This is a genomic window from Curtobacterium sp. NPDC089991 (genome assembly GCF_044748425.1).
Taxonomy (GTDB): domain Bacteria; phylum Actinomycetota; class Actinomycetes; order Actinomycetales; family Microbacteriaceae; genus Curtobacterium.
In genome coordinates this window covers 57,104-113,045 of sequence record NZ_JBIVGB010000004.1, presented here as the reverse complement: position 1 = coordinate 113,045, position 55,942 = coordinate 57,104, and the positions used below count along the sequence as shown (strand labels likewise).

The following is a 55,942-nucleotide window of genomic DNA, read 5'->3' as shown; positions in this document are numbered from 1 at the left end:
CTGCACGAACGTGACCGGCACGTCGTGCGACCGGAGCGTCGCCGCGAACTCCTGCGACTCCCACAGCGGGATGAACTCGTCCGTCGAGTGCCCGATGAAGAACGGCGCCGTGTCCGAGGTGACGTGGTACTCCGGCGACGCCCGGGTCGCCGCCGGACACTTCGCGTAGGTCCGGCAGCCGAGGTACAGCAGCTGCTTCCGCTGGAAGGACGCGGACACCCCGTCGGCCCGGGTCGAGCGTGACGTCAGGTTCGTGGGGCCGCTCAGGTCGACGACCGCATGGATCCGGTCGCCCTCGGCGTAGGCGGCGGACTCGTGGTCGGTCACCGCGAGCATCGCCGCCAGGTTGCCGCCCGCGCTCCCGCCGAACACCCCGACCCGCTGGGAGTCGACGTCGTACGTGGAGAGCGTCGTGGGGCGGAACACGTAGTCGAGCGCCCGTCGGACGTCGTCGAGACCGGCCGGGAACGGGTCGGTGGGAGCGAGCCGGTAGTCGACGTTGAACGTGACGAAGCCCTCGGACGCCAGGTACTTGCACACCGACCGGTAGGCGGCGGTGGCCTTGTCGCCGTGCGACCAGCTGCCGCCGTGGATCATCAGCACCGCGGGCCGACCGGTGCTGGCTGCGGCCTCGGCGGGGTCGGCCGTCGGGGTGGCGGACGGCGTCGCCGTGGGGGTCGCGGTCGTCTCCGGGGCGCTGTCGGCCGGCAGGCAGACGTCGAGTCGCTGCAGCGGAGCCGTGCCGTACGGCACATCCGCGACCACGTCGATGCCGTGGTACTGCAGGGACAGCGGGTAGATGACGCTGTCCGCGGTGACCGTCGCGTTCTCGTCGCCGACGGGGTCCGTACTGCAGGACGCGACCGCGCCGAGCGCCACGACCGCGGCGACGAGCGCGAGCACTGTGCGGCGGCCGGACTTCATCGGTTCCACGGTAGCCGCACCCGAGGCCGGCCACGTCACCCCAGCGGAGGAACCCCGACCGCGCACCCGACCGCGCACCCGACCGCGCACCCGGACGGCGCCGCCCGACGGCGGAACCGACACAGTGCCAGGATGAGAGCAGGGGGCACCCGCCGCCAGGACCGCAGGAGGACCCGTGAGCCGTCGCAAGGCCTGGAACGCCGATCCCGAACCACTGCTCCGCGTCGACCAGGGCTTCCGCCTCGACCAGGTCGACCCGGATGCGACGCCGGGCTTCCCCGGCCGCAAGATCGACGGGCTCGAAGCGCTCGCCGCGGGGGCGTCCCGCCTCGCCGCCCTGCAGGAGCGGCTGTACGCGGCGTCGACCGCCGGCGACCAGCGCCGGGTGCTGCTCGTCCTGCAGGCGATGGACACCGCCGGCAAGGGCGGCATCGTCTCGCACGTCGTCGGTGCGGTCGACCCCAACGGCGTGCGGTACGCGGGCTTCAAGGCCCCGACGGCCGAGGAGCGCGAGCACGACTTCCTCTGGCGCATCGAGCGTCAGCTCCCGAGTGCCGGGCAGCTCGGCGTCTTCGACCGCTCGCACTACGAGGACGTCCTCATCCAGCGCATCCGGGCGTTCGCGGCGCCGGACGAGATCGAACGACGCTACGGCGCGATCACCGAGTTCGAGGACCGCCTCACCGCCGAGGGCACCACGATCGTCAAGGTGATGCTGCACATCTCGAAGGACGAGCAGCGCGAACGCCTCGGCGAGCGACTCGACCGCCCCGACAAGCACTGGAAGTTCAACCCGGCCGACATCGACGAGCGCCTGCTGTGGGACCGGTACCAGGACGCGTACCAGATCGTGTTCGACCAGACCTCGACCCCGCAGGCGCCCTGGTACGTCGTGCCGGCGAACCGCAAGTGGTACGCCCGCCTGGCGGTGCAGCAGCTCCTGCTCCGCGCCCTCGAGGACATGCAGCTCTCGTGGCCGAAGGCGGACTTCGACGTGGCCGAGCAACGACAGCGGCTCGCCGAGTCCTGACCGACGGGCCGGCCGGGAGGCACGGGCCGGGTCCGGCTCGCGGCCGTCCGTCGACGACGGGGCTGGCATCAGAGCGCGGGGTCGCGTAGACTCGCTCGGTCGGCCTTCGACGCCGTGACATCGTGATCACGGGCTTTTTGTTGGGTGTGTGTTGCTCGAGGGCTGGAATCACGTCGAATCGCGACGGGATGAACCCCCTCTCCGCAAGCAGCCCCCGCCGATGTCGCTGTCGGGCGCTGCGGTTCGTTGCGCACCCGAGAAAGCAGTCATGGCTCCGTACAACAAGGGCGCGGACAACCGCGCCTCCGATCGTCCCCGCCACCCGAACGGCACCCCCGCCGCACGCAGCAGCAAGCACCGCGGGTTCCGCGCCGCCGAGCCGACCGCGCCGCGCCAGAAGCAGCGCTGGGACGCCGAGGAGCGGCGCGGCCGCTCGGCGCAGGGCGAGCGCCCCGCGCGCCCGAACTGGGAGCCCCGTGACAGCGGCGGCCAGCGCCGCCCGGAGCGTGACGACCGCGGTGGTCGCGGCTTCAACCGTGACGACCGTGCTCCCCGTCGCTTCGATCGCGACGACCGCGCCCCGCGTCGTGACAACGACGACCGTCCGCGTCGCTTCGATCGTGACGACCGTGCACCGCGCAGCTTCAACCGCGACGACCGCGCTCCCCGTCGTGACAACGACGACCGCCCGCGTCGCAGCTTCGACCGCGACGACCGCGCCCCGCGTCGTGACAACGACGACCGTCCCCGTCGTTCGTTCGACCGCGATGACCGCGCTCCGCGTCGTGACAACGACGACCGTCCCCGTCGCAGCTTCGACCGCGACGACCGTGCTCCCCGTCGCTTCGATCGCGATGATCGTGCGCCGCGTCGTGACAACGACGACCGTCCGCGTCGCTTCGATCGTGACGACCGTGCACCGCGCAGCTTCAACCGCGATGATCGTGCTCCCCGTCGTGACAACGACGACCGTCCCCGTCGCAGCTTCGACCGCGACGACCGTGCTCCCCGCAGCTTCAACCGCGATGACCGTGCGCCCCGTCGTGACAACGACGACCGCCCGCGTCGCAGCTTCGACCGCGACGACCGCAGCGCTCCCCGCCGCTCCTTCGACGAGCCGGAGCGCGGCAAGTTCGTCCCCGCCGACGACGTCAAGCTCGCGAAGCTCCAGGCCGAGTCCACCGTGGCGTCGGACGTCGAGGGCGTGACCTTCGGCGACCTCGGCATCGGCGGCAACATCTCCCGCGCCCTGCAGGAACTCGGCGCGAGCAGCCCGTTCCCGATCCAGGCCGCGACGATCCCCGACGTGATCGCCGGCAAGGACGTCCTCGGCCGTGGCCGCACGGGCTCCGGCAAGACCATCGCGTTCGGCGCCCCGCTCGTCGAGAAGCTCATGGAGCACGGCGGCGGCACGAAGCGCAAGATGGGCCGCGCCCCGCGTGCGCTCATCCTCGCGCCGACCCGCGAGCTGGCCCTGCAGATCGACCGCACGGTGCAGCCGATCGCCCGCTCGGTGGGCCTCTTCACGACGCAGATCTACGGCGGCGTGCCGTACGGCCGTCAGGAGGGTGCGCTCGAGCGTGGCGTCGACATCATCGTCGGCACCCCTGGTCGTGTGCAGGACCTCATGAACAAGGGGAAGCTCGACCTCAGCGAGGTCGTCATCTCCGTGCTCGACGAGGCCGACCACATGTGCGACCTCGGGTTCCTCGAGCCGGTGCAGGAGATCCTCTCCGCCACCGCCGAGGTCACCCCGCAGGGCAACCGTGCACAGAAGCTGCTGTTCAGCGCGACGCTCGACACCCAGGTCGCGGCGCTCGTCGAGCAGTTCCTGCACGAGCCGAGCGTGCACGAGGTCGCGGGTGAGGACCAGGCGTCCTCGACCATCGACCACCGTGTCCTCGTGGTCGAGCAGCGCGAGAAGGACCGTGTCCTCGAGGAGCTCGTCGCCGGCGACGGCAAGACGATCGTCTTCGCCCGGACCCGTGCCTACGCCGAGCGCCTCGCCGACCAGTTCGAGGACGCCGGGATCCGTGCCACGTCGCTCCACGGCGACCTGAACCAGTCGCGCCGGACCCGGAACCTGCAGCTCCTGACGAGCGGCCGGGTGAACGTGCTCGTCGCCACCGACGTCGCCGCCCGCGGCATCCACGTCGACGACGTGTCGCTCGTCGTGCAGGCGGATGCCCCGGACGACTACAAGGCGTACATGCACCGCTCCGGCCGGACGGGTCGTGCCGGCAAGGAGGGCACCGTCGTGACCCTCGTCCCGCGTGGTCGCATCCGCAAGATCGAGGGCATCCTCGAGCGTGCCGAGATCGCGGCGGACCTCGTGCAGGCCGCCCCTGGTGACGGCATCGTGTCGGAGCTCGCCGCGCGCTAGTCGCGACCACACGCACGACGGGAGGCCCGTGGCGAGCTCGCCACGGGCCTCCCGTCCGTCACATGGTGAGCAGAAATGGTCGGGTCCCGAAATCGGACCCGACCATTTCTGCTCACGAAGCGAGCACGCCCTCGCGACCGCGCGACCGCGTCAGCGGTTGAAGAACAGCAACCCGCGCACGAAGCCGGCCTGGCCGGCGTGCTGCGTGCAGTCGTCGAGGATGCTCACGAGCCGGGCACCGGCGGTGACGGGCGGGTCCCACGCGTCGTCGACCACGGGGTCGAGGTCGTCGGGGCCGAGCGTGCCGAGGTACGCGACGGTGCGGTCGTGGACGGCACGCAGGTACCCGGTGAGCAGCGCGGCCGAGGCACGCACGCGACCGACGTCGTCACGGGACATGCCGTAGCCGAGGGCCTCGGCCGGGAACGGCAGGCCGAACCGGTCGTACCAGCCGTCGGCGGTCCACACCTGCGCGGTGCCGGCGAGGTCGGCGATCTGGACGTCCTGCCCACGGGCGGTGTGCCACGCGAGCCATGCCAGGGTGTTCGCCCCGGCGGCCGGACGCGCTGCGAGTTGGTCCTCGGACAGGCCGTCGACGGCACGCTCGACGGTCTCGGGGACGCGGGAGAACGCTTCGATCAGGACTTCGGACGGTGTCATGCGCACCACGCTACGCGCGCGCCCCGACACACGAGGTCACGCGGAGCGGGCTGCGGTCTCCGCGCGCGAGTGGCGGTCGAGGGCGTCGCCGAGCCCGGCGAACGCGGCGGCGAGCCGGACTCGGTCGGCGGGGGCGACGACCTCGCGGAAGGCGTCCGAGTACACGGCGCCGATCTGCCGGGCCACCTCGGCGCCCGAGGCGGTGAGGTGCAGCAGCACGCTGCGACGGTCCTGCGGGTTCGGGCGGCGCTCGAGGTGTCCGCGCTGCTCGAGCCGGTCGACGAGCGAGGTCATGGCGCCTGTGGTGAGCTCGAGGTACTCGCCGGCCTGCTTCGGCGTGATCCCCTCGCCGTCGGCCGCGGCCAGGAAGAACACGAAGCGGGTGTCGGTGGCGTTCAGCCCGCGCACGACGCTCTCGTGGTGCAGGACGCGGGCGTGCTGCGTCTGGAGCAGGCGGAAGGCGGTGAGGAGCTTCGCGAGGTCGGTGTCCGAGTCCACGCGCTCCGGCACGGAGACGGTCGGCGACACGGGCGCGGGCGGCAGGGTGTCGGGCAGGACGGGCTGGGTGGTGTCCGTCATCGGCGGCTCTTCTCGGCAGGGGGTGGGAAGACTCAGTCAACAAGTATCTCACTCGTCAAGATACCCCCAGCACGGGGGTGGTTCCTTCCCTTGTGAGTTGCTCGGCGGAAAAGTAACTTGATCGTCGTAGCAAACACCACGGCACCGACGCGACCAACCACCGCGACCACGGCGCCACCGTTTCCGGATCAGGAGCTCCCGCAATGTCTCGTGTCACCCCTCGCGCCGCCCGTCTCGCGGCCTGGATCGCCATCCCCGCCGCCCTCGTCGCCTCGGGTGTCGTCGTCTCAACCGCGTCCTACTCGGCGTTCTCGGCCACCACCGTCAACCCGACCAGCAACTGGACCGCCGGCAGCGTCGCCCTCACCGACGACGACAACAACACCGCGCTCTTCACCGCGACGGGCCTGAAGCCCGGCTCGACCGGCGCCAACTGCATCACGGTCACGTCGACCGGCTCGCTGGCCTCGACCGTGAAGCTGTACGGCACGAACCCGGCCACCACGAACAACCTCTCGGGCAACATCAACCTGCAGGTCGAGCAGGGCACCGGCGGTGGCTTCGGCTCCTGCACCGGATTCACCCCGGCCGCGACCAGCGGAACGCTCTACAACGGCACCCTCGCCGCGTTCGGCACCGGCTCGACGAACTTCGCCACCGGCCTCGGCACCTGGGCCCCGACCGGGTCCGCGTCCGAGTCGCGCGTCTACCGCTTCACCTACACGGTCTCGAGCACCGCGCCGAACACGGTGCAGGGCGGCACCGCGTCCCTCGGCCTCACCTGGGAGGCCCAGAACAGCTGAGCCGGGAGCCCTCCCCACCCGGTGACCGGGGCTGAGCCCGAGCCAGCCCCGGTCACCACCCCCGAGAACGCGCCCCCGGTCGAAGGCAGTCATGAGCAGCATCGCAGTGCACGGTGGTCCCACACCGCACGCCGTGCTCCGTGACGTCGTCGACTGGGGGCGCGTCGTCGTCGGCACCGTTGCACGCGGTGTGGTCGCGACCCTCCTCGGCCTCGCCCTGTGGGCGGCAGCTCCCGCGCTGATCGGCTGGCAACCGACGACGGTGATGACCGGGTCGATGGAGCCGCGCCTCACGCCCGGGGACGTCGTCGTCTCGCGCCCGGTCGCGTCCGGTGAGGTCCGGACGGGCAAGATCCTGCTCGCGGACGACCCGGACCAGCCGGGTCACCTCCGCATGCACCGCTACGTCGAGGACGGCCCGGGCGGCACCCTGGTCACCAAGGGCGACGCGAACCCGCAGCAGGACTCCACACCGCTCGAACGCTCGGCCGTGCACGGGGTCGCCTTCCTGCGCATCCCGTTCGTCGGGGCGCCGATCTTGTGGCTCCGGCAGGGGGAGTGGGTCAAGGTCGTCGTGCTCGCACTCGGCCTGACGGCGCTGCTCGCGCTCTGCACGGTCGACGGGTCGCTCCGCCGCCTCGCGGCGATCGACGACGACGACGCCGACGGCTCGGACGGGGGCGACACCGCCCACGGGTCGGGTGACGGGCCGTCGGACGGTACCGACACCGGCCGGGAGGCACGGGACGACGCCGCCACGCGCCTCCCGTCCGGCGGGACCACCGTCGTCACCCGTCGCTCGCTCCGGGTGCACGAGCGTCGCGTGCAGCGGCTGCGCCGCTTCGGCGGTGCGGCGGCGGTCCTCGTCATCGCGGGGAGCATCGGGGTGCTCGTGCCGGCGCAGGCGGTGGCCGTGCCGTGGTCGCGGACGACCGTGAACCCGGTGTCGAACTTCACGGCGGGCACGGCCACCGGTGTCCCCACGCTGACCTGCACGGCCGCGTCGTCGAGCACCGTGACGATCACCTGGACCTACACGGACCCCACCGTGCCGAACTCGTTCGACCTCATGAACGGGACGACCCAGCTCGCGACCGCCACGACCCCCGGACAGCGTTCGCTCGTCTACGGCGGTGCGGGCCTGCTCGACCTCGGCACGACCTACACGCTGAACCTCCGCACGAACCTCGGCAACAACTGGACCGCGACCAGCACGCCGACCGTCAAGGTGCGGGTCGTCTCGGTCCTCGGCCTGGCGTCGGCGAGCTGCGTGCCCTGAGTTCTCCACAGGCGGCGCGCGGCCGTCCGGCGATGTCCCCGGCCGGCGTTACCGTGTCCGCATGCGCATCCTGCACACCGGCGACTGGCACCTCGGCCGCACGCTGCTCGGTGCCGACCTCCTCGAGCACCAGGCGGCGTTCACCGACTGGCTCGTCGACCTCGTGCGGGACCGCTCCGTCGACCTCGTCGTGATCGCCGGTGACGTGTACGACCGGGCGATCCCGCCGATCGACGCGGTCCGCATGCTGTCCCGGGTGCTCGAACGCCTGGCCGAGACGGCGACCGTGGTGCTCACACCCGGCAACCACGACTCCGCCGCACGCCTGGGCTTCGGCGCCGGCGTGATGGACCGCCGCGTCCGCATCCTCGCCGAACCTGCCCGGATCGCCGACCCGGTGCTCGTCGCCGACGCCGACGGCCCGGTGGCGGTCTACGGCATCCCGTACCTGCACCCCGACCTCACCCGCTACGCACTCGCCGACGTGCCGGACGAGCCCCTCGCGCGGTCGCACCACGCCGTCGTGCACGCCGCCACCGAGCGGATCCGGTCCGACCTCGGGCTGCGCGGCGGTACCCGCAGCGTCGTCGTCGCGCACGCCTTCGTCGGCGGGGCGGACCCGAGCGACAGCGAGCAGGACATCCGTGTCGGCGGTGTCGACCGGGTGGCCGAATCGGTCTTCGACGGCTTCGACTACGTCGCCCTCGGGCACCTGCACGGCCCGCAGCGGGTCGGCGACGGCGGACGGATCCGGTACGCCGGCTCACCGCTGGCGTTCTCGTTCGGCGAGCGGCACCAGCAGAAGTCGGTGACCCTGGTCGACCTCGACGCGGCCGGTGCCGTCTCGGTCGAACTCGTGCCCGCTCCCGTGCCGCGCCGCCTGGTCGACGTCCGCGGGGGCATCGACGACATCGAGTCCGGGGTCTTCCGGCTCGACGCCGACGCGTGGGTGCGAGTGGCCGTGACCGACACGGTGCACCCGGAGCGCATGTACGCCCGGGTGAAGGACCACTTCCCGCATGCGCTGGCGATCACGCACGAACCCGCCGACCGCGGTCCGGCCTCGGTGGCCCGAGCGGTCACGGCGACGTCCGACCCGGTCGAGGTCGCAGCCGACTTCGTGGCCTTCGCCACCGGTGCCGCCCCGGACGACGACGAACACGCCGTCCTGACCGAGGCGTACGAGGCCGCTGTGCTGGCGCTGCAGCGCGAGGGGGACCGCTGATGTACCTGCACCGACTCGAACTCCGCGCCATCGGGCCCTACCCCGACCTGGTGTCCATCGACTTCGCAGCGCTCGCGGCCTCCGGGGTGTTCCTGCTCGAGGGGCCGACGGGCTCCGGCAAGTCGACCATCATCGACGCCGTCGTGTTCGCCCTGTACGGCGGGCTCGCCGGGTCCGACGCCAGCTCCGACCGCCTGCACAGCCAGCACGCCGACCCCGCGGTGGAGCCGTTCGTCGAACTCGTCTTCGAGACCAGCGCAGGGACCTACCGGGTCCGCCGCACCCCGCAGTACGACCGCCCGAAGCAGCGGGGGACCGGCACCGTCAAGCAGCAGGCGTCCGTGCAGCTGTTCCGTCTGGCGAACCCGTCCGACGTCGCCGGCGAACCGATGTCGTCACGCATCCCCGAGGTCGGCGTCGAGATCGGCCGCATCGTCGGGCTCGACCGCGCGCAGTTCCTGCAGACCGTCGTGCTGCCGCAGGGCGAGTTCGCACGGTTCCTGCGGTCCCCGGGCGAAGAGCGCCGCAAGCTCCTGCAGTCCCTGTTCGGCACGCAGGTCTACGACCGCACGGCCGACGAGCTCGCCGCGCGGCGCCGTGCCGTGCAGGCCGAGGTCGACGGTGCCGACGACCGCGTACGTGATGCCCTGAACCGCTTCGCCCAGGCCGCCGGTCTCGACGACGCCGACGAGACCGTCGTGCCGTCGACGGTGGCGTCGGTCCGTGCGGCCGCCGATGCCGCTGCCGCCGTGCGTGCTGCAGCAGCCGCGGCGGCGACCACCGCTGCCGAGCACGAACAGGCGGTCACGGCGCGTGCGACCGCCCTCGAGCGACGCGCGGGGCTGCTCGTGCGACGGGCCGCGCTCGACGACGACGCCCCCGCCGTCGACGCCGCCCGGTCGGCCGTCGCCCTCGGCGAACGCGCTGCCCGGGTGACCGCCGTGGCCGACGGACTCGACGCCGAAGTCACGCGCGCCGACGAGACCACTGCGGCCGCCCGGTCGCTGCGTGACCGCCACGGGATCACCGCCGACGCCGACGCCGTCGTGCTGCGACGCGACGCCCTGGCCGACGACCTGTCGGCCGTCCGGCACCTCGTCGCGGTCGAGGACGGCGCCGCTGCCCGTCGGTCCGCCATCGCCGGGGCCACCGCGGACGCCGAGCAGATCGCCGAGCAGCTGCTCGAACGCGACGCCGCACTCGACGCCCGTCCCACCGAGCGGGCCCGCATCGTCGAGGCTGCACGCACCGCGGCCCGCACGGCAGCCGACTCGGACGCCGCCGCGCACGAGGTCACCCGGATCCGGTCCCTCCGAGCCGACCTCGTGGCGCGCGACCACGCAGCGCAACGGGTCGCCACGGCCGAGCAGTCCGTCGCTGCCGCGCGCCGGTCGGCGACCGAGGCCCTCGCGGCCGAGCGGGCACTCCGCGAACGCCGGATCGCCGGGCTCGCCGGAGAACTCGGCGCGGCGCTCACGACCGGCGACCCGTGCCCGGTCTGCGGGTCGACGGCGCACCCCTCGGTGGCGACCCCGCAGGACGACCACCCCACGACCGCGGCCGTCGACGCCGCCGGCGACGCCACTCGCCGAGCGGACCAGCACCTCGCCGACGCCGCGTCGGACCTGGCGGTCGAACGTGCCGAACACCAGCGGCTCGTCGACGTCGTCGGCGCGGTCGACACCGCCGCGCTCGACGCCCTGACCGCGGCCGCCGACGAACGGGTCCGGGCCGCGCACGACGCTGCCGCGCTCGTCCTGCAGCACGAGCGGCAGCGGGCGGAGCACGACACGACGACCGGACGGCTCCAGCGCGAGCGGAACGACCTCGACGCACGGCGGACCGTCCTGGTCTCGACCGCGCTGGCCGACGCCGAGCGGCTCGACACCGACCTCGGCACCGTGGCCGCGGCGCTCGGACGGCTCGGAGCACTCCTCGACGACCGCCCCGCGACGCTCCGGACGGCCGTCGAACTCCTCGACGAGCGACTCGAGGCGTACCGCGCGGTCGTGCAGGCCGACGAACGGGTGGCCGCCGCGACCCGTGCCCGCGACGACCGCCGTACCGAGGTCGACCGGGTCCTCGACGGCCAGGACTTCGCCGACGTCGCCGCAGCGCGGGCCGGACGGCTCGAACCCGACAGCACCGACCGGCTGCGGGCGCTGATCAGTGCGGCCGAGGCCGAGCGGGCCGTCGTCGTGGCCGGTCTGGCCGAACCCGCCGTGGTCGCCGCGGCGGACGACTCCGCGGAACGCCTCGACCTCGACGGCGCCCGGGCCGGACGCCAGCGCGCTGCCGCCGCACTCGACGAGGCCGCCGCGGTCACCGTCTCCGCGGCCGACCGTGCCGACGCGGTCGACCGGTGCGCGACCGAGGTCACCCGGGCGACCCGTGCCCGTGACGAGACGTCGGCACGCAGCCGCGCCGTGGTCCGGCTCGCCGACATCGCGAACGGGGTCACCGCGGCGAACCCGACGGGGATCACCCTGGGCACCTACGTGCTCATGCGCCGGTTCGAGGACGTCGTCGCCGCGGCCAACGACCGACTCCGGGCGATGCTCGCGGGGCGGTTCACGCTCGAGACCTCGGACGAGCGGGAGTCCGGGTCACGGGCACGCCGGACCGGCCTGGCACTCGCCGTGCACGACCACACCACCGACACCGTGCGGGACCCCCGCAGCCTGTCCGGCGGCGAGACGTTCACCGTGTCGCTGTGCCTGGCGCTCGGGCTGGCCGACGTCGTGCAAGCCGAGGCCGGTGGCGTCTCGCTCGGCACGCTCTTCGTCGACGAGGGGTTCGGCACGCTCGACCCGGAGACCCTCGACGACGTCATCGGGCAGTTGTCGCGACTGACCGCCGGTGGACGGCAGGTCGGCATCGTCAGCCACGTCGAGGAACTCAAGCAGCGGATCCCGGAGCGGATCGCCGTGCGTCGCACCGCGGCCGGCGGCTCGCAGGTGACGACAACGGTCTGACGCCGCCTGCCGTCCGGCGCCGGTCCTGGTTCCGGGTGTAACCCGTCACGGGGTAGGCGTGGACTCCACGGTGCCGTCCGGCGGCGGCAGGATGTCCGCCGCGATCCACGGGAACACCCACTGGAACAGCACGAACACGATCGCTGCGAGCAGCACGAGCAGCTCGAGCACCTTCAGGAACGTGGGGCCGGGCAGCAGCCGCCAGACCAGGGGGAAGATCACTTGGCCGTCTCCGAGAGTTCCTTCGGGGTGCCCTCGGAAGCGGGCATCCAGTAGTCGAGCTTCGCGTGCGTGACGAACCGTTCGGCTGCCGACCACATCGGGTGGCACGCGGTCAGGGTCAGCCAGCGGTCCGACGGCGAGGGGTCGACTCCGGGCTTGTTCGGCACCGGCGCGATCGTCTCGATGTGGTCCGGCGTGACGATCTGGCTGTCGGTGACCTTGTAGACGTACCAGACGTCGAACTTCGCCTTCGCGTCGGTGACCCGCACGACGACGGAGTCGTCCTTCTTGAGCTCCGCGATCTGGTTGAGCGGCTTGCCGTAGGTCACGCGGTGCCCGGCGACGGCGAAGTTGCCGGGAGCACCGGGCATCGCGGTGTCCTGGTAGTGCCCGAGCCCGATGGTGTTGAGGACCTTCTCACGGTCCGTGCCCTCGCCGATCGGCCGGTTGTAGTCCTTGCCGAAGCGGGGGATCTGCATCGTGCCGAACACGTCGGAGAGATCCGGTGGCTCGGCGAGCACAGGTGCGGTGCCGCGGTGCTCGGTTCCGGCCCCGTCCGGGGTCTTCAGCTGGTCGAGTCCCTCGACGAGCTTCGACTGCTCGTTGACCGCCACGACGTCCGTCCACCAGGCGGTCCACACCACGTACAGCCCGGTGCCGGCACCCGCGATGATGAGCAGTTCGGCGATGAGCGAGACGATCGCGCCACCGACCGTCTGCCGTCGCCGGGGGGAACGGCGCCCGGACCGTCTGCCGCCGTCGTCGTCCCGCGTGCTGCGGCGCGACGGGATGGTGTCGTGTGCGGTCACGGGGCTCCTGATCGGCTGGTCGGTCGGACAGGTCTATCAGATCACGACGACGGCCCGGTGACGACGTTCTCCACACCCCCGTAACGTGGGGGGATGGAGTACCGGATCCGCCCGTTCCGCGCCGACGACACCGACGCGGTCGTCGCCCTCTGGGAATCGTGCGGTCTCGTCCGCCCGTGGAACGACCCCCGCCGCGACATCGCGCGCAAGGCCACGGTCCAACCCGAGCTCTTCCTGGTGGCGGAGTCGGAGCGCAGCGGGGTCGTCGCCGCGGGGATGGCCGGTTTCGACGGGCACCGCGGCTGGGTCAACTACCTCGCCGTGCAGCCGGACCTGCAGGGCTCCGGTCTCGGTCGGACGCTGATGGCCGAGTTCGAGCGGCTGCTCACCGACCTCGGCTGCCCGAAGCTCAACCTGCAGATCCGTGCCGGCAACGAGCGGGTGCTCGGGTTCTACGAGTCCCTCGGGTACTCCGACGACCGCACCGTGTCGCTCGGCAAGCGACTCATCCCCGACGTCTGAGTCGTCCGGTCACGCCAGGGCCAGGCCCACCGACGCGATGAACGCCAGCGCGATGCCGATCCACTGCGGCGCGGTCAACCGCTCCCGCAGCACCACCCCGGCCAGCACGACCGTGCCGATCGGGTAGAGCGCGTTGAGCACGCTCACGACGGGCAGGGTGCCCGGGTCGTCGCTCGCGTGCAGCGCCGCCTGGATGCACACGTTCGCCAGGGCGTCGAGCACGCCGCACGCCGCGACCGTCAGCAGCAGACGCGGCGGCCACCAGCGCCCTGGAGGCACGGCAGACCCCGCGACGCCGACCGACGCTGCGGGGTCTGCCGCGCCTCCAGACCGCGCCCCGCGCCCGGCATGCACCGTCACCACGAGCGCCGCCGCACCCAGCAGCACCGTCTGCAGCACCCGCGCGACCACGAGCGGGTGGATGCCCGCGCCCGGCGGGGTCGCGTCGTACGCCAGCACGATGCCGCCGAACCCGCACCCGGCCACCGCGGCCGCGACGACCCCACGCAGGGTGAGTCGTGCACCCGAGGTGTCCCGCACGGCCGCCACCAGCACCACCGCGACGACGGCCACGACCACCGCGGCGACGGCCAGCGGTGACAGGACGGTCCCGCGGGCCACGGCCACCAGGACCGGGACGACGGCGGCGAACACCGCGGTCAGGGGGGACAGCACGCTCATCGGGCCGATCGCCAACGCGGCGTAGAGCAGCAGGACCCCGACCGCGCCGGACAGTCCGGCGACGGCGCCCCAGAGGGTGCCCGCCCACGACGGCGTCCCCCCGAGCACGGCCAGACCGATCAGCAGCGGCACGATCCCGATCGCCGCGGCGACGGCGGTGACCGCCACCGGACGGATGCGCCGCGACGCGAGCCCGCCGAGGAAGTCGGCGAAACCGTAGACGACGGCTCCGGTCAGGCCGAACAGCACGGTGAGCACGGGTCCCATCCTGCCCGGCCCGGTAGCCTGCGGGGCGTGAGTGTTCCCTACCACCGCCTGCCCCGTGTCGACGCACGATGGAGGTGGTGGCGCCCGCTGGTCGCCCTCGCGTTCCTGGCGGGCTGGTACCTCGCCTCGCAGGTGCTCATCACCGTCGCGTACTTCGTCCCGGTCGCGGCGGTCGGGGGCGAGTCCGGCCTGTACGACCTGCTCGACGACCTGCAGCGCGGAGCCCTCGACCCGACCGATCCGCTGATCCTGTCGCTGACCCTGGTGTCGCTGGTCATCCTGCTGCCCGGCATCCTGCTGGCGGTCAAGGTCGCACGGCTCGGGCCCGGCGCGATCCTGACGTCGACGCGCTTCCGGGTGCGGTGGGCCTGGACGGCATGGTGTCTGCTGCCGACCCTGGTCATCGCGGTGATCATGTTCGTGGTGCAGACCGGCCTGTTCTGGGACGGCGGGATGATCACGACCGACGGCGGCTTCGCGTGGAACCACGCCGCGATCGGGCAGTCGACGGTGTCCCTGGGCACCCTCACGCTCACGATCGTCCTGGTCGTCCTGCTCGTGCCGTTCCAGGGCGCAGCCGAGGAGTTCATCTTCCGCGGTTTCCTCATGCAGACGATCGCCTCGTGGATCCCGCGACGCACCGGCACGATCATCGCCGTCGCGGTGTCGACCGTCGTCTTCGCGGTGCTGCACATCCCGAACGGCTACAACGTCTGGGGCATCCTCGACGTCGGTTCGTTCGGCCTGATCGCGGCGATCATCGTGCTCCGCACCGGCGGTCTCGAGGCCACCGTGCTGCAGCACGCCTTCAACAACATCATGATCTTCGTGCTGCAGGCGCCGGGCTGGTCGGGGATCGACCTGGCGTCTTCGGACGCCAACGGCACGCTCGGTGGCTGGCTCGTCACCCTCGGCACCTCGCTCGCGTTCTGGGGCATGGTCGAGGTCCTGGCGTGGTGGCGGAAGCTCGACCGGACGTTCGCCGGGCACCAGGCGCCGCGGTTCCGCGGGACGCCGCCGGTGTGGGCGGGTGGCAAGCGCTGGCTCGGCCCGGCGGGCACGGGCTGGGCCGTCGCGCCGGCTAACGCCAACGATGTCGACGCAGCTGCTGTGGACAGTGCCGCTGTGGACAGTGCCGTGGGTGTCGCCGGTCGCCCGTAGGCTCGTGGCATGAGCACCACGCCCGCGCCCGCCGCCGTGTCTGCTTCGCGAGCCGCCGCGCTCGACGTCCTGCACCGCGTGTGGGGCTACGACGACTTCCGTGGCGAGCAGGCGGCGATCATCGACCAGGTGGTCGCCGGCGGTGACGCCCTGGTGCTCATGCCCACCGGCGGTGGCAAGTCGCTCTGCTACCAGGTGCCCGCGCTCGTACGCGACGGCGTCGGGGTCGTGGTGTCGCCGCTCATCGCGCTCATGCAGGACCAGGTCGACGCCCTCGCGGCGAACGGGGTGCGTGCCGCCTTCCTCAACTCGACGCAGGGGCCCGACGAGCGTGCCCGGGTCGAGCGCGCGGTCGTCCAGGGCGAGGTCGACATGCTCTACCTCGCGCCCGAGCGGCTCCGGCTCGAGTCCACGCGCGCGCTCCTCGACCGGGCGCGGGTGTCGCTGTTCGCCATCGACGAAGCGCACTGCGTCGCCCAGTGGGGCCACGACTTCCGGCCGGACTACCTCGAGCTGAGCGTCCTGCACGAGCGCTGGCCGACCGTGCCCCGGATCGCCCTCACGGCCACGGCGACCCCGCAGACCCACCAGGAGATCTCGGCGCGGCTCGGCCTCGACGACGCCGCACACTTCGTCGCCGACTTCGACCGCCCGAACATCCAGTACCGCATCGAACCGAAGACCGGCGCGCTGCAGCAGCTCCTCACCTTCATCCGCACCGAGCACAGCGGCGACTCGGGCATCGTCTACTGCCTGTCGCGCAAGTCGGTCGAGCGGACCGCCACCGCACTGGCCGAACAGGGCATCCAGGCGCTGCCGTACCACGCGGGGCTCGACGCCCGGGTGCGAGCGCGCAACCAGTCGACCTTCCTGCGCGAGGACGGCATCGTCATGGTCGCGACGATCGCCTTCGGCATGGGCATCGACAAGCCCGACGTCCGGTTCGTGGCGCACCTCGACCTGCCGAAGTCGGTCGAGGGGTACTACCAGGAGACCGGTCGTGCCGGGCGCGACGGCCTGCCCTCGACCGCGTGGCTGGCGTACGGCCTGAACGACGTCGTGCAGCAGCGACGGATGATCGACCAGTCCGAGGGCGACGCCGCACACCGTCGGCAGCTCAGCGCTCACCTCGACGCCATGCTGAGCCTGTGCGAGACGATCGAGTGCCGCCGGGTGCGGCTCCTGGCGTACTTCGGGCAGCCGTCCACGGCCTGCGGCAACTGCGACACGTGCATCGCCCCGCCCGAGTCGTGGGACGGCACCGTGCCCGCGCAGAAGCTGCTGTCCACGGTCGTCCGGCTCGAGCGTGAGCGCGGTCAGCGGTACGGCGTCGCCCACCTCGTCGACATCCTGGTCGGCAAGCAGTCACCGCGGGTGCAGGAACTGCAGCACGAGTCCCTGGCGACCTTCGGCATCGGTTCCGACCTGTCCGACGGCGAGTGGCGCGCGGTGGCCAGGCAGCTGCTCGCGCAGGGCTACGCCGCGGTCTCGGGCGACGGGTTCGGCACGGTCGTCCTCAGCCCGACGAGCGCCGAGGTCCTGACCGGCAAGGTCCAGGTGCGGATGCGCCGCGACCCGGTGAAGGCGACGCGGGCGAGCCGGTCGTCCCGCCGGACCGTCGTCACCGACATGCCCCAGCAGGCGGTCGGCCTGTTCGAGGCGCTCCGAGTCTGGCGTGCAGCCCAGGCGCGCGAGCAGGGTGTGCCGGCGTACGTGGTGTTCAACGACGCGACGCTCCGCGGCATCGCGGCGGTGCGTCCGGCCGACGTCGACCAGCTCGCCGAGATCTCCGGGGTCGGTGCCGCGAAGCTCGAGCGGTACGGCCGCGCGGTGCTCGACGTCGTCGCGTCCGAGGCCGACTGACCCCACGGTCGGACGTGCATGCCGCCGTGGGCATGTACTGCTCGCAGGCGTGATTACACTCGGGAGTTCGCCGTCACGACGAGGAGGCCCGGTGTCCGGTTCGACCAAGTTCGCCACCGTGCTGAGCCGCGCAGTGGTGACACCGCTCGCGCGGATGCTCTGGCGACCGAAGATCATCGGACGCCGCAACGTTCCCAAGCGCGGGCCGGTGATCCTCGCGAGCAACCACCGCTCCTTCATCGACTCCCCGGCGATCACGTTGATGGCACCGCGGAAGGTCGCCTTCCTGGCGAAGCAGGAGTACTTCACCGGCACCGGGTTCCGTGGCGCGGTGTCGCGGGCGTTCTTCGGCGGCATCGGTGCGATCGGCGTCGAACGTGGTGCGGGCGCCGCGGCGCAGCAGGCGCTCGACCTGGGGCTCGCGCGGTTGAACGAGGGCGAGGCCTTCGCGATCTACCCGGAGGGCACCCGCTCCCTGGACGGCCGGATCTACAAGGGCCGCACGGGTGTGGCCTGGCTGGCCCTGACGAGCGGCGCGCCCGTGGTGCCCGTGGCGCTGACGGGCACGCAGGACGTGCAGCCCGTCGGCTCGAAGCTGCCGAAGCTCGCGAAGGTGACGATCGAGTTCGGGAAGCCGATCGACTTGTCCTCGTTCGGTGAGGCATCGTCCGGACGCGCGCGCCGTCACGCGACCGATGCGGTGATGACCGCGATCCAGGAGCTCAGCGGGCAGGAGCCGGCGAACACGTACAACAACCCGCCGGCGACGATCGTCGAGCGGGTCAAGCGGGCACTGCAGCCCGACGACCCGACCGCGGCTGCCGTCGACCCCGACTGATCGCGATCTGTTCGGTCACTATTGCACATCTGAAATATCGATGGTTGAATGAGGGACGTGCCGCACGGCACGCATCCCCGACGGGTCGCCCGACAACGGCCCGCAACCACGACTCAGATCGGACGGTCAGCAGCATGTCCTCCACCCCGCTCTTCGACTCCATCGCCCAGCGACGCGACCAGCCCGAGGCCCCCGTCGTCCCGGCACCGGTTCCGACCCCGGCTCGCGCGGCCGCAGCGCCCGCACCGACCTCACCGATGACCGCTCCCGTCCGTGCCGGTGACTCGACCCTCGTGCCCGCGGCCCTCGTCGCCGCGATCGACGACATCACGGTCCGCGTCACCCCGTCGGTGGTCACCGAGCTCCGCGTGCAGCCCGAGCAGCTCGTCCTGGTCGAGACCGTCGCCGACGCCATCACCCGAGCGGTCGTCGACGCCGTCGCGACCGAACTCGACCGGATCGCCCGCGACGGCGTCGTCCGCGTCTGAGCCCGGCGGTCCCCGAGCGATGACGACGCCCGCTGACGGCCTCCCGCTGCGCCCGCGCGGTGCCGAACGGCGGGCCGCGAACCGCCTCCGCACCCGCCGTCCCGAAGCGTCCGAGCGGCGCCGTGCTGGGCACGGCACGCGTCCGGACGCCCCCAGAGCCGCCGGGGTGGTGGCTCCCCCTTCCGCCACCCCGGCTTCCCCCTCCTCCTTCCGCAGTTCCGTCCGCCGCGCCCTGCCCGCGACGGCGACCGCCGCGGTGACCTGTCTCTTCGTCGCCGTCGGCTCCCCGCAAACCGCGATGGCATCGACCCCGTCGCCGAGCAGTCCCGTGCCCGGCGTGCAGCAGTTCGTCGCCGACGGTTCCGCCCGGCTCTCCGTCGACCGCGACGGCTTCTCGATCGGCAGGGCTGCCGCCGCGCAGGCACGTGCGACCGCCGTCGGCTCGTCGGATGCCGCGGCCCGCCCCACCGCGGGGAACGTGCCGACCGCCGGCGGGTTCGGCTCGCGCTGGGTGACCGGGTGCTCCGCCTGCTCGACGAACCACCAGGGCATCGACTTCGCGGCTCCGATCGGCACCACCGTCGTCGCCGCGATGCCCGGCAGTGTCGTCTCCGCCGGGGTCCTCGGCGGGTACGGCAACCAGGTCCTCCTCCAGCACGCCGACGGCACCCAGACCCGGTACGGCCACCTGTCGGCGATCGGGGTGCGACCCGGTCAGGTCCTGTCGGCCGGCCAACGCCTCGGCGCCGTCGGCAACACCGGCGTCTCCACCGGGGCGCACCTGCACTTCGAAGTCATCGTCGGCGGGGTCCCGGTCGACCCGGCCACCTGGCTGCAGGCCCGCGGGCTCCTCTGACAGCGACGACGGTCGAGCGCGTAGCGTCGGGAACGCCGGGGCACCGAGCCGTGGCAGGACGGAGACGCGCGTGCGAGTGACGGTGTTGGGGACCGGGGCGATGGGTGCCGGCGTGGCGGGATCACTGCTGCGCGAGGGGCACCAGGTCACGGTCTGGAACCGGAGTGCCGACAAGGCCGCGCCGCTCGGTGAGCACGGTGCGACGGTCGCCGCGGACCCGGGTGCCGCCGTCGAGCACGCCGAGGTGGTCCTCCTGACCCTCTTCGACACCGACGCCGTGGTCGACGTGCTCGAACAGGCCGCCGGAGACGCTCCGACCGACGCCGTGTGGGTGCAGGCGTCCACGATCGGCGTCGACGGCACCGAGACCGTCGTGCAGCTCGCCGCGAAGTACGGCATCACCCTGGTCGAGGCGATGATGCTCGGCACGAAGGCCCCGGCGGAGCAGGGGAAGCTCACCATGCTGGCGGCCGGCCCCGCCGACCAGGTCGACCGGGTCGTCCCGGTGCTCGACGCGATCGGCGCGAAGACCATCCGCGCCGGCGAGCGGGTCGGCGACGGGACCGCGCTCAAGCTCGCGGCCAACGCCTGGATCGCCTCGATCACCGCGGCCACGGGGCAGTCGCTCGCCCTCGCCGCGGCGCTCGGGCTCGATCCGCAGCTGTTCCTCGACGCGATCGACGGCAGCGCGAGCGACTCGGCCTACGCGCACACCAAGGGCGCGGCGATCATCGCGGGGGAGTTCCCGGCACAGTTCGCACTCGACGGGCTGCGGAAGGACATCGGCCTCATCGCCGAGGCTGCGCGGGCGAACGACGTGTCCACCACGCTCCTCGACGCCCTCGGTCGCGTCTACGCCGACGCGAGTGCGGCCGGGCACGGCGGCGACGACATCGCGGCGGTCGGCACCGCCTTCTGAGTAGACGCGCGAGTCGACGCGCGAGTCGACGCGCGCGCCGACGCGTCAGTCGCGGCGGAGGAACCGTCGCAGCCGCGCCGTGAGCCGCCCCACGGCCTCGTCGTTCATGGTGTTCGCCAGGTCGAAGGCCTCGCGCGCCGGATCGGCCCCGCCCTGGATCCGTCGGAGTGCGGCGTCGGCGCGGGCCCGGGAGTCGAGTTCGGCGAACGGCATGTCGTCCTCGGGGTCGTGCGTGCCGCGAGGGTCCATGGACAGCAGGTTACGCGCGGCGGAGCGTGCGGGCGCCTGCGTCGACGTCGTCGACCACGCGGACCATCTCGTCGAGGAAGTCCACGACGACGGCCATTTCGTCGGTCGGCACGTGCTCGGTGACCTCGAGGGCACGGGCGTCGAGTTCTTCGATCACGCGCAGGGCGTGACCCATCGACGACCCCGTCGCGGTGAGGATCACGCCGCGGCGGTCGATCGGGTCCTGGTGCCGCTCGACGTGGCCGCTGCGGACCAGTCGGTCGACGAGTGCCGAGGTCGACGCCGCCGTGATCTCGAGGCGCTCGGCCAGGTCCTTCGCGTTGACGGTCCGGCCGTCGTGCTCGGCGTCGATGAGGACCCGCAGTGCGAGAAGCGCGTTCTCGCCGATGCCCAGGGCTTCACGAGCCCGACGCTGCGCGGCGCTCTCGGCGGTGCGGTACCGGCGCAGGGCGTTCAGGACGTCGACGGCGGTGACCGGGGAGTCCTCGTACCAGAACCCCGCGGTGCTGGTCAGGACCTCGGACGTCATCCTGCAATGCTAGACGCTCTAGTTAGATTGTCTAGCGAGGAGCCGGTATCGCGGCGGAGACCCAGGCCCGTGCGCGGACATCGGACACTGCAACACCCGTGACGCGGCTCCGAAACACTCCCGCAACGCCCGCTGGTTAGGTTCTGGGGATGCAGGAGCAGCCGTGCTGAGCCGACTCGCGGGGAACGTCTTCCACGTGGGGAGCGCGGTCGAGCGCACCGACGTGGTCGCACGCCTGCTCGACGTCTACGTCGCCCGACGCGAACCCGGCACCGTCGAGGACGACCGGGCCGTCGCCGCGGAGCTCCGTTCGGTGGTGGGGACCGCCGGACCGGCGAACGACGCCGACCGGTCCGCGACCATCGACGCCCTGGCGCTGGACCGCCACGAGCCGGCGTCCATCGCCGCTGCGGTCGCCGTCGCGCGGGACCACGCCCGTCGAGCCCGCGAGGTCGTCTCGAGCGAACTCTGGGACTGCCTCGACGTCACCCGTTCGCGCATGCCGCGCAAGATCGCCCCGGGCCGCGCGCACGAGTTCCTCGGTTGGGCGCGGGAGCGCAGCGCCCTCGCGATCGGCGTGGTCGAGGGGGACGCCAGTCGCGACGAGGTCTGGGAGTTCTTCACCCTGGGCCGCTCCCTGACCCGGGTCGCCTCGACCGCCCGACTGCTCGCCTCGGGGTTGCTCGAACCGGACTCGGTCACCTCGTGGACGGCGGCGCTCCGGGCCTGCGGTGCGGGCGAGGCGTTCCTGCGTGGTCGGGACCACCATCCGGTGCCGGACGACGCCGCGGCGTTCCTGCTCCTGGACGAGCACAGTCCGCGGTCGCTGCGCTTCACCGTCCGACGGGCCGCCGAGTGCTTGGCCGACGTGGCTCCGTCCTGCGTCGCGGAGGAGGTCGCGGCGTTCTCCGCCGCCCGCGACCGGCTCGAGGCCGTCCCGGCGGACGCAGCCCTCGGCGTCGTCGGCGATGCCGGCGACCGGCTCGCGGCCGCTGCGGACCGTGTCACCGCGGCGCTCGACGAGCGCGTCTTCGCGGTGACCGAACCCGCGCACTGATCGCGGCCCTGGACGGGACCGGCGACGGCCGGGAGGCCCGTGGCGGGCCCGACCCGTGCCTCCCGTCCGCCACGCGAAAGCGTCAGAGCCCCGCCAACAGTTCGCGGAGATCTGTCGCTTTCGCGAGGTGAGCGCTGCCGCGTCGCGGAGATCTATCGCGTTCGCGGAGTGGACGCGTCAGACGGCGCTGGAGCGGTCGGCGACCGCCTCTTCCCGCTCGAACTCCTGGCGGAGCGCGGCGCGCGAGGCGCGGGTGCCGACAACCGGCATCGCGTGCGTGACCGCGAGGTGCAGGCGGGTGTCCGCGTCGTACCGGAGCCGGAGGCGCTGGAAGCGGACGAGCCAGACGATCGCGATGGCGAGCGCCACGAAGCCCGACGCCGCTCCGACCGCGATGGCCCAGCGGGGACCCCACGCGTCCGCGATGGCACCGACGATCGGGGCGCCGATGGGGGTGCCGCCGGCGAAGATCGCCATGTAGAGCGCCATCACGCGGCCGCGCATCGCGGGCTTCGTGGTGGTCTGGACCAGGGCGTTCGCGGTGGTCATGAAGGTCAGTGCCGCGAGTCCGACGAACACCAGGACGAACGCGAACGTCCAGTACGTGGGTGCGAGGGCGGCAGCCGTGCACGCCAGGCCGAAGCCTCCGGCGGCGAGCACCAGCGTGCGCATCCGCGGCTTGTCCCGGCGGGCGGACATCAGGGCGCCGAACACCGATCCGATCGCCATCACCGAGTTGAGCAGGCCGAACTCGCCGGCACCCTGGTGGAACTCGACGCGCGCCATCGTCGAGGTGAAGATCGGGAAGTTCACGCCGAACGTGCCGACGACGAAGATCATGCAGAGCACGACGATGATGTCCGGCCGGGTGCGCACGTACCGGAAGCCGGCGACGATCTGCCCCTTGCCGCGGCCGGCGTGCACCCGCTCGGCGAGCTGTGCGGGGTCGACGAAGCGCAGCGCGATGAGGACCGCCAGGAACGAGCCGGCGTTGATGACGAACACCCAGCCGGAGCCGATGGCGGCGATGAGCACGCCCGCGACCGCGGGACCGATCAGGCGCGCGGCGTTGAACGAGGCGGAGTTCAGCGCGACGGCGTTCGCGACGTTCTCGCCCTGCACGACGTCGGAGACGAACGCCTGGCGGATCGGGGTGTCGAACGCGGCGACGATGCCGAGCGCGAGGGCGAAGCCGTACAGCGCGAGCAGCGTCGCGGTGTGCGTGAGGACCATGACACCGAGGCCCAGCCCGAGCAGGCCCATCAGTGCCTGGGTGAGCATGAGCATCTTGCGACGGTCGAAGCGGTCGGCGGCGAGGCCGGTCAGGGGGAGGAGCAGCAGCTGCGGGCCGAACTGCAGCGCCATCGTGATCCCCACCGCGACGGCGTCGTTGTCGGAGAGCTGGGTCAGGACGATCCAGTCCTGGGCGGTGCGCTGCATCCAGGTACCGACGTTCGACACCAGGGCACCGGCGAACCAGATGCGGTAGTTGCGTCCGGCGAGGGAGCGGAACATGGCGGTCACTGCTGGGCCAGCCTCCTCATGATCTCGGTGGCGTCGGCGAGGGTGGCGCGCTCGACGGGGGTGAGTGCGGCGAGCCGCGGCGTGAGCCAGCCGTCACGGCGGCGACGGGTCTCCTCGACGAACGCGGCCCCGGCCGGGGTGGCGCAGAGGACGACCTTGCGGCGGTCGTCGTCGTGGCCGCCCTTGGACACCAGGCCACGCTCGACCAGCACCGCGATGGTCTTCGTCATCGATGGCGGGGTGACGCCGTCCTGGCGGCTCAGGTCGGCGAGGGTCATCGCACCGTCGCGGTGGAGCCGGGCGAGCGCCGCGAACTGGGCGTCGGTGACGGTCGTGTCGGCCTTCTGCGCGCGGAGCGTCCGGGACAGCCGGTTCACGGCGATGCGGAGGTCGGTGGCGTCGGTCACAGGTCGTTAGCCTAGCTCATTAGTTCAGTGAACGAACTGGTTTTCGGGTGTACCGTGATCCTGGACAACAGGTGTTGTTCAGAGAGAAGGAATCATGTCCGAGTTCGAGGGCAAGGTCGCCATCGTCACCGGTGGTGGCAGCGGCATCGGCGAGTCCGTCGCGAAGGAGCTCGCCGCGGCGGGTGCCACGGTCGTCGTCACCGACATCAAGCTCGACGCTGCCCAGCGGGTCGCGTCCGAGATCACGGAGGCCGGCGGCACCGCCAGCGCGTTCGAGGCCAACTCCGCCGTCGCCGCCGACAACGAGCGCATGGTCCAGTACGCCGTCGACACCTACGGCGCGCTGCACCTCGCCGTGAACAACGCCGGCATCGGCGCCGCCCCGCAGAAGATCGGCGAGTACGACATCGCCGCCTGGGACCGCGTCCGTGCGGTCGACCTCGACGGCGTCTTCTACGGCCTCCGCTACGAGCTGCCCGCGATGGTCGCCGCCGGTGGTGGCTCGATCGTGAACATGGCCTCGGTGCTCGGTACGGTCGGTATCGCGCAGAACGCCGCGTACGTCGCGTCGAAGCACGCCCTGGCCGGCCTGACCAAGGTCGCCGCGCTCGAGTACTCGGCGCAGGGCGTCCGCACCAACGCCGTGGGCCCCGGCTTCATCGACACCCCGCTGCTCCGCAACGCCATGACGCCCGAGGCCATCTCGGCGCTGGAAGAGGAGCACGCCACGAAGCGTCTCGGCACCGACAAGGAGGTCGCCGCGCTCGTCCTGTTCCTGCTGAGCGACAAGGCCTCGTTCATCACGGGCAGCTACCACCTGGTCGACGGCGGCTACTCCGCGCACTGACGTCGGTCGCGTACCTGGTCGAAACGGGCGTACCTGGTCGGAAGTTTCGACCAGGTACGCCCGTTTCCGCTTCCCAGCGCGGGGGCGATGGGAAGGAACGTGCTAGTGGAACTGGGGGATCGTGAGCCAGATGCCCGCGAGCACGGCTGCCGCACAGACCGCGAAGCACAGGACGGCACCCGCCAGTGCTGCCGGCGGCGTGTGCCCGGACCGCGGGGTCTCCTCGGAGTACTGGGTGCGCTCGCCCCCGGTGTCGAGCGGCTGCCCGGTGCCGAGCAGCCGCAGGCCGAGCGTGTAGACGAGCACGATGCCCACCGCGGCCACGAAGCCGACGCCCGCGACCAGGCCGATGCTCGTGAAGTCGATCTCCATCGTCGTTCCCCTCAGTTCTGCGCGCCGGCCGGCTGCGGCTCGGCCTGGTCGGTGGGTTCGGTCGATCCGGCGGCGACGTCGTCGTGCGAGATCGGCTTGCGCTTGGCCAGGACGGTGAAGGTCAGCCCGCCGGCCAGGGCGAGCACCGCCACCAGCACGAGGCCGACCGCCGAGGTCGAGGCGAGCCACGTCGCCAACCCGCCGACCACCGCGGCCGCCGGCAGCGTGATCACCCACGCGACGACGATGCGGCCGACGACCGACCAGTGCACGTCGGCGAGCTTCTTGCCGAGCCCGGACCCGATCACCGAACCGCTGGTGACGTGCGTCGTCGACAGGGCGAAGCCGAGGTGCGAGGAGATGAGGATCGTCGCGGCGGAACTCGTCTCGGCCGCGAAGCCCTGCGGCGACTGCACGTCGGAGATCTTCTTGCCGACGGTCTGCATGATCCGCCAGCCGCCCGTGTAGGTGCCGAGGCCGATCGCGAGTCCGCAGGCCAGGATCACCCAGAGCGCCGGGCCCGTGCCGCTGTCCTGGTAGTTCGCGGCGATGAGCGTGAGCGTGATGACACCCATCGTCTTCTGCGCGTCGTTGGTGCCGTGCGCGAGCGACACCAGCGATGCCGAGACGGTCTGGCCGTGCCGGAAGCCCGTCGCCGCACCGTGCGTCGTGGCGTTCTTCGTGAGCACGTACGCCAGGTAGGTGGCCACCAGGGCGATGACCCCGGCGATGACCGGTGAGAGCAGCGCCGGCAGCACGACCTTCGACACCACCGTCGCCCAGTCCACCGAGTTCAGCCCGGCGCCGATGATCGATGCGCCGATCAGCCCGCCGAACAGCGCGTGCGTCGACGACGAGGGCAGCCCGAGGTACCAGGTGGCGAGGTTCCAGAGGACCGCGCCCACCAGCCCGGCGAAGATCATCGTGGGGGAGATGTGGACGCCGTCCTGGCCCTCGCGGATGATGCCCTGCGAGACGGTCTTGGCGACCTCGGTGGAGAGGAACGCGCCGACCACGTTGAGGACGGCGGAGATGAGCACGGCGGTCCGGGGCTTGAGCGCCCCGGTGGCGACCGACGTGGCCATGGCGTTGGCGGTGTCGTGGAACCCGTTCGTGAAGTCGAACACGAGGGCCACCACGATCACGAGCACGACGATGACGAGGACGTCCATGCCGGGGACGGTAGGCCCGCCCCGAAGCCCCTGCGTGAACGCCGGATGAACAGGTGTTGGGCGACCGAGTTCTGCGAGGATGCTCACGTGCCCACCTTCTCCGCAGCGCGAGGCGACGCCTCGTTCACCGACGCCCACGGCGTCGAGATCGTCTACTCGACCTGGCGAGCGTCGCGCCCCAAGGGCATCGTGCAGATCGCGCACGGCGTCGGCGAGCACGGGCTGCGGTACGAGCCCCTGGCGCAGGACCTCGTCCGCGCCGGGTACACCGTGCACGCGAACGACCACCGCGGGCACGGGCGCACCGGCCTCGGGCAGTGGGACGGCGACCACGCCAAGCTCGGTCGGCTCGGCCCCGGCGGACTGCGCGCCGCGATCGCCGCCGTCGAGCAGATGGGGGAGGTCGCCCGGGCGGACACCCCCGGCGTGCCCCTGGTCCTGCTCGGGCACTCGTGGGGCTCGCTCATGGCGCAGCGGATCGTGAACAGCTCCTCGGAGTCGTGGGACGGGGTCGTGCTCTCCGCCACCGCCTACCGGCTGCCCGGCTGGATGAACAGCGGCGACCTCAACGCACGGCACGCGGGCTCCGGTCCGACCAAGTTCGAGTGGCTCACCCGCGACCGGAAGATCATCGACGCGATGTCCGTCGACCCGCTCGCCGTCGAGGCCGACGTCATCGGCCTGTTCGGCCTGCCCGACACACTCCGGCTGCTCGGGGTCCCGCGGCGAGGGATCCCGCACGACCTGCCCATGCTGCTGCAGGTCGGGTCCGACGACGCCCTCGGTGGGCCGCGGTCGGTCGAGCGGCTGGCGCGGGCCTACCGGCGGCGCGGACGACTGTCCGACGTCACGGTGCAGGTGTACGAGGGGGCGCGGCACGAGGTCTACAACGAGACGAACCGCGACGAGGTCGTGGCCGACCTGGTCGCGTGGCTGGACCGGGTGACGGCGCGCGCCGCGTCCTGAGACGGTACCGGCTGGCGGACGGGAGGCCCGTGGCGGCGCCGACCCGCGCCTCCAGTCCGACAGGTGGCGGGCGTAGGCTCGACGCGTGCACGGTGAGTACAAGGTCCCAGGTGGAAAACTGGTCGTCGTCGACCTCGACGTGGTGGACGGGGACATCCAGGAGTTCCGGCTCGCCGGCGACTTCTTCCTCGAACCGGACGACGCCCTGCCGCTCATCGATGCGGCCGTCAACGGGCTGCCGTCGACGACCGACGCCGCCGGCATCGCCGCGGCCGTCCGTGCGGCGCTCCCGGCCGACGCCGTGCTGCTCGGCTTCACACCCGAGTCCGTCGGGGTCGCCGTCCGCCGCGCGCTGTCCCGTGCATCGTCGTGGCAGGACTACGACTGGCAGATCATCCACGAAGGCCCGATCAGCCCGAACGAGCACCTCGCACTCGACCAGGTGCTGACCGAAGAAGTCGGCGCCGGTCGCCGTGGTCCGACCCTGCGCATCTGGGAGTGGGACCAGCCCGCCGTCGTCATCGGGTCGTTCCAGTCGCTGAAGAACGAGGTCGACCCGGCCGGTGCCGAGAAGTTCGGCGTGCAGGTGGTGCGGCGGATCTCCGGCGGCGGCGCGATGTTCATGGACGCCGGCGCCATCATCTCGTACTCGCTCTACGTCCCCGCCGACCTGGTGCAGGGCATGACGTTCGCGGACTCCTACGCCTACCTGGACGAGTGGGTGATCGAGGCGCTGAAGTCCCTCGGAATCGACGCGTACTACCAGCCGCTCAACGACATCACCTCGGCCAAGGGCAAGATCGGCGGCGCTGCGCAGAAGCGCCTCGGCACCGGATCCCTGCTCCACCACGCCACCATGAGCTACGACATGGACGGCGAGAAGATGGTCCAGGTGCTGCGGATCGGGCGCGAGAAGATGAGCGACAAGGGGACCACGTCGGCCGCGAAGCGCGTGGACCCGCTGCGCTCGCAGACCGGGCTGTCCCGCGCCGAGATCATCGACCGGCTGATCGGCACGTTCACGAAGCTGTACGGGGCGACTCCCGCCGCGGTGACCGACGCCGAGCGCGAGAAGGCGCAGGAGCTCGTGCGCACGAAGTTCGCGACGAAGGAGTGGCTCGAGCGGGTGCCCTGAGCGGGCACTGCCCCTGAGCGGGCACTGCCCGTGAGCGGGCGCAGCCCGTGAGTGGGCACTGCTCGACCTAGGGCCTCGGCGTACCGCCGTCGTCCTCGTCCTCGTCCTCTTCCTCGTCCACGTACTGGATGCCGGTCGCAAGCGTTCCGATGCTCCCGTCCGGACGGAACGTGGTGCGGGACAGCGGAGCGACGGCCACCCAACCCACCTCGCCAGCGGCGAAGGCTTCGCCGTCGTCATCGTCATCGTCGTCCGGCTCATCGTCGTCAGCACCGTCGCCGGTGCGTGTGCCGAGCAGCTTCCGCGTCAACGCGCTCCGCTCGGTCAGCAGGGAGTCGAGCGCCGCACGGAGGTCCTCGTCCGCCGGCTGCGCACCACGCAGTGCCGCCCCGAGGACGCTCCGCCGCATGAGCTCCTTCGCGAACGACCCCGTCGTGCCATCAGCGCGCTCGGCTGCCTCGGCAAGGGCGTCGTCGGAGAACGGCAGCGACCCGGCGTAGCGACGGAACAAGCGCACCCGCTCGGGCAGCGCGGGGAGCGGCACCTCGACCGCCAGGTCGACCCGGCCCGGTCGGTCTGCCAGGGCGCGCTCGAGGACGGACACCCGGTTCGTCGTCATCACGAACGCCACGTCGGCGTCGCCGTCGAGGCCGTCCAGGGCATCGAGCACTTCGAACAAGAGCGGCTGCGGTGACGAGTGCCGCTCCATCGCGACGAGGTCGATGTCCTCGAGCACGACGATCGACGGCTGGAAGGTCCGAGCGATCTCGGCTGCCGAGCCGATCGCGGCGATGCTCGACCCGGTGAGCAGGATCGCCGTCACGTCGGGAGTCCGCGTCAACAGGTGCCGGATGGTCAGCGTCTTGCCGGTGCCGGGCGGCCCGTAGAGCAGGACTCCGCGCTTGAGGTGCTGACCCGCGGCCAGCAGGGCGTCACGCTGCTCTCCGATCCCCACGACGTGGTCGACGACCTCGTCCAGCACACCGTCCGCGAGCACGACGTCGTCCGCCGCGATGTCGGGCCTGCGGAGGAAGGTCGCACCGGCATCGGAGCCGTACTCGGATCGGACGAACGACAGCACCTGGCCACGGAGCACACTCCGCTCGATCATGAGCGCCCGCAGCCGCTGCAGGAACGCAGCCGCCGCGTCCTGGTCGGTGCCGAGGAGCTCGAGGGTGGCGCTCGACCGGCCGTACTCGGGCTTGGCCGAGCGCTGGACGACAGCGATCGGGGAGCCGTCGAACGTCAGCAGCCGGAGCCCGAAGGACACCACTCGACGTGTCGCGTCCGGACCGGTGGCCCGGTCGGCGTAGCTCACAGGGCCGGGGGCCCAGCGCATGTGCGGGTTGGCGATGAACTCGCTGACCGAGCTGTGGAAGCGGGAGTCGTCGCCTGCGATGCCGATCAGCGCGCCGGGCGCATCACCCGCGAGCTCCTCGAGGGCGATGTCCGCGTCGACCAGCCGGTGGTCGGGCAGTTCTTCGGTCACCACCGGGACGGACTGCGGGTCGACGCCGAGGTGATCGCGGACGCGCTCGCCGATCGGCGTCAGGACCGCCTTCTGCTCGGACTGCGCGAGTTCGTTCGCGTGGTCGATGTAGCGGGCGAAGGCCCGCATGAGGTCCCGGTCTGCGTCGTCGAACACGTCGCCATCCTGGCACGGCCCGGTGTCCGCTGGTGGGTCGGATGGTGGGCGGCCGGAGCAGAGGGGGGACGCTCCGGCCGCCGCTCGACCAGTGTGACGACCGACTCCATGAACCACACGTGCGGATCATGAGAATCCCCCGCGCGGCTGATGTCGTGGCCGGATCGTCCACGTAGCGTCGCTCGCGTGAACTGGTTGATCTTCCTGGGGGCGGTGGCCGCCGTGGCCGTCGTGGTGTGGATCGCCGATCGCGTGGGGTGGATCGACCTGTCGAACAAGTCCACGCGCAGCGGCGGATCCGGAGGCATCGGCGGGATGCTGGACGAGGTGTTCGCGCCGACCCGCCACGAGACGCAAGCCGAGTACGAACGGCAGTCGCGCCTCCCGAAGGAGGCACCGTCACCGGCGGACGACGACCACGACCTGCTCAGCGGCAGGGTGCTCATCAAGGTGCCGGCGGTGCGGAGCGCCGGTCGGCACGAAGCGCGCGTCGGGACGCACGACCGGTCCTACTGACCGTCAGGCGGTCGCTCGCCGCTCTCGTCAGCGCGTCGTGAGCTCTTGGTAGTCCGGGTGCCGCTCGATCCACGCGCGGACGTAGCTGCACTGCGGCACGACCCGGAGGCTGCCGTCGCGCACGTCGTCGAGCGCGTGCTGCACGAGGATCGACGCGTGCCCGCCACCACGGTGCGACGGGTCGACCTCGGTGTGCACGAAGCGGATCTCGTCGCCGTCGACCTCGTACGCCGCGAAGCCGATGACCTCGCCGTCCTCGACCAGGGAGTACTGCTGCTTGTCGGTGTCGTTGCGGACCTCGGGTGCTGCCATGCGCCGAGGCTACGCCGCGCGCCCGAGCCGCCGCTGGCTGCGCCACAATGGTCCCGTGCACACGGGAGACGACCGAGGCCCGGACCGCGTCGTCCTCGGCGACGCCCTCGACGTGACCCCGGCGCTCGCCGACGGCACGTTCACCCTCGTGTACCTCGACCCGCCGTTCAACACGGGGCGGTACCAGCGTCGGCATGCTTCGTCCGCGGTACCCAGCGCCGACGGGCCGGTGATGGGGTTCCACGGACGGACCTACGAGCGGGTCCGCGGCGACCTGATGCGGTTCGACGACCGGTTCGAGGACTACTGGACGTTCCTCGAACCCCGGCTGATCGAGGCCTGGCGACTCCTCACCACCGACGGCACCCTGTACCTGCACCTCGACTACCGCGAGTCGCACTACGCGAAGGTCCTGCTCGACGCGCTGTTCGGCCGCGAGTCGTTCCTCAACGAGATCGTCTGGGCCTACGACTACGGCGCCAAGTCCAAGTCGCGGTGGCCGACCAAGCACGACACGATCCTGGTCTACGTGAAGGACCCGTCGCAGTACTGGTTCGACTCGTCGGCGGTCGACCGCGAGCCCTACATGGCACCCGGGCTCGTCACGCCCGAGAAGCGGGAGCGCGGCAAGCTCCCCACCGACGTCTGGTGGCACACGATCGTGTCGCCGACCGGCAAGGAGAAGACCGGCTACCCGACGCAGAAGCCCGAGGGGGTGCTGCGGCGGATCGTGCAGGCGTCGTCGCGCGAGGGGGACTGGGTGCTCGACTTCTTCGCCGGCAGCGGGACGACCGGCGCGGTGGCGTCGGCGCTCGGGCGGCGGTACGTGCTCGTCGACGACAACCCGGCGGCGATCGAGGTCATGCGGAAGCGGTTGCCGGCGGCCTCGTTCGAGGTGGCGGGCGCGGGGCCGGGTGGTCGCGCGGGCGAGGTGCCGGCGGGCTGACGGGCGGCCGTGGCGCGTGCGTGGTGGCGCGCGGGTGCGCGCGGGTGCGCGCGGGTGCGCGTGGGTGCGCGGCCGCGCGTGGGCGGGTGCATGCGGGTGCATCGTGCGACGTTCCACGAGGTGATCGACGCGTGTCCTGTCGGAACATGCACACGCACACGATGCGGGTGCATGCTGCGACGATCCACGAGGTGATCGACGCGTGGATCGTCGGAACATGCACACGCACCGAGGGCGCGCGCATTGCGACACCCTCGACGTCGTACGACATCGAGGACGACGCAACCGCGCGCCCGCAACAGTTGCACGCGTGCAGAGACGACGAGGTCGACGTCGTGCGACGTCGACCTCGTCGTTCCGAGTCGGCAGGGCCGACCTGCGCGCGCGCCTACTCGGCCGAGTGTCGCCCGTGCGGGTGCGCCGCGTCGTCCGCGTCGTCCAGCCGGGAGGCACGGCTCGCCTCCGCAGCGTCGGCCCCGGTCGCAGGGGCGCCGGCGTCCACCACCGGGGCAGCATGGGCAGCCCGGGTCCGGATGGCACCGGTCGTCGTCGGGGGTTCGTCCACGGGCGCAGCCGCCGAGTGGGCGCCGTGCGTCGTGGCGTCGGGCAGCGGCGCGCGAGTGCCGTCCGTGGTGACGTCGTTCGGTAGCACGTCGTTCGGCAGCACCGACACGTCCGAGGATCCCGCTGCGCGTGCTGACCGGGGCTGGGCGGGCACGTCGGGCGAGGTCGGCACCGAGTCCGACGACGCGACCGCGGCTGAACCCGATCTGTCGCCGGCAGCCGAACCGGCACCGGCACCGGCTGCCGCAGCGTCGGCGTCAGCGGTCCGTGCGGCGTCCGCCTGCTCCTGCAGCGCCGAGGTCTTGCGCAGCGGCGGCACCCGGAAGAACCACGTCAGCACGAACGCGAGCAGGATCACCGCGAGGCCGACGTAGTACACGCGGACGGCCGAGTCGCTGAAACCGACCAGGAACGGACGGGTGAGTCGCTTGTCCGCGCCGTTCAGGAACGAGGTGTCGCTCGTCGCTGCGGAGCCGGACGAGCTCGCGTTCGAGTCGCCGCTCTTCAGCTGCTTGATGAGCGTCGGGGCGACCTCGTCGACGACGTTCTCGCGCTGTGCCTTGTCCGAGTAGTCGACCTGCAGCGTGCCGTCGACGACGGTCGCGTTCGCCTTGGCCGCAGCCGTCTCGAGGGCCTGCTGCTCGGCGGCCGGCTTGGCGTCGTCGACCTGCTGGGCGATGACGGTGTCGGCTGCGGCGGCGGGGAGCTTGCCGGCCGCGACCTGCTGCTGCACGGCGGCGGTGACCTGCTTCGTGACGGCGGCGTCGGCGGCTTCCTTCGCCTGCACGGCGCCGTCGTTCAGGCCGTCCTGCACGTTCTTCTGCACGGGATCGACGATCTTCGTCCAGATCTGGTCCATCACGCCCTTGTTCTCGGACGCGTTCGCGACCGAGGGCGTGAGCGCGGCGTTGAGGGCGCTCTTCAGGTCGGTCTCGTTCTGCATCGCCGCGGTGATGTTCGTCGGCATCAGGGTGAACAGGACGGACAGCAGCACGGCGGTGCCCATGGTGCCGCCGATCTGCCGGAAGAACGTCGCGGCGCTGGTGGCGACGCCGATGTCCCGCGGGGACACCGAGTTCTGCGCCGCGAGGGTCAGCGTCTGCATGAGCTGCCCGAGCCCGAGGCCGATGCCGAACATGCCGAGCATCAGGAACCAGAGGGGGCGGTCGGCGGTCAGGAACGTCAGGACCGTGAAGCCGATGGCCGTGAACGCCGTGCCCGTGATCGGGAAGACCTGGTAGTTGCCGGTCCGCGAGATGATCTGGCCCGAGGCGATCGACGAGATCATCAGACCGAGCACCATCGGGAGCATCGCGAACCCGGACTCGGTCGGGGTGACGCCCTTCACGATCTGCAGGTACAGCGGGATGGTCAGCATTGCGCCGAACATCCCGAAGCCGACGAGCACGGACAGGATCGCGGACATCGAGAACACCCGCGAGCCGAACAGCTTCATCGGCAGGATCGCGTCGCTGCCCATCGCCCGTTCGACGATGATGAACGCGATCAGGCCGGCCGCGCCGATGCCGTAGCAGGCGAAGGCGCCGGGCGAGCTCCAGCCCCACTCGCGGCCCTGTTCGGCGATGAGCAGCAACGGCACGAGGGTGACGATGACGAGCGTCGCACCCCACCAGTCGATCCGGGGCTTGCCGCGGTCGCCGAACTTCGGCAGGTGCAGGAACGTCAGCACCATGAACAGCGCGATGACGCCGATCGGCACGTTGATCAGGAACACCCAGCGCCAGCCGGAGATGAACAGCAGCTCGCTCGCGCCGGCGAAGACGCCGCCGACGAGCGGACCGATCACCGACGAGATGCCGAAGACCGCCAGGAAGTAGCCCTGGTACTTCGCCCGCTCGCGGGGGGCGAGCATGTCGCCCATGATCGCCAGCGGCAGGGACATCAGGCCACCGGCACCGAGACCCTGCAGCGCACGGAACCCGGCGAGCATGAGCATCGAGGTCGAGAACGACGCGGCGAACGACCCGACGATGAAGATGCCGATCGCCGTGATGAACAGCGGCCGCCGACCGAAGATGTCGGAGAGCTTGCCGTAGATCGGCGTCGTCACGGTCGAGGCGATCAGGTACCCGGTGGTGACCCAGGCCTGCTGGTCGAGGCCGTGCAGGTCGTCACCGATCGTGCGGATCGCGGTGCCGACGATCGTCTGGTCGAGGGCTCCGAGGAACATCCCGGCCATCAGGCCGTAGATCACCAACAGGATCTGTCGGTGGTTCATCACGACGTTGGACGCCGTGGTGGGGGCCGCGGGTGCGGTCGCCGTCTGGGTCATGAGCAGGGTCTCCCGGTACCGATGCGCTGGCGAAACGATTTTTGCGCTGCCTGCAAAGTTACATCTGCCGCAAGTGCTCGGTTGCTCAGGAGCGGCTTCCTGTGTGGATCGGCAGTCACGGTACGCCCGGATCGCGGGCTCGGTGACGATCCCGGTCCACGGCCAGGAGGCCCGGCTCGGCCCCGTCAGACCGCTGCGGTCTCCACGACCCGGGTCACACCCCGTGCCGCCAGCGCCGCGGGGTCGGCTGCGGTCCGACTCGTCACGACGGTCACGGCCTCGCCGGCCGCGCGCAGGCGGTGCCAGCGCTCGAAGACCGGGCCGCCCGGTGCCAGGTCCGCCCGACGGATCGGCAGGTCGGCCTCGTCGACGTCGACCACGACGGCACTCGTGCGCGGGGTCGGGATCGGAGCGGAGCGTCGTGCGTCGGCGACGACCTCGGCGTAGCGCCGGCCGAGCGGCTTCACGCGGTTGTCGACGTCGAGCAGACCGAGCGAGTACTCCAGGTCCTTGAAGTCGCCCAGGTCGCGGGAGACGTCGTGGGAGCACCACCACGTGACCGCCTGCAGGCGTTCGGTCGTGAGGGCCGCCGCGACCGTGCGCTCGAGGAACTCGGGCATCTCGGACTCGGCGAGGTGCCGGTCGGGTGCCCCGACCTCCTGCAGCCAGACGGGCCGCTCGAGGTCGGTGGCGAAGGCGCGAGCGAGCTCGATCATCCACTCGGCGTGCCGGACGGACTCGTCGGAGAGTGCGCCGTACCGACCGGCCACCCCGTTGAAGATCCAGGAGTGCACGGTCGTGACGTCGCCGAGCCGGCTGGCGTGTGCCGGCACGAACGGGTGGCCGTCGCGGTACCAGAGGTGGTCGTTCTCGGAGTGCGTGACGACGTGCCGCGGGTCCTTGTCACGGGGTGCGCCGAGCAGGGACTCGAGCCAGTGCGTCACCTGCGCGGTGTCGGCGGGCATCGCGGCGGGGTTCGGTGGCTGGAACTGGTTGAGCTCGTTGCCGAGGGTCAGCCCCGTGAAGTTCGGGCGGTCGCGCACCGCGTCGTAGACGGCGGCGACGAGGGCGGCCTGCGCGTCGATCGCCGGCTGGTCGGTGAACATGTTGCCGTCGTGCCAGTTCACGAGCCACGCGGGCACGAAGTCGAAGCCGGACATGTGCCCCTGGACGACGTCGACGCTGGCGTCCAGCCCGAACTCGGCGGCGATGTCGACCACCAGGGCCACGTCGTCGAGGGCCCGTCGGCGGATGAGCGTGCGGTTCGGCTGCAGGGTCGGCCAGAGCGGGAACAGCCGGACGTGGTCGAGGCCGAGGGTGGCGATCGCCTCGAGGTCGCGGCGGATCGCGGATTCCTCCACCGACTGCCACTGGAACATCCAGTCGGTCGAGGGCACGTAGTTCACGCCGAAGCGCGTGGCGGTGGTCATCGGTCTCCTTCGATCAGGGAACGGTGGCGGCGGCTGGGGCGGGACCGGTCGAGCCGCGGACGTGCAGGGCGCGGCCGCCGACCTCGGCATCGGTGACCTCGTCACCCCGGACGAGTCGTTCGACCAGGGCGACGGCGGTGCGGGCGGACTCCTCGACGGGGGCGTCGAGGGCGGTCAGCGACGGCCGCACGATCGACGAGACCCACGAGTCCTCCCACGCGACGACGGACAGGTCCTCGGGCACGCGGACGCCGAGCTCGGGGGCGTGCGCGATCACCTCGGCCGCGATCGCCTCGCCGTCCAGGACGATCGCCGTGGCGCGGTCGAGCCGGGCGAGCAGGTCGGCGACCGGGTCCTCGGCGTCGGCTCGCCACCCGAGCACGAGCGCGTCCACACCCCGGCGCGCGGCTGCGGCGGTGAAGCGGGCGTCGCGGGCGCCGGTGTGCGCGAGCGCCGGGCCGTCCCCGACGCGGGCGATCCGGCGGTGCCCGAGCGAACCGAGGTGGTCGAGCAAGGACTCGGTCGCATCGGCGTCGCCCACCGTGACCGCCGGGACGGTGCTGCCGGCGATCGGTGCGCCGAGCATGACGGCCGGGGCCGCCAGGTGCTGCAGCATCGGGATGCGGGGATCGTCGGTGCGGACGTCGACGAGCAGGAACCCGTCGACCCGCTGCTCGGTCCACCACTGTCGGTAGACGGCGGCTTCGTCGTCGGCCTGCACGAGGGTGACGGACAGCGACCAGCCGATCGCGGCGAGGGGTTCGGTCAGCCCGGCGATCAGCCGCATCGTGAACGGGTCGCGCTGGAAGGTGTCACGCGAGCGGGCGAGGACCAGCCCCAGGCTGTGACCCGCGTTGCCGGAGAGCTTGCGGCTCGCCAGGTTCGGTCGCCAGTTCAGGTCATCGGCGGCCTTGCGGATGCGGGCCGCGGTGGCGGCGGACACGTTCGGCCGACCGTTGAACACGTGCGAGACCGCCGAGGTCGAGACGCCGGCGCGCTTGGCGACCTGCGCGATGGTCACGCGGCGTCGGTCGACGGCTCCGGCGGTGGTGTCGCTCATGCCGTCGAGCGTAGAGGGTTGACCACGTCGTGTAAAGCGGTATACGTTGCTCGTCACCTGAAGTACACCGCTGTACCAAATGCATCGCGATCGCTCCACCATCCACTGCCAGGGAGGCACCGTGACGGACGGCATCAGTAGGCGCACCCTCATCGGGGCCGGGCTCGGCGCCGGCATCCTCGCGCCGATCCTGGCCGGGTGCAGTGCGCTCACCCCGGCCTCGAGCGGCCCCGGCACGCTGAGCGTGCACACGCAACTCAGCGGGGCGGTCGCGGGTGCGCAGACGTTCACCGACGTCGTCGCCGCCTACCGCCGCCGCACGGACCGCAAGGTCGCCCTGCTGTCGAACGGGTCCGACCTGCCGATCGTCTTCGAGACGAGTTCCCTCGCCGGCAAGGAAGCCGACGTCGCGATCGTGAACATGGTCGGGCGGACGTTGTCCTGGACGGGTGAGGACGCCACGATCGACGTCTCCCGGTACCTCGACGAGTGGGACCTGCGCGACAAGATCATCCCCGAGGCGCTCGAGGAGTGGACCGACGACCAGGGCCGGCTCCGGGCGTTCCCGTTCACCCGGACGAACTGGCCGGTGTCGTTCAACACGGTGCTGCTCGAACAGGCCGGTGTCAGCGAGATCCCGACCACCTCGGACGCGCTCATCGCCGCAGCCGACCGCCTGCGCTCCGCCGGCATCGGGCCGGTCACCGTCGGCGGGTCGGACTGGAGCGGGCAGAAGCTCCTCATGCAGGTGATCCAGGGGTTCGTATCCCAGGACGAAGCGGCGAAGGTCTTCTCCACGGGCAGGATCTCGGAGAGCGCCGGTGCGGTCCGCGGCGTCGAGCACTTCGTCGAGCTCCGCGACGCCGGGGTCTTCGTGGACTCGGTGCAGGGGTTCACCTCGGACTCCGAACTGACGCAGTTCACCACGCGCAAGGCCGCGATCGTCCCCGCGATGTCCTCCGCTCTGGCGCTGGTGTCGAAGGAACGGGCGAAGGAGGTCACCGTGGGCGGCTGGCCGGTTCCCTCACAGCACGCGGCCATCGCGCACCCGAGCGTCATCAAGAGCTACAACGGGCACGGCATCTGGATCAGCGAGAACGGCCGGGCGAAGCTCGACCTCATCAAGCCCTTCGTGCAGTACCTGTACTCGTCGGCGGTGACGACCGAGTTCGTCCTCGACTCCGGCCGCGACATGAGCCGGATCACCGACACCGTCAGCCGCGACTTCCCGCTCGTCGCCCAGGCGTCGAAGCTCACCGACGACCAGGTCACCCCGGTGATGCTGCCCGACCTGCTCGTTCCCGACTCGGCGTACGAGCCGATGATCCGCGCGACCAGCTTGGCGTACGGCTCGGGCACCTCGGCCGACCGCATCATCGACCTCTTCGAGCGCGCCTACACGGCCGCCTGACCCACCCGACCCTGCGAGAAGGAGCTCCCCATGGCAGTGCTCGTCGAGGAACCACCCGTCCGGTCGGCGTCGACCCCGCCCGGGCCCGCCCGCCGCGGATCCCGTGCGGTCGGCACTACCCGCGGCAGCTTCCCGACCTTCGCGATCCCGGCGTTGGTCTGGTACGGCCTGTTCATGATCGGGCCGGTCGTCGCGATGATCGTGATCGCCTTCCTGAGCTGGCCCGGCATGCTCGTCTCGCCGACGTTCGCGGGGCTCGACAACTTCCGGGTGCTGTTCTCCGACGAGACGTTCTGGGCAGCGGTGCGGAACAGCACGGTGCAGATCGTCGTGGGGCTGCCGATCATGATCGTGCTGGCGTTCCTGCTCGCCTTCCACGTCGTGCAGAAGCCGCGCGGGCACAAGGTGCTCCGCTACCTGCTCTTCATCCCGGCGCTCATCTCGGCACCGGCCACGGCGATGATGTTCTACGCGATGCTCAACCCCGACGGCCTGGTCAACGGGGTGCTCGGGACGCTCGGCATCGGCGGCAAGGCCTGGCTGGCCGACCCCGCGACCGCCCTCGGCGCGCTCATCGTCGTCGACCTGTGGGCCGGCATCGGGTACTCGGCGGTGCTCATCGCGAGCCGGCTCGACGGCGTCGACACCGAGGTCGTGCAGGCCGCCCGCATGGACGGCGCCGGATCGTGGCGGCTGGCGTGGGGCGTGTACTGGCCGATCGCCCGCGACTTCATCGGGGTGGTGGCGATGCTGCAGTTCCTCTCGATGCTCTTCAGCTCGGCGCAGAACGTGCTCCTGCTGACCCAGGGCGGCCCTGGCACCGCGACCACGACGCTGTCGTACCTCGTGTACCAGAAGGCGTTCGTCGACACCGATCTCGGCTACAGCCAGGCCGTCGGCGTCGTCCTGTTCGTGCTCGGACTCGCCGGGATGTTCGTCATCCGCCGGGTCCTGCGCAAGACCCACTGACCGCCCCTGACCGACAGACCCCGGGAGACCACCATGGCGAAACCCACCGCCGGCATCCGGCTGCGTGACCGGATCGGCTCCATCACGAGCGGCACCGTGGCGTGGATCTACGCTGCCCTGCTGATCCTGCCCTTCTACTACTTCGTGGTGTCGTCGTTCAAGGACAACGACGGCATCTTCGAGTCCCCGTTGGCGCTGCCCGCGTCGTGGGACCTGTCGAACTTCACCGAGGCGATCCGCCAGGCCTCGCTCGGACCGGCCATCGCGAACTCGGCGATCACGACGGTGGCGGCCCTGGTGCTGACCCTCGTCCTCGCACTGCCGGCGTCGTTCGCCCTCGCCCGGGCCACCGGCCGCGCCGGACGGATCGTCGAGGGACTCTTCTCGCTCGGGTTCCTCATCCCGTCGTTCGCGGCGCTGTTCCCGACGTTCCTGCTCGCCGCCGGGATGGGGCTGTTCCACACCCGGACGTTCCTCGTGCTCCTGCTGCCGGCGACCGCGATGCCCCTGGCCGTCGTGATCCTGACGCAGTTCATGCGGACGATCCCGCGCGAGCTGGAGGAGGCCGCGTCGATGGACGGCGCCTCGGCGTGGCAGGTGATGCGCCAGGTGTACCTGCCGATCTGCATCCCGGGCATCGCCACGGTGCTGCTGCTGAACTTCCTGTCGTTCTGGAACGAGTACCTGTACGCGCTGGTGCTCATCGGTCCGGACACCGCGCAGCGGACGATCCAGGTGGCGCTCCCGACGCTGAAGGTCGATGCCGGCACCGACTACGGGATGCTCATGGCCGGCACGCTGTTCACGCTGCTGCCGGTGTACCTCGTGTACTCGATCCTGCAGCGCCAGATGCAACGCGCCCTGGTCTCCGGAGCGATCAAGGGATGACCGAGCACCCGACCGAGCACCAGACCGCGACCAGCCTCGACGTCCGCGCCCGCATCGGCCAGCTCAACCAGCGCCTGAAGGGCTGGGAGGCCGTCCGCTGGGTCGACGGCCGCCCGCGGATCACCGACGTCCTGCGCGCCGAGGTCGACCGGTGGGGCGGGATCGGCGCGGTCTACGGTGTGCTCCGCGCCGACCCCTGGTCCGGCGTGCACTGGGGCAACGGCATCCCACCCGAACGCTCCGCCGAGGCCTACGCCGCCGTGCAGGACCACGTCGTCGCGCACAGTGACGGCGGCGTCCCGACGCTCTTCGTGGAAGAGGTCCCGCACGGGCTGCAGGCCCTCGGCGGCACGACAGTGCCGGTGAACCTCGCCCTCGGCGCCGCGATGGACGAGCAGCTCGTCGAGGACCTCGCGGCCGCGGTCGCCGCCGAGGTCCGCGCCCGCGGTACCCACGTCGCCCTCGTCTCCGGGCTCGACGTCCTGCGCGATCCCCGGTGGGGTCGGAGCGAGGAGTGCTGGTCCGAGGACGCCGCGCTCGCCGCGATCATGGTCGCCGCCACCGTCCGGGGCATGCAGGGCGGCGGTCCGGGCCCGATCGACGACCGACACGTCGCGGTCGTCGCGAAGCACCTGGCCGGGCAGGGCGCCGGCATCGGTGGGCGGAACGGTTCCGGCGCCCCGATCGGCCGCCGTGAGCTCGCCGAGGTGCACCTGCCGCCAGCGCTCGCCGCGGCACGCGAACACGTCGCCGGGTTCATGGCGGCGTACAACGACGTCGACGGGGTGCCGTGCTGCGGCAACCGCGACCTGCTCACCACCACGATCCGCGACACGTGGGGCTGGGACGGGCTCGTGATGGCCGACGGCACCGCCATCGACCGGCTGCGCGACGTCACCCCCGACCCGGCCTCGGCGGCTGCGCTCGCGCTCCGTGCCGGGGTCGACCTGAGCCTGTGGGACGAGTCCTACACGCACCTCGACGGGGCACTGGACCGGGGCCTGATCAGCACCGACGACCTCGACCAGGCGGTCGACCGCGTGCTCGCTCTGAAGCGCCGCGTCGGCCTGCTCACGACGCCGACACCAGCACCACCGAGGACACCCGCACCACCAACGACACCAGCACCAGCAGCGACGCGCGCCGAGCCACCGGAACGCGCGACCATCGCGCTCGCCGAGCGTGCCGCCCGCCGCGCAGTGGTCGCCCTGGGCGGAGCACTGCCCGCGATCGCACCCGACGCCGTCGTCGCCGTGGTCGGCCCGAACGCCGACGACGTCGACGCCCTGCTCGGCGACTACTCACCTCCGCGGCCGCCCGACGACCCCGGTGCGTCCACCGTCCGCTCCGCCCTGGAGGCCCGGCTCGGCCCCGCCCGGATCCGCACCGCCCGGGGCAGCGGGCTCCGACAGCCCCTGCCGGGCCCCGACGGGCTCCTCGCGGTCCGCACGGCGCTCCTCGGCGCCGACGTGGCGGTGGTCGTGCTCGGCGGCTCGAGCCGGCGCGCCTACGACGACGGCTTCGAGGACAACGGCGCCGTCAGCGGTCCGGCACCGGACACCACGAACGGCGAGGGGGTCGACCTGGCCTCGATCGCCGTGCCCGAGGCGCAGCTCGACGTGCTCCGCGCCGCCCGCGAGAGCGGTCTGCCGGTCGTCGCGGTCGTCGTCGACGGTCGCCCGCGGGTCCTGACCGAGGTGCTCGCGCTGGCCGACGGCGTGCTGGTCGTGCCGTTCCCGGGGCCTTCCGGCGGTCGTGCCGTCGCGGACGTGCTGTTCGGCGCCCCGGCCGAGGGGCGGCTCCCCGCGACCTGGCCCGGCGCCGACGGCGTCCTGCCGGTGGCGCACGACGAGCGGCTCGAGACGGCACGCGGCTACGTCGACGTGACCAGCCGCTCGACCGTGACCGGTGCACCCGGGCCGGGCGACGGGGTGGACGTCCGCCTGGCGGAGGGGAGCGACGCGGTGACTGCTGTGCGCCTCCTGGCCGGGGGGACGGTGACCGTCCCGGTGACGGTGCGCAACAGGTCGGACGCGCCCCGTCGGGTGTCGGCGCCCCTGTGGGGGCGGCGGCGGGAGACCGGTGTCCGACCGCGGCGACGGCGACTGCTCGCCCTGGTGACGGTCGACGTGCCCGCTGGCGGGACCGTCGACACCGCGTACACGCTCGGACTCGATGCGCTCGGCACGTGGGACGCTGGTCTCCGGCTCGGTGCACGGCCGCTCGAACTCGACTGCTGGACGGACGACGTGCTCGATCCACCCGGGTCGACGCGGACCGTCCGCGTCACCGACGGACAGGAGTCAGTGCGATGGGTGTCGTGACGCAGACGCAGCTCGAGGAGATCACGCCGACGCTGGTGGCGGCCGCCGACCGGGTCCGGGCCGCGGTCGGCACCGAGGTCGGCGACCGCGTGGAGCGCGCGCTCGTCCGCACGCTGCGGGACACGATCTCGCTCGACGACGACGGCGCCTTCGTGATCACGGGGGACATCCCGGCGATGTGGCTCCGCGACTCGACGACGCAGATGACGCCGTACCTGCGGTTCGTGGCGGACGACCCAGCGCTCGCGGACCTGCTCTGGGCGGTCGTGCGGCGGCAGTTCCGGCTGATCGAGCACGACCCCTACGCCAACTCGTTCAACCGCGAACCGAACGGCGCGCACTACGACCCCGACGACCTGAACGCCGACCCGCTGGTGTGGGAGCAGAAGTACGAGGTCGACAGCCTGGCCTACCCGGTGACCTTCGCACACGCGCTGTGGCGGGCGACCGGGTCGACCGCGGTGCTGGACGAACGGGCGCACCGGGTGTTCCGGACGATCGTGGCGCAGTGGCGGGCCGAACAGGACCACGACGCCTCGGCCTACCGGTTCGTACGCGACGGAGCGATCCCGACCGAGACCCTCGCGCGCGACGGCCGCGGCTCCCCGGTCGCGGTGACGGGTATGACGTGGTGCGGGTTCCGCCCGTCGGACGACGCCTGCACGTACGGCTACAACGTGCCGGCGAACCTGTTCGCCGCCGAGGCGCTGCTCGCCGTCGCCGCCATCGCCGGGGACGTCTGGTCCGACACCGGCCTGGCGGACGACGCCGACGTGCTGCGCGCGAGCATCCTGGACGGCGTCCGGCAGCACGGCGTCGTGCCCGGGCCGGACGGCGAGGACGTCTACGCCTACGAGGTCGACGGGCTGGGCGGCGTGCTGCGCATGGACGACGCGAACACCCCGTCGTTGCTGTCCCTGCCGCTCTCCGCGCCGTCGGTGCTCGACGACTCGGTGTGGGCGGCGACGCGGGACTTCGTGCTGTCACCGGCGAACCCGTACTGGTTCAGCGGCACCGCGGCGGCCGGCGTCGGCAGTCCGCACACGTTGCCGCAGCGGGTGTGGCCGATCGCCCTGGCGGTCGAGGGGCTGGTTTCCGGGTCGCCGGCGCGCCGTCGGGAGCTGCTCGACGTGCTCGTGGCGACCGACGGCGGGACCGGCGACATGCACGAGTCGTTCGACGTCGAGGACCCGGCGCAGTTCTCGCGCCCGTGGTTCTCGTGGGCCGACGCGATGTTCTGCGAACTGGCACTGGCGGCGGCCGAGGACTGATCCTCGACCGCCGCCAGTGCGGGTCCTGCGGGTGACCGACTAGGCGCCGAGTGCGGCGTCCACGATCTCCTTGGCCTCGCGCTGCACCTGCTCCAGGTGCTCCTGCCCGACGAAGCTCTCGGCGTAGATCTTGTAGACGTCCTCGGTGCCGGACGGCCGTGCGGCGAACCAGGCGTTGTCGGTGACGACCTTGACGCCGCCGACGGCCGCGTCGTTGCCGGGGGCCTTCGACAGCTTGGCGGTGATCGGGTCGCCCGCCAGGGTCTCGGCGGTGATGGCGTCGCCGTCGAGCTTCGACAGGCGGGCCTTCTGCTCCTTCGAGGCAGCGGCGTCGACGCGCTGGTAGACCGGGTCGCCGAAGCGCTCGGTCAGCTCGACGTACAGCTGCGAGGGGGTCTTGCCGGTGACGGCGACGATCTCGGACGCCAGGAGCGCCAGGATGATGCCGTCCTTGTCGGTGGTCCACGCCGTGCCGTCGGTGCGCAGGAACGACGCACCGGCGGACTCTTCGCCACCGAACGCGACAGAGCCGTCGATCAGGCCGGGCACGAACCACTTGAAGCCGACCGGGACCTCCCACAGACGGCGCCCGAGCGATTCTGCGACGCGGTCGATGATGCTCGACGACACCAGGGTCTTGCCGATGGCGGCGTCGTCGCGCCAGGCCGGACGGTGCGCGTAGAGGTACTCGATCGCGACGGCGAGGTAGTGGTTCGGGTTCATCAGGCCGCCGTCGGGCGTGACGATGCCGTGCCGGTCGGAGTCGGCGTCGTTGCCCGTGAGGACGTCGAACTCGTCCTTGTGCGCCAGGACCGAGGCCATGGCCGAGGGGCTCGACGGGTCCATCCGGATCTTGCCGTCCCAGTCGAGTGTCATGAACGACCAGGTCGGGTCGACGTCCGGGTTCACGACGGTCAGGTCGAGCCCGTAGTGGTCGCGGATGAGGTTCCAGTACGGCAGCGATGCGCCACCGAGCGGGTCGGCGCCGATCTTCACCCCGGCACGCTTGATCGCGGCGATGTCGATGATGTTCTCGAGGTCGGCGACGTAGGTGTGCAGGAAGTCGTAGCGGTCGGGGGTGGCGTGCTCGGTGCGCTGCACCTCGGCGTTGCCGCCCTCGATGATCGCGTTCGCCCGGTTGGCGATCCAGCTCGTGGCGTCGCTGTCGGCGGGGCCGCCGTGCGGGGGGTTGTACTTGAAGCCGCCGTCGCGGGGCGGGTTGTGGCTCGGCGTGATGACGATGCCGTCCGCCGTGTCGGGGTTGCCGGCGCGGTTGTAGCGGATGATCGCGTGGCTCAACGCGGGGGTCGGCACGTAGCCGTTGTCGCTGTCGGCCAGCACGTGCACGCCGTTCGCTGCCAGGACCTCGAGCGCGGTGCGCTCGGCGGGGCCGGACAGGGCGTGGGTGTCGCGCCCGATGAACAGCGGGCCGTCGGTGCCCTGCGACTGCCGGTACTCGACGATCGCCTGCGTGATCGCGGCGATGTGTGTGTCGTTGAAGGCGGAGTCGAGCGAGGAGCCGCGGTGGCCGGAGGTGCCGAACACGACCTGCTGCTCGGCGACGGAGACATCGGGCACACGGTCGTAGTAGGCGGCGACGAGCGCGTCGATGTCGACGAGGTCGTCTGCGGTCGCGGGGGTGCCGGCGCGGTCGTTCATGGGTCCATCCTGGCATCGCGCACCCGGACGCGTCCGGCCGGCGCACAGCCCGGGCCGCAGAGCGCGGCCGGAGCCGTATCCGCCGACCGGGGCGACGGCACGGCTCAGGCGGTGCGGAAGGAGCCGGTCGCCGTGCGGAACGAGCCGGTGGCCGTGCGGGTGGCGGCGGTCCAGGTGCCGGGACGCGACCGCTGCACGTCGGTGAAGCGCCCGAGGCGTCCGGTGATCGGCGCACCCGTGTAGGTACCGACCGAGTCGATGGAGCGGGTGCCCGTGAAGGACCCGCGCTCGTCACGGCCGCGGAGTCCGGACACGAAGGTGCCGCCGAGCGGGAAGGTGCTGTTCGTCATGCGCTCGACGGTACGGGACTGTCTTGCATGATGCAAAACAAGTGCACGAACGTGCGCGATCAGGCCATGAGCTCGCAGAAGCTCCGGCCCGCGACCGTCCAGCTCTGCCGCGCCACGAGGCCGGCGTCCGCCGCGTGCCGGTGCAGCGCGTCGAGTCCGACCTCGGCCCAGGGGAACCCGGCGCTCTCGTGACCGTCGGCGTCCACCACGCGGGCGGTGTACACCCGGTCGGCCAGCGGGTCGGGGTTCGTCTCCACGATGACCCGGCCACCGGCGCGGACGATCTCGCCGCAGCGCTCGAGCAGGGCGGCGGGGTCGCCACCGATGCCGATGTTGCCGTCGATGACCAGGGCGGTGTCCCAGTGCCCCTCGTCGGGGACCGCGTCGAACACCGACCCCTGGATCGCGGTGCCACCGGACCGCTGGGCGATCGCCACAGCCTCGGCGGAGACGTCCACGCCGAGTGCGGGGATGCCGCGGTTGCGCGCGGCGACGAGCATCCGCCCGGGGCCGCAGCCGATGTCGATCACGGGGCCGTCGGCGTCGTCGAGCAGCGAGCGATCGACCCGGTCGGCCGCGGCGCTCCACCGGCCGACGTCCATCGTCGTGACGACGTCGGGGCGGTCCGGGTCGGTCAGCCGGAGCCGTCCGTCCGAGCGCAGTGCCCGGGCGTACGGCTCGCCGCCGCCGGCGCCGAAGGAGACGGGTGCGTGCATGGTCATCGGAGACTCCCCACGGTCTCGGCACGGAGTGCCTGGGTGAAGCCGGAGTCCGGCGCGAGTTCGGCGACGCGTTCGGCGTCGGGCATCGTGTCGACGTCGAGCAGCTCGCCGAGGATCCCGACGTCGAGGCCGGCGTCGGTCAGGCGTGCGAGCTGGACGGCGCCGGTGTCGTCCTGGGACATCGGGACACCGCGGAGCAGGTCGCCGGTCGGGGCTTGCAGGTAGAGCGACCAGAAGCCGCCGTCCTCGGCGGGGCCGAACCACGCGTCGCGCTCGGGCTGGTCGAACACCGGGGCGAGTGCGTCGGTGGACACCTGCGGGGTGTCCATCCCGACGAGCAGCAACGGGCCGTCGATCGCGTCGAACAGGAACCCGAGGCGCTCGTCGAGCCCACCGCCGGGCTGGTGGAGGACGTCGAAGCCCTCGGCCGACTCCGGGACGACGTCGCCGTCGAAGAACAGCACGCGGCGCTCTGCGGGCAGGGCGCGGACGGTCGACAGGGTGTCGGCGAGGCTCGCGGACGCCACACGGGCGGCACCCTCGGGGGAGAGCGCCGGGGTCAGGCGGGTCTTCACCTTGCCGGGCAGGCACTCCTTCGCGACCACGGCCACGGTGATGCCGGCGGTCATGCGCGCGTCCCCTCGACCGAGGCGGTGACGGGTGCGGAGTCGGGCCGTGCCGCCGAACCGGTCGCGGCGGTGGAGCCGGCCACGTGGCGGACGGACGCCGGTGCGACGACCCGGACACGGGCCTCCCGGCGGTACGCGCGCAGCAGGCGGGTCATGTCGCGGACCGCGTTGATGGTGCCGCGGAGCGTCCCGGTCACCTTGCTGTCGCCGATGCGCTGCGCGTAGCCGATGTCGGACTCGTCGACGCGCCAGCCCGCCGCGTGGGCGGCCAGGACCATCTCGAGCGGGTAGCCGCTGCGGCGGTCCTGCAGGTCCAGGGCGACGAGGTCCTCGCGGCGCATGACGCGCATCGGGCCGAGGTCGCGCAGGCGGTAGCCGGTCGCGCGGTGCATGAGGACGGCGAGGACGCGGTTCGCGAACCGGGCGTGCGGCGCCCAGGCGCCCTTGCTCGTCGGGACACGTCGTCCGAGCGCCAGGTCGACGCGGCCGCTCGCGACGCGGTCGACCAGCGGCGGCAGTTCGGCGGGGTCCATCGAGGCGTCCGCGTCGCAGAAGGCGACGAAGTCGGCGGTGGCGGCCGCGACGCCCGCGGCGCAGGCGGAGCCGAAGCCCTTCACCGGTTCCGTGACGACGAGGGCGCCGTGGGCGCGGGCGACGTCTGCGGAGCCGTCGGTCGAGCCGTTGTCCACCACGATCGCGCGGTAGCCCTCCGGAAGGCGTGCGATCACCTTCGGCAGGGCATCGGCCTCGTCGAGGCACGGGAGGATGACGTCGACACTCATGTCCGTCATTCGGTGCCGGTCGTCAGATCGACGGGTGTGTCCTGTCATGCACTCGACGTAACACGACGACGCGCGTCGGGGTACAGGAAATCTGTACCCGATGGTCAGACAGCGCACTGTTTCGGCGCGGGGTCCCCAGAACGGGGGACAGGCGGACGGGAGGCCCGTGGCGGGCGTTCTGGTCCGGTCCGGTCCGGCGCGTGGTCGCGCTGGGCGCGGGGCGCGGGGCGCGGGGCGCGCGGTGCGCGCGCTTCGTGAGCAGAAATGGTCGGGTCTCGTCCGCCGACCCGACCATTCCTGCTCACGAAGTGGGGCTAGTGGACGGCGCTCCGGAGGGGAGCGGTCGCGAAGTCGCGCATGCCGGCCGCGAAGTCGACCTCGGCGCGCCAGCCGAGCTCGGCGGCGATGCGGTCCGAACTCGCCGTGACGTGCCGGACGTCGCCCAGGCGGTACTCGCCCGTGACGATCGGCTGCGGGCCGTCGGGGCCCGCGATCGCAGCGGCCATGTCGCCGATCGTGTGCACGACGCCGGACCCGACGTTGTACGCGCGGAACGAGTCGGCGGGCAGGTCGGCGGTCGCGGCGATCGAGGCGGCGTTCGCTCCGGCGACGTCGTCGACGTGCACGAAGTCACGACGCTGGGCGCCGTCCTCGAAGACGCGGGGGGCCTCGCCGCGGGCCAGCGCCGAGCGGAACAGTGAGGCGACACCGGCGTAGGGGGTGTTCGCGGGCATGCCGGGCCCGTAGACGTTGTGGTAGCGGAGCGCGATCGCCCGGCCGCCCGTCGCGCGCGCCCAGCTCGAGGCCAGGTGCTCCTGCGCGACCTTCGTCTGCGCGTACACGTTGCGGGGGTCGAGCGCGGCGGACTCGTCGATCAGTCCGGGCAGCAGGGGGTGACCGTCCGCGCCGATCGGGTCGAAGCGACCGGCGTCGAGGTCCTCGCGACGGCGGGCCGGCGGCCGGACGGACTCGCCGTCGGACGTCGTGTACGCGCCCTCGCCGTAGACGACCATCGAGCTCGCGACGACGAGTCGGCCGATGTCGTGCCGGTCCATGCCGGCGAGGACGTACGCGGTGCCGGCGTCGTTCGACGAGACGTAGTCGGGGGCGTCCTGGAAGTCGACGCCGAGGCCGACCTTGGCGGCCTGGTGGCAGACGACGTCGACGCCGTCGAGCGCGGCGTCGAGCGAGACCCGGTCGCGGACGTCGCCGTGCACGAACTCGATGCCCTGCTGCTGGTGCGCGCGCACGACCTCGCCGGCGTCGCCGTGGACGTCGTCGCGGAGGGAGTCGAGGACGCGGACCTCGTGGCCGTCGGCCAGCGCGCGGCGGACGATCGCGGAGCCGATGAAGCCGGCGCCGCCGGTGACGAGCAGGCGGGTCATGCGGTGGGTCCCGTGGTCGCGGCGGTGGGCTGGGTCTGCATGATGCTGGCGCTGGCGCTCGCCGGGACGAGTTCGCGCGGCGTGAAGTCGGCGGGGATCGCGCCGACGATCCCGCCGATGGCGCGGACGATCACCTCGTTCGCGCGGGCGAGACGCTCCATCACGAGGGCGTGGGTGACAGGGGCGCCGGCGTCGTCGGCTGCGTCGCCCGTGGCCGCTGTGCCCGCCGTGGCCGCTGCGTCCGCCGTGGCCGCGTGGGCGGCTGCGGCTGCGGCTTCGTCCTCGGTCGGGGCCAGGCCGGCGTCGGCGTCGGTGACGAACGACAGGTTGACCGTCGCGATGCCGAGCTCGGCGGCGAGCGGGACCTCCGGGGTCATCGTCATGTTGATGGTGTGGCCGCCGGCCTCGCGCAGCCAGACGGACTCGGCGCGCGTCGAGAAGCGGGGGCCCTGGATGACCACGCACGTGCCGGTCGGACGGAACGGCACATCGAGTGCTGCGATCGCGTCGACGGCCGCGCGGCGCAGCGTCGGGTCGAACGGGTCGGCGAACGACAGGTGCTGGACGTCCTCCTCGAAGAACGTGTCCGCGCGGCCGAAGGTGCGGTCGATGAGCTGGTCGGTCACGACGAAGGTGCCCGGGGCGTAGTCGGGGTGCAGACCACCGACGGCGCTCGAGGACACGATCGCCCGGACGCCCAGGGAGCGGAGCGCCCAGAGGTTCGCGCGGTGGTTGATGCGGTGCGGCGCGACGGAGTGCTCACGACCGTGCCGGGTGAGGAACGCGACCCGACGTCCGGACATCGTGCCGATGCTGATCGGGCTCGATGTCGGGCCGAACGGCGTCGGCACGTCCAGTTCCTCGGCGGTCCCCTCCTCGAACAGCTGGTAGAGGCCGGAGCCCCCGATGACACCGATCGTCACGGCTTCGTCGTTCTCCACAGGTCCTCCGAAAGGTCGTCGGCGCGGTCTGCGCGCTGGATACGCTACTGACGCCGGCCCCGGACGAACCGGGAGCGGCGACACCATCCCTGTTCGGAGGCACCTGTGCGAACGATCGGTCAGCACCGCGACGACCTGGCAGCGCTGCTCGCGCCGGTCCTGGCGGGCCTCGGGGGTGCGTCGTGGCGGATCGACGACCTGGCCGTCGACGGCCGTGCCGGTCACGGGCACCGCGTGCTCGCTGCACCCGTCGCCTCACCGGTCCCGTTGCCGCCCTTCGACAACAGTCAGATGGACGGCTTCGCGGTCCGGGTGGCCGATGCCGGGCAGGACGTCCGGGTCGTCGTGCCCATCCCCGCCGGGGTCGTGCCCGCACCGCTCTCCGCCGGCACAGCGGCACCGATCATGACCGGCGCGCGGATCCCCGACGGTGCCGATGCCGTCTTCCCGGTGGAGGCCACGTCGCCGGGGTCCTTCCCTGCTGCGCTCGACCTCGGGCACGTCCCGGTGCCCGCCGACCTCGTGCCGGGCACCTTCGTGCGAGCGACCGGCAGCGACCTGGCCCTCGGTGCGTCGATCGCTCCGACCGGTGCGCCGATCACCCCAGCCCTGCTCGGCGCGCTCGCGTCCGCCGGTGTGTCCACCGTGCAGGTCCGTCGACCCCTGCGGGTGCTCGTGGTCTCGACGGGGTCCGAGCTGCAGGGAGCCGACACCGACGCGGCGACGATCGGCGACGCGAACGGCATCGCGCTGCAGGCGGCGCTCGCCGAGGTCGGTGCTTCGTCCCGTACGGTCCGGGTCCCCGACGACGTCGACGCGTTCGTCACCGCGCTCGACGACGCCGTGGGGGACTGGGCCGACCTCGTGCTCACCACCGGGGGCATCAGTGCCGGTGCGTACGAGGTCGTGCGGCAGGCACTCGAACAACGCGGGCTCGCCGTCACCCCGGTCGCGATGCAGCCCGGCGGGCCGCAGGCGTTCGGCAGCGTGGAGCTCGCCGGTCGACCGGTGCCGGTGGTGTCGTTCCCCGGCAACCCGGTGTCGGCGCTCGTCTCGTTCGAGGTCTTCCTCCGTCCGCTGCTCGCACCCCTCGTCGGGCTGCCGGCCGACCGCCCCGTGCTGCACCTGCCCGCTGCTTCGGCTGCGCAGTCACCGGGTGGCAAGCACCAGGTTCGGCGTGGACGGGTGGCCGACGGGGTCGTCCACTTCGTGGGCGGACCGAGTTCCCACCTGCTCGCGCACTACGCCGCCGCCACGCACCTCGTCCACGTCCCGGTGGGGGTCGACGCCGTCGAACCCGGTGACGTCCTGACCGTCTGGAGTCTCCGATGACCGAACCCACCGCCACGTCCGATCAGGTCAATCCGTCCGACGCGGCCGAGCTGTCGCACGTGCGCGCCGACGGCTCCGCGCACATGGTCGACGTGTCCGCAAAGGACGTCACCGACCGCTCGGCGACCGCCACCGCCACGCTCGTCACCCGACCCGACGTCGTCGCTCACATCCTCGACGGCTCCCTGCCGAAGGGCGAGGTCATCGGCACCGCCCGCATCGCCGCGATCATGGCCGTGAAGAAGACCTCCGACCTCATCCCGCTCTGCCACCCGCTCCCCATCGCCGGGGTGCAGGTCGACATCACCGGTGCCGACGACCGCGTGCTGATCGAGGTCTCGGTCCGCACGACCTCGCGCACCGGCGTCGAGATGGAAGCGCTGACCGGCGCGAGCGTCGCCGCGCTGACCGTGTACGACATGGTGAAGGCCGTCGACCGGGCGGCCTCGATCACGGACGTCCGAGTGCTCGAGAAGCACGGCGGTCGGTCCGGAGACTGGAGCAACCGATGACCTCGCAGCCGACCAGGGGCCGTGCCGCCGTCGTGGTGGTGTCCACGCAGGCCGCCGCCGATCCGGCACTCGACCGCACCGGGCCCGTCATCGCGGGGTGGCTGCGCGAGCGGGACTTCACCGTCGCCGAGCCCGTGATCGTCCCCGACGGCGGGGCGATCACCGAGACCGTGACCGCCGAACTGCTGGCCGGGGCCCGGATCGTCATCACGACCGGGGGCACCGGCGTCACCCCGACCGACCGGACGCCCGAGGCCGTCGCGCCCCTCATCGACCTGGAGCTGCCGGGTGTCCTCGAAGAGGTCCGTCGTCGCGGGCTCGCGGGGGCCGGTCCGACCGCACTGCTGAGCCGCGGCATCGCCGGCATCAGCACCGGCGGATCCCTGATCGTCACGCTGCCCGGGTCGCGCGGCGGGGTGGCGGACGGACTGGCCGTGCTCGACGGATTGGTCGAGCACGTGCTCGCGCAGGTGCACGGCGAGGGCCACGCGCCGCGGAGCGCGTCATGACCGCGTCGCCGGCGCCGGCGCCGTCCCCGGACGCGCGCGTCGTCCTCGCCGACGTCGTCGACCGGGGGATCACCGTCGACGAGGTCTCCGCCGTCGTCGCCACCGACCAGGACGGCGCCGTCGTCACCTTCGCTGGCGTCGTCCGCGACCACGACGGTGGCAAGGGTGTCACCGCGCTCGACTACGAGCGGCACCCCAGCGCTGGCGACGTCATCGCCGAGGTCGCCCGCACCGTCGCCGACGCCCACCCCGACGTCCGGATCGCCGTGCTGCACCGCGTCGGGTCGCTCGGCATCGGGGACGTCGCGCTCGCCGCAGCGGTGGCGTCGTCGCACCGGGCGCAGGCGTTCGCAGCGTGCGGGGAGCTGGTCGACCTGGTGAAGGAGCGGGTGCCGATCTGGAAGCACCAGCGGTTCACTGACGGCACGGACGAGTGGGTCGCCGCCCTATAGGACGCCGACCCTGTGCACCTTCGCAACCGCGACGCTCGTTCGGGGAATGGTGAGACTCCAAGCGGATCCATAGAATCGCGAACATGAGCGTTCTGCTGCCCGGGATCACCGTCATCCTGCTGGTCTTCGCCCTGATCGACATCCTGACGAAGAACGACGACCAGATCCGCGGACTCCCGAAGATCGCGTGGGTGATCCTCGTGATCCTGGTCCCCGTCGTCGGCAGCATCGTCTGGTTCGCCATCGGCCACGACTGGGCCCCGGGTGAGCGGAACCACGGCCGCTACATCGAGCCCGCCCGTCACGAGGACCGGTACGCCACCCTCGGCGATGCCCGCAACGCCCACGGCGCCAAGCGCATCAGCGGCACGGAGCAGGAGCTCGCCGAACTCGAGCGCGAGATCGAGTACTGGGAGGCGCAGGCTCGCCTGAAGCGCGCCAAGGAAGCCGCCGGCGAGGGCGACGCCGCTCCCGCGAGCTGACGTACCTGACTGCCGGAGCCGCGCCGGCCCCGGGGAGCTGACCCGGGCCTCCAGGCCGACGCGCCGTCGCACCGTGCGCGGTCGCGCCGGGCGCACCGTGCGCGGTCCGTCGGCTGGTGCGAGGTTGCCCACTCCGTGCGCCGCTACAACCTCGCACCGAGCGGTCAACCTCGCACCACCTGCCGAAGCCCGCACCGTGCGCCCGAGCTGACCCGCGCCTCCAGGCCGACGCGCCGTCGCACCGTGCGCGGTCGGTCGGCTGGTGCGAGGTTGCCCACTCCGTGCGCCGCTACAACCTCGCACCGAGCGGTCAACCTCGCACCACTCGAACAAGCCCGCACCGCGCGCCCCGCCCCGGCCCCGGCCGACCCCACCCACCGCCCCGCACCGACCACCCCGCCACGCCGCCTACCCTTGACGCGTGGCTCATCTCCTCGGCGCCGAGAACCTGCATCTCGAGTTCCCCACCAAGGTCGTCTTCGACAACGTCACCCTCGGCATCGACGAGGGGGACCGGATCGGCGTGGTCGGACGCAACGGCGACGGCAAGTCGACCCTCCTCGCGCTGCTGTCCCAGCGCCTCGAACCCGACGACGGCCGCGTCACGCACCGCCGTGGGCTGACCGTCGGCTACCTGGACCAGCGCGACATCCTGCCCGAGGGCGCGACCGTCGGCAGCACCGTCGTCGGCGACCTCGAAGAGCACGAGTGGGCCGGCGACCCGAAGATCCGCGACGTCATCGGCGGCCTGGTGTCGGACATCCCGTGGGACGTCAGCGTCGACGAGCTGTCCGGTGGCCAGCGCCGCCGCGTGGCACTCGCGCGGCTGCTCGTCGGCGACTGGGACGTCCTCTTCCTCGACGAGCCCACGAACCACCTGGACGTCGAGGGCATCCAGTGGCTCGCCGAGCACATCAACCGTCGCTGGTCGTCGAACCAGGGCGGCATGGTGGTCGTGACGCACGACCGGTGGTTCCTCGACGCCGTGTCGACCGACACGTGGGAGGTCCACGACGGCGTCGTCGACCCGTTCGAGGGCGGCTACGCGGCGTACATCCTGCAGCGCGTCGAGCGCGACCGGCAGGCCGCCGCCAGCGAGCAGCGACGACAGAACCTGGCCCGCAAGGAGCTCGCGTGGCTGCGCCGCGGCGCACCGGCGCGGACGAGCAAGCCGAAGTTCCGCATCGACGCCGCGAACGCCCTGATCGACGACGTCCCGCCGATCCGCGACACGGTCGCGCTGGCGAAGACGGCGACCGCCCGCCTCGGCAAGGACGTCGTCGACCTGCTCGACGTCAGCGTCTCGTTCGACGGCACCCAGATCCTCGACCGCATCGAGTGGCGCATCGCACCGGGGGAGCGGACCGGCATCCTCGGCCCGAACGGCGCCGGCAAGTCGACGCTGCTCAACCTCGTCTCGGGCACGCTCGCGCCGACGAGCGGCCGGGTGAAGACCGGCAAGACGGTGCAGGTCGCGATCCTCGACCAGCAGCTCGCCGACCTGGCCCAGTTCGCGAACGACCGCGTGCGCGAGGTGGTCGCCCGCAAGAAGACGAGCTACGTCGCGGACGGCAAGGAGATGACGCCGGCGCAGCTGCTCGAACGCCTCGGCTTCACGGCGGAGCAGCTCTCCACGCCGGTCAAGGACCTGTCCGGTGGCCAGAAGCGCCGCCTGCAGCTCATGCTCATCCTGCTCGACGAGCCGAACGTGCTGATCCTCGACGAGCCCACGAACGACCTCGACACCGACATGCTCGCCGCCATGGAGGACCTGCTCGACACCTGGCCGGGCACCCTGCTGGTCGTCTCCCACGAC

Annotated in this window: 54 protein-coding genes (2 of these 54 cut by a window edge); 30 read left to right on the top strand and 24 right to left on the bottom strand. The window is 72.0% G+C overall.

Annotated elements, in window-relative coordinates:
- Positions 1–924 carry the 5' portion of an alpha/beta hydrolase gene (locus ACIPV1_RS12695; RefSeq protein WP_123937537.1) on the bottom strand. Its footprint begins 87 nt before the window's first position, so 924 of the gene's 1,011 nt are visible here — the first part of the coding sequence; its start codon is at positions 922–924; the stop codon falls past the left edge of the window.
- Between the two features lie 175 nt (positions 925–1,099).
- Here ACIPV1_RS12695 and ACIPV1_RS12690 point away from each other — a divergent pair, with 175 nt between their 5' ends.
- Complete coding sequence (locus tag ACIPV1_RS12690; RefSeq protein WP_260154559.1) at positions 1,100–1,954, top strand: PPK2 family polyphosphate kinase; 855 nt, start codon at positions 1,100–1,102, stop codon at positions 1,952–1,954.
- 268 nt (positions 1,955–2,222) lie between these two features.
- The gene (locus ACIPV1_RS12685) at positions 2,223–4,337 is read left to right on the top strand and encodes a DEAD/DEAH box helicase (protein WP_123937538.1); all 2,115 of its coding nucleotides are present in this window, start codon (positions 2,223–2,225) and stop codon (positions 4,335–4,337) included.
- 150 nt (positions 4,338–4,487) lie between these two features.
- Here the strand turns inward: ACIPV1_RS12685 and ACIPV1_RS12680 are convergent, their stop codons facing one another.
- Both ACIPV1_RS12680 and ACIPV1_RS12675 read right to left on the bottom strand, forming a co-directional pair.
- The gene (locus tag ACIPV1_RS12680) at positions 4,488–4,997 is read right to left on the bottom strand and encodes a DinB family protein (RefSeq protein WP_123937539.1); all 510 of its coding nucleotides are present in this window, start codon (positions 4,995–4,997) and stop codon (positions 4,488–4,490) included.
- Positions 4,998–5,033: 36 nt separating this feature from the next.
- Complete coding sequence (locus ACIPV1_RS12675) at positions 5,034–5,576, bottom strand: MarR family winged helix-turn-helix transcriptional regulator (RefSeq protein ID WP_123937540.1); 543 nt, start codon at positions 5,574–5,576, stop codon at positions 5,034–5,036.
- Positions 5,577–5,779: 203 nt separating this feature from the next.
- Here ACIPV1_RS12675 and ACIPV1_RS12670 point away from each other — a divergent pair, with 203 nt between their 5' ends.
- The 4 genes from ACIPV1_RS12670 (at position 5,780) to ACIPV1_RS12655 (ending at position 11,858) form a co-directional block, all read left to right on the top strand.
- Positions 5,780–6,379: a hypothetical protein gene (locus ACIPV1_RS12670; RefSeq protein ID WP_111085548.1), complete on the top strand. Its 600-nt coding sequence runs from the start codon at positions 5,780–5,782 to the stop codon at positions 6,377–6,379.
- 91 nt (positions 6,380–6,470) lie between these two features.
- Positions 6,471–7,658 (top strand): S24/S26 family peptidase, encoded by a 1,188-nt coding sequence (locus ACIPV1_RS12665; protein WP_402726532.1) that lies wholly within the window; start codon positions 6,471–6,473, stop codon positions 7,656–7,658.
- A gap of 61 nt (positions 7,659–7,719) precedes the next feature.
- Positions 7,720–8,883 (top strand): exonuclease SbcCD subunit D, encoded by a 1,164-nt coding sequence (locus ACIPV1_RS12660; protein ID WP_402726531.1) that lies wholly within the window; start codon positions 7,720–7,722, stop codon positions 8,881–8,883.
- The gene (locus tag ACIPV1_RS12655; RefSeq protein ID WP_402726530.1) at positions 8,883–11,858 is read left to right on the top strand and encodes an AAA family ATPase; all 2,976 of its coding nucleotides are present in this window, start codon (positions 8,883–8,885) and stop codon (positions 11,856–11,858) included. The genes ACIPV1_RS12660 and ACIPV1_RS12655 overlap by 1 nt, the downstream gene beginning before the upstream one ends.
- 45 nt (positions 11,859–11,903) lie before the next feature.
- Here the strand turns inward: ACIPV1_RS12655 and ACIPV1_RS12650 are convergent, their stop codons facing one another.
- Both ACIPV1_RS12650 and ACIPV1_RS12645 read right to left on the bottom strand, forming a co-directional pair.
- On the bottom strand, positions 11,904–12,080 hold the full coding sequence (locus ACIPV1_RS12650; protein WP_159573240.1) for a hypothetical protein: 177 nt from the start codon (positions 12,078–12,080) through the stop codon (positions 11,904–11,906).
- Positions 12,077–12,889 carry a class E sortase gene (locus tag ACIPV1_RS12645; RefSeq protein ID WP_402726529.1) on the bottom strand — a complete coding sequence of 271 codons (813 nt, stop codon included), beginning with the start codon at positions 12,887–12,889 and terminating at the stop codon, positions 12,077–12,079. Before ACIPV1_RS12645 ends, ACIPV1_RS12650 begins: the two co-directional genes overlap by 4 nt.
- Before the next feature lie 93 nt (positions 12,890–12,982).
- Here ACIPV1_RS12645 and ACIPV1_RS12640 point away from each other — a divergent pair, with 93 nt between their 5' ends.
- On the top strand, positions 12,983–13,411 hold the full coding sequence (locus ACIPV1_RS12640; RefSeq protein WP_402726528.1) for a GNAT family acetyltransferase: 429 nt from the start codon (positions 12,983–12,985) through the stop codon (positions 13,409–13,411).
- 9 nt (positions 13,412–13,420) lie between these two features.
- Here the strand turns inward: ACIPV1_RS12640 and ACIPV1_RS12635 are convergent, their stop codons facing one another.
- Positions 13,421–14,350: an EamA family transporter gene (locus tag ACIPV1_RS12635; protein ID WP_402726527.1), complete on the bottom strand. Its 930-nt coding sequence runs from the start codon at positions 14,348–14,350 to the stop codon at positions 13,421–13,423.
- Positions 14,351–14,386: 36 nt separating this feature from the next.
- On the opposite strand from ACIPV1_RS12635, the gene ACIPV1_RS12630 reads away from it, so the two are divergent.
- The 6 genes from ACIPV1_RS12630 (at position 14,387) to ACIPV1_RS12605 (ending at position 20,484) form a co-directional block, all read left to right on the top strand.
- The gene (locus ACIPV1_RS12630; RefSeq protein ID WP_402726526.1) at positions 14,387–15,520 is read left to right on the top strand and encodes a lysostaphin resistance A-like protein; all 1,134 of its coding nucleotides are present in this window, start codon (positions 14,387–14,389) and stop codon (positions 15,518–15,520) included.
- Between the two features lie 9 nt (positions 15,521–15,529).
- Positions 15,530–17,383, top strand: a complete 1,854-nt coding sequence (gene recQ / locus ACIPV1_RS12625) for a DNA helicase RecQ (protein WP_123937548.1) — start codon at positions 15,530–15,532, stop codon at positions 17,381–17,383.
- A gap of 91 nt (positions 17,384–17,474) precedes the next feature.
- Positions 17,475–18,221: a 1-acyl-sn-glycerol-3-phosphate acyltransferase gene (locus ACIPV1_RS12620; protein ID WP_123937549.1), complete on the top strand. Its 747-nt coding sequence runs from the start codon at positions 17,475–17,477 to the stop codon at positions 18,219–18,221.
- 134 nt (positions 18,222–18,355) lie between these two features.
- Positions 18,356–18,709: a hypothetical protein gene (locus tag ACIPV1_RS12615; RefSeq protein WP_194671877.1), complete on the top strand. Its 354-nt coding sequence runs from the start codon at positions 18,356–18,358 to the stop codon at positions 18,707–18,709.
- Positions 18,710–19,046: 337 nt separating this feature from the next.
- Positions 19,047–19,565 carry a M23 family metallopeptidase gene (locus ACIPV1_RS12610; RefSeq protein ID WP_402726525.1) on the top strand — a complete coding sequence of 173 codons (519 nt, stop codon included), beginning with the start codon at positions 19,047–19,049 and terminating at the stop codon, positions 19,563–19,565.
- A 70-nt stretch (positions 19,566–19,635) separates the two neighbouring features.
- Positions 19,636–20,484 carry an NAD(P)-dependent oxidoreductase gene (locus ACIPV1_RS12605; protein WP_402726524.1) on the top strand — a complete coding sequence of 283 codons (849 nt, stop codon included), beginning with the start codon at positions 19,636–19,638 and terminating at the stop codon, positions 20,482–20,484.
- A 45-nt stretch (positions 20,485–20,529) separates the two neighbouring features.
- Here the strand turns inward: ACIPV1_RS12605 and ACIPV1_RS12600 are convergent, their stop codons facing one another.
- Positions 20,530–20,733, bottom strand: coding sequence for a hypothetical protein (locus tag ACIPV1_RS12600; protein ID WP_131846957.1), 204 nt, complete (start codon positions 20,731–20,733; stop codon positions 20,530–20,532).
- Between the two features lie 10 nt (positions 20,734–20,743).
- Positions 20,744–21,262: a MarR family winged helix-turn-helix transcriptional regulator gene (locus tag ACIPV1_RS12595; protein ID WP_132099453.1), complete on the bottom strand. Its 519-nt coding sequence runs from the start codon at positions 21,260–21,262 to the stop codon at positions 20,744–20,746.
- A 163-nt stretch (positions 21,263–21,425) separates the two neighbouring features.
- On the opposite strand from ACIPV1_RS12595, the gene ACIPV1_RS12590 reads away from it, so the two are divergent.
- The gene (locus tag ACIPV1_RS12590; RefSeq protein ID WP_159573247.1) at positions 21,426–22,319 is read left to right on the top strand and encodes an alpha-E domain-containing protein; all 894 of its coding nucleotides are present in this window, start codon (positions 21,426–21,428) and stop codon (positions 22,317–22,319) included.
- A 177-nt stretch (positions 22,320–22,496) separates the two neighbouring features.
- Here the strand turns inward: ACIPV1_RS12590 and ACIPV1_RS12585 are convergent, their stop codons facing one another.
- Both ACIPV1_RS12585 and ACIPV1_RS12580 read right to left on the bottom strand, forming a co-directional pair.
- Positions 22,497–23,933, bottom strand: a complete 1,437-nt coding sequence (locus tag ACIPV1_RS12585; RefSeq protein WP_402726679.1) for an MFS transporter — start codon at positions 23,931–23,933, stop codon at positions 22,497–22,499.
- On the bottom strand, positions 23,840–24,250 hold the full coding sequence (locus ACIPV1_RS12580) for a MarR family winged helix-turn-helix transcriptional regulator (RefSeq protein WP_111085532.1): 411 nt from the start codon (positions 24,248–24,250) through the stop codon (positions 23,840–23,842). Before ACIPV1_RS12580 ends, ACIPV1_RS12585 begins: the two co-directional genes overlap by 94 nt.
- Before the next feature lie 94 nt (positions 24,251–24,344).
- Here ACIPV1_RS12580 and ACIPV1_RS12575 point away from each other — a divergent pair, with 94 nt between their 5' ends.
- Positions 24,345–25,097 (top strand): SDR family NAD(P)-dependent oxidoreductase, encoded by a 753-nt coding sequence (locus ACIPV1_RS12575; RefSeq protein WP_123310199.1) that lies wholly within the window; start codon positions 24,345–24,347, stop codon positions 25,095–25,097.
- Positions 25,098–25,199: 102 nt separating this feature from the next.
- Here the strand turns inward: ACIPV1_RS12575 and ACIPV1_RS12570 are convergent, their stop codons facing one another.
- Positions 25,200–25,469: a hypothetical protein gene (locus tag ACIPV1_RS12570; protein ID WP_123293687.1), complete on the bottom strand. Its 270-nt coding sequence runs from the start codon at positions 25,467–25,469 to the stop codon at positions 25,200–25,202.
- Between the two features lie 11 nt (positions 25,470–25,480).
- On the bottom strand, positions 25,481–26,641 hold the full coding sequence (locus ACIPV1_RS12565; RefSeq protein ID WP_173169712.1) for an inorganic phosphate transporter: 1,161 nt from the start codon (positions 26,639–26,641) through the stop codon (positions 25,481–25,483).
- Positions 26,642–26,728: 87 nt separating this feature from the next.
- On the opposite strand from ACIPV1_RS12565, the gene ACIPV1_RS12560 reads away from it, so the two are divergent.
- Both ACIPV1_RS12560 and ACIPV1_RS12555 read left to right on the top strand, forming a co-directional pair.
- Positions 26,729–27,607, top strand: a complete 879-nt coding sequence (locus ACIPV1_RS12560) for an alpha/beta hydrolase (protein ID WP_402726523.1) — start codon at positions 26,729–26,731, stop codon at positions 27,605–27,607.
- Positions 27,608–27,692: 85 nt separating this feature from the next.
- A complete protein-coding gene (locus ACIPV1_RS12555) occupies positions 27,693–28,742 on the top strand; it encodes a biotin/lipoate A/B protein ligase family protein (RefSeq protein ID WP_402726522.1) in 1,050 nt (349 codons plus the stop codon).
- A 67-nt stretch (positions 28,743–28,809) separates the two neighbouring features.
- Here ACIPV1_RS12555 and ACIPV1_RS12550 read toward each other — a convergent pair whose 3' ends face one another.
- The gene (locus ACIPV1_RS12550) at positions 28,810–30,387 is read right to left on the bottom strand and encodes an AAA family ATPase (RefSeq protein WP_402726521.1); all 1,578 of its coding nucleotides are present in this window, start codon (positions 30,385–30,387) and stop codon (positions 28,810–28,812) included.
- 186 nt (positions 30,388–30,573) lie between these two features.
- Between ACIPV1_RS12550 and ACIPV1_RS12545 the strand changes: the two genes are divergently transcribed.
- Entirely contained in the window at positions 30,574–30,903 is a 330-nt protein-coding gene (locus ACIPV1_RS12545) for a hypothetical protein (protein ID WP_402726520.1), read from the top strand.
- A 27-nt stretch (positions 30,904–30,930) separates the two neighbouring features.
- Here the strand turns inward: ACIPV1_RS12545 and ACIPV1_RS12540 are convergent, their stop codons facing one another.
- Positions 30,931–31,215 carry a GNAT family N-acetyltransferase gene (locus ACIPV1_RS12540; RefSeq protein WP_123293692.1) on the bottom strand — a complete coding sequence of 95 codons (285 nt, stop codon included), beginning with the start codon at positions 31,213–31,215 and terminating at the stop codon, positions 30,931–30,933.
- A 55-nt stretch (positions 31,216–31,270) separates the two neighbouring features.
- Here ACIPV1_RS12540 and ACIPV1_RS12535 point away from each other — a divergent pair, with 55 nt between their 5' ends.
- A complete protein-coding gene (locus ACIPV1_RS12535) occupies positions 31,271–32,161 on the top strand; it encodes a DNA-methyltransferase (protein ID WP_402726519.1) in 891 nt (296 codons plus the stop codon).
- 388 nt (positions 32,162–32,549) lie between these two features.
- Here the strand turns inward: ACIPV1_RS12535 and ACIPV1_RS12530 are convergent, their stop codons facing one another.
- The 3 genes from ACIPV1_RS12530 to ACIPV1_RS12520 all read right to left on the bottom strand — a co-directional run bounded on the left by ACIPV1_RS12530 (position 32,550) and on the right by ACIPV1_RS12520 (position 37,508).
- Positions 32,550–35,057 carry a DHA2 family efflux MFS transporter permease subunit gene (locus ACIPV1_RS12530; RefSeq protein WP_402726678.1) on the bottom strand — a complete coding sequence of 836 codons (2,508 nt, stop codon included), beginning with the start codon at positions 35,055–35,057 and terminating at the stop codon, positions 32,550–32,552.
- Positions 35,058–35,203: 146 nt separating this feature from the next.
- Positions 35,204–36,448, bottom strand: a complete 1,245-nt coding sequence (locus tag ACIPV1_RS12525) for a glycosyl hydrolase (RefSeq protein WP_402726518.1) — start codon at positions 36,446–36,448, stop codon at positions 35,204–35,206.
- 13 nt (positions 36,449–36,461) lie between these two features.
- Positions 36,462–37,508: a LacI family DNA-binding transcriptional regulator gene (locus tag ACIPV1_RS12520; RefSeq protein ID WP_111085521.1), complete on the bottom strand. Its 1,047-nt coding sequence runs from the start codon at positions 37,506–37,508 to the stop codon at positions 36,462–36,464.
- A 121-nt stretch (positions 37,509–37,629) separates the two neighbouring features.
- Here ACIPV1_RS12520 and ACIPV1_RS12515 point away from each other — a divergent pair, with 121 nt between their 5' ends.
- Genes ACIPV1_RS12515 through ACIPV1_RS12495 form a run of 5 tightly spaced genes read left to right on the top strand, consistent with a single transcriptional unit; the run spans position 37,630 to position 44,371 of the window.
- Positions 37,630–38,919, top strand: coding sequence for an ABC transporter substrate-binding protein (locus tag ACIPV1_RS12515; RefSeq protein ID WP_402726517.1), 1,290 nt, complete (start codon positions 37,630–37,632; stop codon positions 38,917–38,919).
- Positions 38,920–38,949: 30 nt separating this feature from the next.
- Positions 38,950–39,888, top strand: a complete 939-nt coding sequence (locus ACIPV1_RS12510) for a carbohydrate ABC transporter permease (RefSeq protein ID WP_402726516.1) — start codon at positions 38,950–38,952, stop codon at positions 39,886–39,888.
- A 33-nt stretch (positions 39,889–39,921) separates the two neighbouring features.
- Positions 39,922–40,776, top strand: a complete 855-nt coding sequence (locus ACIPV1_RS12505; RefSeq protein WP_123293697.1) for a carbohydrate ABC transporter permease — start codon at positions 39,922–39,924, stop codon at positions 40,774–40,776.
- Positions 40,773–43,100 (top strand): glycoside hydrolase family 3 protein, encoded by a 2,328-nt coding sequence (locus tag ACIPV1_RS12500; protein ID WP_402726515.1) that lies wholly within the window; start codon positions 40,773–40,775, stop codon positions 43,098–43,100. Before ACIPV1_RS12505 ends, ACIPV1_RS12500 begins: the two co-directional genes overlap by 4 nt.
- A complete protein-coding gene (locus ACIPV1_RS12495) occupies positions 43,088–44,371 on the top strand; it encodes a glycoside hydrolase family 125 protein (protein ID WP_402726514.1) in 1,284 nt (427 codons plus the stop codon). Before ACIPV1_RS12500 ends, ACIPV1_RS12495 begins: the two co-directional genes overlap by 13 nt.
- 39 nt (positions 44,372–44,410) lie before the next feature.
- Here the strand turns inward: ACIPV1_RS12495 and pgm are convergent, their stop codons facing one another.
- The 7 genes from pgm to ACIPV1_RS12460 all read right to left on the bottom strand — a co-directional run bounded on the left by pgm (position 44,411) and on the right by ACIPV1_RS12460 (position 50,839).
- A complete protein-coding gene (gene pgm, locus ACIPV1_RS12490) occupies positions 44,411–46,030 on the bottom strand; it encodes a phosphoglucomutase (alpha-D-glucose-1,6-bisphosphate-dependent) (RefSeq protein WP_123293700.1) in 1,620 nt (539 codons plus the stop codon).
- A gap of 104 nt (positions 46,031–46,134) precedes the next feature.
- Positions 46,135–46,380, bottom strand: a complete 246-nt coding sequence (locus ACIPV1_RS12485; RefSeq protein ID WP_402726513.1) for a hypothetical protein — start codon at positions 46,378–46,380, stop codon at positions 46,135–46,137.
- Between the two features lie 59 nt (positions 46,381–46,439).
- On the bottom strand, positions 46,440–47,102 hold the full coding sequence (locus tag ACIPV1_RS12480; RefSeq protein WP_123293702.1) for a class I SAM-dependent methyltransferase: 663 nt from the start codon (positions 47,100–47,102) through the stop codon (positions 46,440–46,442).
- On the bottom strand, positions 47,099–47,731 hold the full coding sequence (locus tag ACIPV1_RS12475; protein ID WP_402726512.1) for a DUF2064 domain-containing protein: 633 nt from the start codon (positions 47,729–47,731) through the stop codon (positions 47,099–47,101). Before ACIPV1_RS12475 ends, ACIPV1_RS12480 begins: the two co-directional genes overlap by 4 nt.
- The gene (locus tag ACIPV1_RS12470) at positions 47,728–48,513 is read right to left on the bottom strand and encodes a glycosyltransferase family 2 protein (protein ID WP_323742915.1); all 786 of its coding nucleotides are present in this window, start codon (positions 48,511–48,513) and stop codon (positions 47,728–47,730) included. Before ACIPV1_RS12470 ends, ACIPV1_RS12475 begins: the two co-directional genes overlap by 4 nt.
- Positions 48,514–48,827: 314 nt before the next feature.
- Entirely contained in the window at positions 48,828–49,898 is a 1,071-nt protein-coding gene (locus ACIPV1_RS12465) for an NAD-dependent epimerase/dehydratase family protein (RefSeq protein WP_402726511.1), read from the bottom strand.
- On the bottom strand, positions 49,895–50,839 hold the full coding sequence (locus ACIPV1_RS12460; RefSeq protein ID WP_248704707.1) for an MTAP family purine nucleoside phosphorylase: 945 nt from the start codon (positions 50,837–50,839) through the stop codon (positions 49,895–49,897). Before ACIPV1_RS12460 ends, ACIPV1_RS12465 begins: the two co-directional genes overlap by 4 nt.
- 105 nt (positions 50,840–50,944) lie before the next feature.
- Between ACIPV1_RS12460 and glp the strand changes: the two genes are divergently transcribed.
- From glp to ACIPV1_RS12430, 6 genes are all read left to right on the top strand, one after another.
- The gene (gene glp, locus ACIPV1_RS12455) at positions 50,945–52,171 is read left to right on the top strand and encodes a gephyrin-like molybdotransferase Glp (protein WP_402726510.1); all 1,227 of its coding nucleotides are present in this window, start codon (positions 50,945–50,947) and stop codon (positions 52,169–52,171) included.
- Positions 52,168–52,683: a cyclic pyranopterin monophosphate synthase MoaC gene (gene moaC, locus ACIPV1_RS12450; RefSeq protein WP_131921220.1), complete on the top strand. Its 516-nt coding sequence runs from the start codon at positions 52,168–52,170 to the stop codon at positions 52,681–52,683. Before glp ends, moaC begins: the two co-directional genes overlap by 4 nt.
- Positions 52,680–53,192: a molybdopterin-binding protein gene (locus tag ACIPV1_RS12445; RefSeq protein WP_123937576.1), complete on the top strand. Its 513-nt coding sequence runs from the start codon at positions 52,680–52,682 to the stop codon at positions 53,190–53,192. The genes moaC and ACIPV1_RS12445 overlap by 4 nt, the downstream gene beginning before the upstream one ends.
- Positions 53,189–53,644, top strand: a complete 456-nt coding sequence (locus tag ACIPV1_RS12440; protein ID WP_402726509.1) for a molybdenum cofactor biosynthesis protein MoaE — start codon at positions 53,189–53,191, stop codon at positions 53,642–53,644. The genes ACIPV1_RS12445 and ACIPV1_RS12440 overlap by 4 nt, the downstream gene beginning before the upstream one ends.
- Before the next feature lie 83 nt (positions 53,645–53,727).
- Positions 53,728–54,126 (top strand): PLDc N-terminal domain-containing protein, encoded by a 399-nt coding sequence (locus ACIPV1_RS12435; protein ID WP_131846979.1) that lies wholly within the window; start codon positions 53,728–53,730, stop codon positions 54,124–54,126.
- 421 nt (positions 54,127–54,547) lie between these two features.
- Positions 54,548–55,942, top strand: partial view of an ABC-F family ATP-binding cassette domain-containing protein gene (locus tag ACIPV1_RS12430; protein WP_402726508.1) — the 5' portion only. Its footprint extends 477 nt past the window's final position; the window shows 1,395 of its 1,872 coding nt (coding positions 1–1,395); its start codon is at positions 54,548–54,550; its stop codon lies beyond the right edge, outside the window.

What these genes read in the sequence shown, in the direction of transcription:
- ACIPV1_RS12685 (WP_123937538.1), top strand. Translation starts at nt 2,223, where the DNA reads ATGGCTCCGTACAACAAGGGCGCGGACAACCGCGCCTCCGATCGTCCC.
- ACIPV1_RS12680 (WP_123937539.1), bottom strand. Translation starts at nt 4,997, where the DNA reads ATGACACCGTCCGAAGTCCTGATCGAAGCGTTCTCCCGCGTCCCCGAG.
- ACIPV1_RS12675 (WP_123937540.1), bottom strand. Translation starts at nt 5,576, where the DNA reads ATGACGGACACCACCCAGCCCGTCCTGCCCGACACCCTGCCGCCCGCG.
- ACIPV1_RS12670 (WP_111085548.1), top strand. Translation starts at nt 5,780, where the DNA reads ATGTCTCGTGTCACCCCTCGCGCCGCCCGTCTCGCGGCCTGGATCGCC.
- ACIPV1_RS12665 (WP_402726532.1), top strand. Translation starts at nt 6,471, where the DNA reads ATGAGCAGCATCGCAGTGCACGGTGGTCCCACACCGCACGCCGTGCTC.
- ACIPV1_RS12660 (WP_402726531.1), top strand. Translation starts at nt 7,720, where the DNA reads ATGCGCATCCTGCACACCGGCGACTGGCACCTCGGCCGCACGCTGCTC.
- ACIPV1_RS12655 (WP_402726530.1), top strand. Translation starts at nt 8,883, where the DNA reads ATGTACCTGCACCGACTCGAACTCCGCGCCATCGGGCCCTACCCCGAC.
- ACIPV1_RS12640 (WP_402726528.1), top strand. Translation starts at nt 12,983, where the DNA reads ATGGAGTACCGGATCCGCCCGTTCCGCGCCGACGACACCGACGCGGTC.
- recQ (WP_123937548.1), top strand. Translation starts at nt 15,530, where the DNA reads ATGAGCACCACGCCCGCGCCCGCCGCCGTGTCTGCTTCGCGAGCCGCC.
- ACIPV1_RS12615 (WP_194671877.1), top strand. Translation starts at nt 18,356, where the DNA reads ATGTCCTCCACCCCGCTCTTCGACTCCATCGCCCAGCGACGCGACCAG.
- ACIPV1_RS12600 (WP_131846957.1), bottom strand. Translation starts at nt 20,733, where the DNA reads ATGGACCCTCGCGGCACGCACGACCCCGAGGACGACATGCCGTTCGCC.
- ACIPV1_RS12595 (WP_132099453.1), bottom strand. Translation starts at nt 21,262, where the DNA reads ATGACGTCCGAGGTCCTGACCAGCACCGCGGGGTTCTGGTACGAGGAC.
- ACIPV1_RS12575 (WP_123310199.1), top strand. Translation starts at nt 24,345, where the DNA reads ATGTCCGAGTTCGAGGGCAAGGTCGCCATCGTCACCGGTGGTGGCAGC.
- ACIPV1_RS12570 (WP_123293687.1), bottom strand. Translation starts at nt 25,469, where the DNA reads ATGGAGATCGACTTCACGAGCATCGGCCTGGTCGCGGGCGTCGGCTTC.
- ACIPV1_RS12565 (WP_173169712.1), bottom strand. Translation starts at nt 26,641, where the DNA reads ATGGACGTCCTCGTCATCGTCGTGCTCGTGATCGTGGTGGCCCTCGTG.
- ACIPV1_RS12540 (WP_123293692.1), bottom strand. Translation starts at nt 31,215, where the DNA reads ATGGCAGCACCCGAGGTCCGCAACGACACCGACAAGCAGCAGTACTCC.
- ACIPV1_RS12525 (WP_402726518.1), bottom strand. Translation starts at nt 36,448, where the DNA reads ATGACCACCGCCACGCGCTTCGGCGTGAACTACGTGCCCTCGACCGAC.
- ACIPV1_RS12520 (WP_111085521.1), bottom strand. Translation starts at nt 37,508, where the DNA reads ATGAGCGACACCACCGCCGGAGCCGTCGACCGACGCCGCGTGACCATC.
- ACIPV1_RS12510 (WP_402726516.1), top strand. Translation starts at nt 38,950, where the DNA reads ATGGCAGTGCTCGTCGAGGAACCACCCGTCCGGTCGGCGTCGACCCCG.
- ACIPV1_RS12505 (WP_123293697.1), top strand. Translation starts at nt 39,922, where the DNA reads ATGGCGAAACCCACCGCCGGCATCCGGCTGCGTGACCGGATCGGCTCC.
- ACIPV1_RS12500 (WP_402726515.1), top strand. Translation starts at nt 40,773, where the DNA reads ATGACCGAGCACCCGACCGAGCACCAGACCGCGACCAGCCTCGACGTC.
- ACIPV1_RS12495 (WP_402726514.1), top strand. Translation starts at nt 43,088, where the DNA reads ATGGGTGTCGTGACGCAGACGCAGCTCGAGGAGATCACGCCGACGCTG.
- pgm (WP_123293700.1), bottom strand. Translation starts at nt 46,030, where the DNA reads ATGAACGACCGCGCCGGCACCCCCGCGACCGCAGACGACCTCGTCGAC.
- ACIPV1_RS12485 (WP_402726513.1), bottom strand. Translation starts at nt 46,380, where the DNA reads ATGACGAACAGCACCTTCCCGCTCGGCGGCACCTTCGTGTCCGGACTC.
- ACIPV1_RS12480 (WP_123293702.1), bottom strand. Translation starts at nt 47,102, where the DNA reads ATGACCATGCACGCACCCGTCTCCTTCGGCGCCGGCGGCGGCGAGCCG.
- ACIPV1_RS12475 (WP_402726512.1), bottom strand. Translation starts at nt 47,731, where the DNA reads ATGACCGCCGGCATCACCGTGGCCGTGGTCGCGAAGGAGTGCCTGCCC.
- ACIPV1_RS12470 (WP_323742915.1), bottom strand. Translation starts at nt 48,513, where the DNA reads ATGAGTGTCGACGTCATCCTCCCGTGCCTCGACGAGGCCGATGCCCTG.
- ACIPV1_RS12465 (WP_402726511.1), bottom strand. Translation starts at nt 49,898, where the DNA reads ATGACCCGCCTGCTCGTCACCGGCGGCGCCGGCTTCATCGGCTCCGCG.
- moaC (WP_131921220.1), top strand. Translation starts at nt 52,168, where the DNA reads ATGACCGAACCCACCGCCACGTCCGATCAGGTCAATCCGTCCGACGCG.
- ACIPV1_RS12445 (WP_123937576.1), top strand. Translation starts at nt 52,680, where the DNA reads ATGACCTCGCAGCCGACCAGGGGCCGTGCCGCCGTCGTGGTGGTGTCC.
- ACIPV1_RS12440 (WP_402726509.1), top strand. Translation starts at nt 53,189, where the DNA reads ATGACCGCGTCGCCGGCGCCGGCGCCGTCCCCGGACGCGCGCGTCGTC.
- ACIPV1_RS12435 (WP_131846979.1), top strand. Translation starts at nt 53,728, where the DNA reads ATGAGCGTTCTGCTGCCCGGGATCACCGTCATCCTGCTGGTCTTCGCC.